Origin of the sequence: Synechococcus sp. R70.1 (assembly GCF_047461675.1) — a bacterium.
Lineage (GTDB): Bacteria > Cyanobacteriota > Cyanobacteriia > Thermostichales > Thermostichaceae > Thermostichus.
The window spans coordinates 1-54,943 of sequence record NZ_JANSHR010000012.1 but is presented as its reverse complement, the minus strand read 5'-3'; the positions used below and the strand labels follow the sequence as shown (position 1 = coordinate 54,943).

General features: G+C 60.2%; 58 protein-coding genes and 1 tRNA gene. 35 read left to right on the top strand and 24 right to left on the bottom strand.

The window, feature by feature from the left end; all coding sequences use genetic code 11:
* Positions 1-80 precede the first annotated feature (80 nt).
* A complete protein-coding gene (locus NW807_RS01570; protein ID WP_414425102.1) occupies positions 81-1,943 on the bottom strand; it encodes an FAD-dependent oxidoreductase in 1,863 nt (620 codons plus the stop codon).
* Positions 1,944-2,004: 61 nt separating this feature from the next.
* Between NW807_RS01570 and metG the strand changes: the two genes are divergently transcribed.
* A complete protein-coding gene (metG, locus tag NW807_RS01565) occupies positions 2,005-3,561 on the top strand; it encodes a methionine--tRNA ligase (RefSeq protein WP_414425101.1) in 1,557 nt (518 codons plus the stop codon).
* Here the strand turns inward: metG and NW807_RS01560 are convergent.
* Both NW807_RS01560 and NW807_RS01555 read right to left on the bottom strand, forming a co-directional pair.
* On the bottom strand, positions 3,558-4,073 hold the full coding sequence (locus NW807_RS01560) for a hypothetical protein (RefSeq protein WP_414406299.1): 516 nt from the start codon (positions 4,071-4,073) through the stop codon (positions 3,558-3,560). The genes metG and NW807_RS01560 overlap by 4 nt on opposite strands.
* A complete protein-coding gene (locus NW807_RS01555) occupies positions 4,070-4,441 on the bottom strand; it encodes a YtxH domain-containing protein (protein ID WP_414425100.1) in 372 nt (123 codons plus the stop codon). Before NW807_RS01555 ends, NW807_RS01560 begins: the two co-directional genes overlap by 4 nt.
* 148 nt (positions 4,442-4,589) lie before the next feature.
* On the opposite strand from NW807_RS01555, the gene deoC reads away from it, so the two are divergent.
* The 3 genes from deoC to rpaB all read left to right on the top strand — a co-directional run bounded on the left by deoC (position 4,590) and on the right by rpaB (position 7,350).
* The gene (gene deoC / locus NW807_RS01550) at positions 4,590-5,291 is read left to right on the top strand and encodes a deoxyribose-phosphate aldolase (protein WP_414394546.1); all 702 of its coding nucleotides are present in this window, start codon (positions 4,590-4,592) and stop codon (positions 5,289-5,291) included.
* Positions 5,288-6,190: a DNA repair protein RecO gene (recO, locus tag NW807_RS01545; protein WP_414425099.1), complete on the top strand. Its 903-nt coding sequence runs from the start codon at positions 5,288-5,290 to the stop codon at positions 6,188-6,190. Before deoC ends, recO begins: the two co-directional genes overlap by 4 nt.
* A 419-nt stretch (positions 6,191-6,609) precedes the next feature.
* Positions 6,610-7,350: a response regulator transcription factor RpaB gene (gene rpaB, locus NW807_RS01540; RefSeq protein WP_414394542.1), complete on the top strand. Its 741-nt coding sequence runs from the start codon at positions 6,610-6,612 to the stop codon at positions 7,348-7,350.
* Here the strand turns inward: rpaB and NW807_RS01535 are convergent.
* The 3 genes from NW807_RS01535 to NW807_RS01525 all read right to left on the bottom strand — a co-directional run bounded on the left by NW807_RS01535 (position 7,347) and on the right by NW807_RS01525 (position 10,608).
* Complete coding sequence (locus NW807_RS01535; RefSeq protein WP_414425098.1) at positions 7,347-9,083, bottom strand: tetratricopeptide repeat protein; 1,737 nt, start codon at positions 9,081-9,083, stop codon at positions 7,347-7,349. The two genes, rpaB and NW807_RS01535, sit on opposite strands and share 4 nt — an antisense overlap.
* Positions 9,084-9,189: 106 nt before the next feature.
* Positions 9,190-9,390, bottom strand: a complete 201-nt coding sequence (locus NW807_RS01530) for a DUF2811 domain-containing protein (RefSeq protein ID WP_414394537.1) — start codon at positions 9,388-9,390, stop codon at positions 9,190-9,192.
* Between the two features lie 543 nt (positions 9,391-9,933).
* Entirely contained in the window at positions 9,934-10,608 is a 675-nt protein-coding gene (locus NW807_RS01525) for a RibD family protein (protein ID WP_414425097.1), read from the bottom strand.
* Between the two features lie 74 nt (positions 10,609-10,682).
* Here NW807_RS01525 and NW807_RS01520 point away from each other — a divergent pair, with 74 nt between their 5' ends.
* On the top strand, positions 10,683-11,078 hold the full coding sequence (locus NW807_RS01520; RefSeq protein WP_414394533.1) for a hypothetical protein: 396 nt from the start codon (positions 10,683-10,685) through the stop codon (positions 11,076-11,078).
* Positions 11,079-11,335: 257 nt separating this feature from the next.
* Positions 11,336-11,647: an ATP-dependent Clp protease adapter ClpS gene (clpS, locus tag NW807_RS01515; protein ID WP_414394530.1), complete on the top strand. Its 312-nt coding sequence runs from the start codon at positions 11,336-11,338 to the stop codon at positions 11,645-11,647.
* Here the strand turns inward: clpS and cobT are convergent.
* A complete protein-coding gene (cobT, locus tag NW807_RS01510) occupies positions 11,596-12,723 on the bottom strand; it encodes a nicotinate mononucleotide-dependent phosphoribosyltransferase CobT (protein WP_414425096.1) in 1,128 nt (375 codons plus the stop codon). The genes clpS and cobT overlap by 52 nt on opposite strands.
* A 124-nt stretch (positions 12,724-12,847) precedes the next feature.
* Here cobT and NW807_RS01505 point away from each other — a divergent pair, with 124 nt between their 5' ends.
* The 5 genes from NW807_RS01505 to NW807_RS01485 all read left to right on the top strand — a co-directional run bounded on the left by NW807_RS01505 (position 12,848) and on the right by NW807_RS01485 (position 16,422).
* The gene (locus tag NW807_RS01505) at positions 12,848-13,171 is read left to right on the top strand and encodes a DUF1825 family protein (RefSeq protein ID WP_414394812.1); all 324 of its coding nucleotides are present in this window, start codon (positions 12,848-12,850) and stop codon (positions 13,169-13,171) included.
* Between the two features lie 31 nt (positions 13,172-13,202).
* Positions 13,203-13,619, top strand: coding sequence for a Fur family transcriptional regulator (locus NW807_RS01500; RefSeq protein ID WP_414425095.1), 417 nt, complete (start codon positions 13,203-13,205; stop codon positions 13,617-13,619).
* A 29-nt stretch (positions 13,620-13,648) separates the two neighbouring features.
* A complete protein-coding gene (locus NW807_RS01495; RefSeq protein ID WP_414420086.1) occupies positions 13,649-14,152 on the top strand; it encodes an AbrB family transcriptional regulator in 504 nt (167 codons plus the stop codon).
* A 171-nt stretch (positions 14,153-14,323) separates the two neighbouring features.
* Positions 14,324-14,917 (top strand): chorismate pyruvate-lyase family protein, encoded by a 594-nt coding sequence (locus tag NW807_RS01490; RefSeq protein ID WP_414425094.1) that lies wholly within the window; start codon positions 14,324-14,326, stop codon positions 14,915-14,917.
* 113 nt (positions 14,918-15,030) lie between these two features.
* A complete protein-coding gene (locus NW807_RS01485) occupies positions 15,031-16,422 on the top strand; it encodes a serine/threonine protein kinase (protein WP_414425093.1) in 1,392 nt (463 codons plus the stop codon).
* Between the two features lie 3 nt (positions 16,423-16,425).
* On the opposite strand, the gene NW807_RS01480 is transcribed toward NW807_RS01485, so the two are convergent.
* A complete protein-coding gene (locus tag NW807_RS01480; protein WP_414425092.1) occupies positions 16,426-16,737 on the bottom strand; it encodes a hypothetical protein in 312 nt (103 codons plus the stop codon).
* Between the two features lie 122 nt (positions 16,738-16,859).
* Positions 16,860-17,156: a hypothetical protein gene (locus NW807_RS01475; protein WP_414394512.1), complete on the bottom strand. Its 297-nt coding sequence runs from the start codon at positions 17,154-17,156 to the stop codon at positions 16,860-16,862.
* A gap of 307 nt (positions 17,157-17,463) precedes the next feature.
* On the opposite strand from NW807_RS01475, the gene NW807_RS01470 reads away from it, so the two are divergent.
* The 3 genes from NW807_RS01470 to NW807_RS01460 are packed head-to-tail and all read left to right on the top strand — an operon-like array spanning position 17,464 to position 19,517.
* Positions 17,464-17,793: a phasin family protein gene (locus tag NW807_RS01470; RefSeq protein ID WP_414394511.1), complete on the top strand. Its 330-nt coding sequence runs from the start codon at positions 17,464-17,466 to the stop codon at positions 17,791-17,793.
* 48 nt (positions 17,794-17,841) lie between these two features.
* Positions 17,842-18,447: a 3-isopropylmalate dehydratase small subunit gene (gene leuD, locus NW807_RS01465; protein ID WP_414425091.1), complete on the top strand. Its 606-nt coding sequence runs from the start codon at positions 17,842-17,844 to the stop codon at positions 18,445-18,447.
* Positions 18,426-19,517, top strand: a complete 1,092-nt coding sequence (locus NW807_RS01460; RefSeq protein WP_414405942.1) for an SAM-dependent methyltransferase — start codon at positions 18,426-18,428, stop codon at positions 19,515-19,517. The genes leuD and NW807_RS01460 overlap by 22 nt, the downstream gene beginning before the upstream one ends.
* On the opposite strand, the gene NW807_RS01455 is transcribed toward NW807_RS01460, so the two are convergent.
* Positions 19,493-19,687 (bottom strand): hypothetical protein, encoded by a 195-nt coding sequence (locus tag NW807_RS01455; protein ID WP_414394503.1) that lies wholly within the window; start codon positions 19,685-19,687, stop codon positions 19,493-19,495. The genes NW807_RS01460 and NW807_RS01455 overlap by 25 nt on opposite strands.
* 133 nt (positions 19,688-19,820) lie before the next feature.
* Here NW807_RS01455 and NW807_RS01450 point away from each other — a divergent pair, with 133 nt between their 5' ends.
* Positions 19,821-20,054, top strand: coding sequence for a hypothetical protein (locus NW807_RS01450; protein ID WP_414394500.1), 234 nt, complete (start codon positions 19,821-19,823; stop codon positions 20,052-20,054).
* A gap of 60 nt (positions 20,055-20,114) precedes the next feature.
* Positions 20,115-20,540 (top strand): NfeD family protein, encoded by a 426-nt coding sequence (locus tag NW807_RS01445; protein ID WP_414405943.1) that lies wholly within the window; start codon positions 20,115-20,117, stop codon positions 20,538-20,540.
* Between the two features lie 20 nt (positions 20,541-20,560).
* Here NW807_RS01445 and ndk read toward each other — a convergent pair whose 3' ends face one another.
* The 3 genes from ndk to NW807_RS01430 form a co-directional block, all read right to left on the bottom strand.
* A complete protein-coding gene (gene ndk / locus NW807_RS01440; protein WP_414394494.1) occupies positions 20,561-21,016 on the bottom strand; it encodes a nucleoside-diphosphate kinase in 456 nt (151 codons plus the stop codon).
* Between the two features lie 88 nt (positions 21,017-21,104).
* Positions 21,105-21,776 carry a HupE/UreJ family protein gene (locus tag NW807_RS01435; RefSeq protein ID WP_414405944.1) on the bottom strand — a complete coding sequence of 224 codons (672 nt, stop codon included), beginning with the start codon at positions 21,774-21,776 and terminating at the stop codon, positions 21,105-21,107.
* A 49-nt stretch (positions 21,777-21,825) separates the two neighbouring features.
* Positions 21,826-22,338 (bottom strand): hypothetical protein, encoded by a 513-nt coding sequence (locus NW807_RS01430; protein WP_414394490.1) that lies wholly within the window; start codon positions 22,336-22,338, stop codon positions 21,826-21,828.
* 66 nt (positions 22,339-22,404) lie between these two features.
* On the opposite strand from NW807_RS01430, the gene NW807_RS01425 reads away from it, so the two are divergent.
* From NW807_RS01425 to NW807_RS01390, 8 genes are all read left to right on the top strand, one after another.
* A complete protein-coding gene (locus NW807_RS01425; protein ID WP_414405945.1) occupies positions 22,405-22,725 on the top strand; it encodes an MGMT family protein in 321 nt (106 codons plus the stop codon).
* A gap of 87 nt (positions 22,726-22,812) precedes the next feature.
* Entirely contained in the window at positions 22,813-24,870 is a 2,058-nt protein-coding gene (locus NW807_RS01420) for a bifunctional metallophosphatase/5'-nucleotidase (protein ID WP_414425090.1), read from the top strand.
* 109 nt (positions 24,871-24,979) lie between these two features.
* On the top strand, positions 24,980-25,507 hold the full coding sequence (locus NW807_RS01415; RefSeq protein ID WP_414425089.1) for a hypothetical protein: 528 nt from the start codon (positions 24,980-24,982) through the stop codon (positions 25,505-25,507).
* Between the two features lie 40 nt (positions 25,508-25,547).
* Positions 25,548-26,006 (top strand): GUN4 domain-containing protein, encoded by a 459-nt coding sequence (locus tag NW807_RS01410; RefSeq protein ID WP_414425088.1) that lies wholly within the window; start codon positions 25,548-25,550, stop codon positions 26,004-26,006.
* Positions 26,007-26,019: 13 nt separating this feature from the next.
* Positions 26,020-26,727 carry a DUF1995 family protein gene (locus tag NW807_RS01405; RefSeq protein WP_414405949.1) on the top strand — a complete coding sequence of 236 codons (708 nt, stop codon included), beginning with the start codon at positions 26,020-26,022 and terminating at the stop codon, positions 26,725-26,727.
* A 248-nt stretch (positions 26,728-26,975) separates the two neighbouring features.
* A complete protein-coding gene (sufU, locus tag NW807_RS01400; RefSeq protein ID WP_414425087.1) occupies positions 26,976-27,464 on the top strand; it encodes a Fe-S cluster assembly sulfur transfer protein SufU in 489 nt (162 codons plus the stop codon).
* A 211-nt stretch (positions 27,465-27,675) separates the two neighbouring features.
* Entirely contained in the window at positions 27,676-28,269 is a 594-nt protein-coding gene (locus NW807_RS01395) for a hypothetical protein (protein WP_414405951.1), read from the top strand.
* A gap of 129 nt (positions 28,270-28,398) precedes the next feature.
* On the top strand, positions 28,399-29,922 hold the full coding sequence (locus NW807_RS01390) for a S10 family peptidase (RefSeq protein WP_414405952.1): 1,524 nt from the start codon (positions 28,399-28,401) through the stop codon (positions 29,920-29,922).
* An 18-nt stretch (positions 29,923-29,940) separates the two neighbouring features.
* On the opposite strand, the gene cysS is transcribed toward NW807_RS01390, so the two are convergent.
* Positions 29,941-31,446 carry a cysteine--tRNA ligase gene (cysS, locus tag NW807_RS01385; RefSeq protein WP_414425086.1) on the bottom strand — a complete coding sequence of 502 codons (1,506 nt, stop codon included), beginning with the start codon at positions 31,444-31,446 and terminating at the stop codon, positions 29,941-29,943.
* Positions 31,447-31,887: 441 nt separating this feature from the next.
* On the opposite strand from cysS, the gene NW807_RS01380 reads away from it, so the two are divergent.
* From NW807_RS01380 to NW807_RS01365, 4 genes are all read left to right on the top strand, one after another.
* Entirely contained in the window at positions 31,888-33,357 is a 1,470-nt protein-coding gene (locus tag NW807_RS01380) for a LysM peptidoglycan-binding domain-containing protein (protein ID WP_414425085.1), read from the top strand.
* A gap of 86 nt (positions 33,358-33,443) precedes the next feature.
* Positions 33,444-34,766 carry an FIST N-terminal domain-containing protein gene (locus tag NW807_RS01375; RefSeq protein WP_414425084.1) on the top strand — a complete coding sequence of 441 codons (1,323 nt, stop codon included), beginning with the start codon at positions 33,444-33,446 and terminating at the stop codon, positions 34,764-34,766.
* Positions 34,767-34,962: 196 nt separating this feature from the next.
* Positions 34,963-35,718, top strand: a complete 756-nt coding sequence (locus NW807_RS01370) for a response regulator transcription factor (RefSeq protein ID WP_414394455.1) — start codon at positions 34,963-34,965, stop codon at positions 35,716-35,718.
* 48 nt (positions 35,719-35,766) lie between these two features.
* Positions 35,767-36,549 (top strand): S-adenosyl-l-methionine hydroxide adenosyltransferase family protein, encoded by a 783-nt coding sequence (locus NW807_RS01365; protein ID WP_414425083.1) that lies wholly within the window; start codon positions 35,767-35,769, stop codon positions 36,547-36,549.
* Positions 36,550-36,583: 34 nt separating this feature from the next.
* Here NW807_RS01365 and NW807_RS01360 read toward each other — a convergent pair whose 3' ends face one another.
* From NW807_RS01360 to NW807_RS01350, 3 genes are all read right to left on the bottom strand, one after another.
* Positions 36,584-36,748, bottom strand: coding sequence for a hypothetical protein (locus NW807_RS01360; protein WP_414425082.1), 165 nt, complete (start codon positions 36,746-36,748; stop codon positions 36,584-36,586).
* A 120-nt stretch (positions 36,749-36,868) separates the two neighbouring features.
* A complete protein-coding gene (locus tag NW807_RS01355; protein ID WP_414412273.1) occupies positions 36,869-37,930 on the bottom strand; it encodes a histidinol-phosphate transaminase in 1,062 nt (353 codons plus the stop codon).
* Positions 37,931-38,010: 80 nt separating this feature from the next.
* Positions 38,011-38,084, bottom strand: a tRNA-Asp gene (locus tag NW807_RS01350).
* Positions 38,085-38,133: 49 nt separating this feature from the next.
* On the opposite strand from NW807_RS01350, the gene NW807_RS01345 reads away from it, so the two are divergent.
* Positions 38,134-38,610 (top strand): hypothetical protein, encoded by a 477-nt coding sequence (locus tag NW807_RS01345; RefSeq protein WP_414425081.1) that lies wholly within the window; start codon positions 38,134-38,136, stop codon positions 38,608-38,610.
* 9 nt (positions 38,611-38,619) lie between these two features.
* Here NW807_RS01345 and NW807_RS01340 read toward each other — a convergent pair whose 3' ends face one another.
* Positions 38,620-40,263 (bottom strand): protein kinase domain-containing protein, encoded by a 1,644-nt coding sequence (locus NW807_RS01340; protein WP_414425080.1) that lies wholly within the window; start codon positions 40,261-40,263, stop codon positions 38,620-38,622.
* 238 nt (positions 40,264-40,501) lie between these two features.
* On the opposite strand from NW807_RS01340, the gene alaS reads away from it, so the two are divergent.
* Positions 40,502-43,153, top strand: coding sequence for an alanine--tRNA ligase (gene alaS / locus NW807_RS01335; RefSeq protein ID WP_414425104.1), 2,652 nt, complete (start codon positions 40,502-40,504; stop codon positions 43,151-43,153).
* Between the two features lie 48 nt (positions 43,154-43,201).
* Entirely contained in the window at positions 43,202-44,161 is a 960-nt protein-coding gene (locus NW807_RS01330; protein ID WP_414394442.1) for a GDP-L-fucose synthase family protein, read from the top strand.
* Here NW807_RS01330 and NW807_RS01325 read toward each other — a convergent pair.
* From NW807_RS01325 to NW807_RS01315, 3 genes are all read right to left on the bottom strand, one after another.
* The gene (locus NW807_RS01325) at positions 44,158-44,895 is read right to left on the bottom strand and encodes a DevA family ABC transporter ATP-binding protein (RefSeq protein ID WP_414425079.1); all 738 of its coding nucleotides are present in this window, start codon (positions 44,893-44,895) and stop codon (positions 44,158-44,160) included. The two genes, NW807_RS01330 and NW807_RS01325, sit on opposite strands and share 4 nt — an antisense overlap.
* Positions 44,896-44,959: 64 nt before the next feature.
* The gene (gene devC / locus NW807_RS01320) at positions 44,960-46,138 is read right to left on the bottom strand and encodes an ABC transporter permease DevC (protein ID WP_414394436.1); all 1,179 of its coding nucleotides are present in this window, start codon (positions 46,136-46,138) and stop codon (positions 44,960-44,962) included.
* Between the two features lie 8 nt (positions 46,139-46,146).
* Positions 46,147-47,310: an ABC exporter membrane fusion protein gene (locus tag NW807_RS01315; RefSeq protein WP_414425078.1), complete on the bottom strand. Its 1,164-nt coding sequence runs from the start codon at positions 47,308-47,310 to the stop codon at positions 46,147-46,149.
* 283 nt (positions 47,311-47,593) lie between these two features.
* On the opposite strand from NW807_RS01315, the gene murC reads away from it, so the two are divergent.
* From murC to NW807_RS01300, 3 genes are all read left to right on the top strand, one after another.
* On the top strand, positions 47,594-48,991 hold the full coding sequence (gene murC, locus NW807_RS01310; RefSeq protein ID WP_414425103.1) for a UDP-N-acetylmuramate--L-alanine ligase: 1,398 nt from the start codon (positions 47,594-47,596) through the stop codon (positions 48,989-48,991).
* A gap of 63 nt (positions 48,992-49,054) precedes the next feature.
* Positions 49,055-50,047 carry a UDP-N-acetylmuramate dehydrogenase gene (gene murB / locus NW807_RS01305; protein ID WP_414425077.1) on the top strand — a complete coding sequence of 331 codons (993 nt, stop codon included), beginning with the start codon at positions 49,055-49,057 and terminating at the stop codon, positions 50,045-50,047.
* A gap of 193 nt (positions 50,048-50,240) precedes the next feature.
* Positions 50,241-51,023: a DUF3598 family protein gene (locus NW807_RS01300; protein ID WP_414425076.1), complete on the top strand. Its 783-nt coding sequence runs from the start codon at positions 50,241-50,243 to the stop codon at positions 51,021-51,023.
* Here NW807_RS01300 and NW807_RS01295 read toward each other — a convergent pair.
* Positions 50,989-51,771 carry an alpha/beta hydrolase gene (locus NW807_RS01295; protein ID WP_414425075.1) on the bottom strand — a complete coding sequence of 261 codons (783 nt, stop codon included), beginning with the start codon at positions 51,769-51,771 and terminating at the stop codon, positions 50,989-50,991. The genes NW807_RS01300 and NW807_RS01295 overlap by 35 nt on opposite strands.
* A gap of 36 nt (positions 51,772-51,807) precedes the next feature.
* Positions 51,808-52,581 (bottom strand): ZIP family metal transporter, encoded by a 774-nt coding sequence (locus NW807_RS01290; protein ID WP_414425074.1) that lies wholly within the window; start codon positions 52,579-52,581, stop codon positions 51,808-51,810.
* A 281-nt stretch (positions 52,582-52,862) separates the two neighbouring features.
* Here NW807_RS01290 and NW807_RS01285 point away from each other — a divergent pair, with 281 nt between their 5' ends.
* Positions 52,863-53,852 carry a hypothetical protein gene (locus NW807_RS01285; protein ID WP_414425073.1) on the top strand — a complete coding sequence of 330 codons (990 nt, stop codon included), beginning with the start codon at positions 52,863-52,865 and terminating at the stop codon, positions 53,850-53,852.
* Here the strand turns inward: NW807_RS01285 and NW807_RS01280 are convergent.
* On the bottom strand, positions 53,849-54,856 hold the full coding sequence (locus NW807_RS01280) for an aspartate-semialdehyde dehydrogenase (RefSeq protein WP_414425072.1): 1,008 nt from the start codon (positions 54,854-54,856) through the stop codon (positions 53,849-53,851). The two genes, NW807_RS01285 and NW807_RS01280, sit on opposite strands and share 4 nt — an antisense overlap.
* Positions 54,857-54,943 lie beyond the last annotated feature (87 nt).

Genomic DNA, 54,943 nt, shown 5'->3' with positions numbered 1-54,943 from the left:
CGAAGGGCGGATCGTCTCCAGTCCCCAAAGTTCAACCCCAATGGCATCCATCGGCCAGCTTCCAACCCTGCCTTTCTAAGCTAGCGGGACTGGGCCCAGTCGGTGGCAGTGATGGTGGTGCCAGGAAATTGAATGGGGTTGCCCAGGCTCTGGATCTGGGCCTGGAGGGCGGGCAACAGCTGCAGGTTCGAGAGCGGTTCCCGCAGGATCTCCGCCGGGATGAGATCCCGCGCCAGGGCAAAGTGAGCTGTGTGGCCGGCTGCCGTGCCGATGGCCCATTCCACGGGGTGCACTCGATAGGAGGCGCTGGCGATGCGGCTGGTGGCGATGTTTTTGCTGCCGGCCAAGAGGTTGTCGATGCGCTGTGGGATCAGGGCGCGCAGCGGGATCTGGTAGGGGTAGCTGGGGGCCTGGGCGTCTTGGTTGTGGCTGGGGGGCAGCGAAAAATCCGGCAGTAGACACTCGTGGAAGTCGATGGGGTACTGGCCCACCCCCACCGAGTCGTAGAAGATGAAGGGGCGACCGCGATTCAACTCCGATTCCCGCGTGGTGATATCCGACTCGTAGATGGTGAACCCTCCTGGATAGGAGACGCTGGGCCGCCCGATGATGCGCCGCGACTCCCGAATATAGGGGTACTTGGAAAGACCACTGGCAGTTCCCATGGGGCTGTTGGGCCCTTTGAGGTAGCGATAGCGCAAGTAAAAGTCTTTTTGAAAGTTGGGATCTGCCTGCTGCAACAGAAAGTCCGTCCTCCCCGCCACCAGCCAGTAGAAGAAGCCCTTGGCATGCTGCTCGGCCCGACGCAGGGCTTCCACCCGCAAGCCCCCCATCCAGCCACCCGGCTGCAGTTGGCCCGAGGCCTGCAGTTGCTCGTGGGTGAGGATGAGGTTCATCTCCGGCCCGGTGATGCGCCAGTCGTTGCCCCAGGTCCAGTTCTGCATGGATTGATCCCCCACGCGGATGGCCTCTTCCCCAAAGCCAAACACCTGTCCGCGAATGCGGCGATAGGTAAAGACCCTCCCGAAGTTAAAGCGCGGGTGTTCAAAGCTGTAGTAGGGGCCGTGCAGGGGATCGTCGTAGAACTCTGGCTTGATGGGCACCTGCGGCACAGCGGAGCGCTCTATGACAAAGGTGTAGGTAAACCCCTGGGTGCAATAGGGATCCCTGTAGGGCTTGGAGCTGGGCTCCCAGCGGCTTTCCCCGTCCGTGCCGAGACGGTAGGGCACTCGCGCCAGGGGCAGCAGCTCGCCGGTTTCGGTAGCATCAATCACTATCCAAGGCAGGGTTTTTCCCTGCCGCTCGGGAGGCGGCTCAAAGTGCAGGATCTCCTTATCCCAGTCCTTCGTGGGCTCCCAGCGGTAGAAGTCCAAAAAATAGCTAGAGAGATCCCCCCGCTGCTCCGGCGCGACGCCAGCGTGCTTGGGGAGGTTGCGGATAGCCACTACCCTGCGGATCTGGTAGCCCTCAATCTCCAAGTCCTTCACCACTGTCTCCGTAAACAGCCGCAACTGCCCCGACTGCAGATAGGGATCCAACATCTCCCGGAGTACCTGATGTCCCACCTGGGGAGAAAAACAGAGCACGCTCACCCAGCACTTGCCGGGGTTGGGATCCCCGCCATACTTTTCCCGCACCCGGCGGCGAAACTCTCTGTAGCCTCGCGGGAAGATCTCGTTTTCCCGCTGTAGGGGCCGCTCGTCCAAAGCCGAGACCCCTTGGGCGCTCACCTGGCCGCCAATCCAGTCGGTAATTTCGGTCATGCACACCTGTCGCCCCAGTTGCAGGGCCTCGTAGGCCGCTGCCACGCCTCCCAGCCCGCCCCCAGCGATGAAAATCTCACAGGGGATGCGGGTTGCCGACACGGGCTGAGCTAGGGCCGCCCCGGCGCCCAAGATCCCAGCTCCCAGGATGCCGCAGCTCCATCCCTTGAGGGTGAACATAGCCTGTCGGACTTTCCGGCAACTTTTACTTTTATCATGGGGGAAAGCGCTGCGAGGGCTCATGCCGGGTTCCACTTTCGTCATCACCACACCGATCTACTACGTCAACGCTGCCCCCCACATCGGCAGTGCCTACACCACCATGGCAGCCGATGCCATCGCCCGTTACCACCGCCTGCGGGGTAGGGAGGTGCTGATGGTAACGGGAACCGATGAGCACGGCCAGAAGATCCAGCGCACCGCTGAAGAGCGCGGCCTTCCCCCGCAGCAGCACTGTGACGAGATCGCGGCCCAGTTTGCCCAGCTTTGGCAGTTGCTGGATATCCGCTATGACCGCTTCATCCGCACCACTGACCCTCGCCACAAAGCCATTGTGCGGGAGTTTTTCCAGCGGGTTTGGGATCGGGGAGATATCTTTGTTGGGCGGCAGCAGGGGTGGTATTGTGTTGCCTGCGAAGAGTTTAAGGACGAGTCAGAGCTCTTGGAAGGCGGGTTTTGCCCGATCCATCCCAACAAAAAAGTAGAGTGGAAAGACGAAGAAAACTACTTTTTTCGCCTCTCTCGCTACCAGGAAAAACTAGAAGCTCTCTACGCGGAGCATCCAGAGTTCATTCAACCAGAAAGCCGCCGCAATGAGGTCATTAACTTTGTCAAGCAGGGCCTGCGGGACTTCTCCATCTCTCGCCCTAGCGTCTCCTGGGGGATCCCCTTCCCGGCGGATCCCAGCCAAACCCTTTACGTCTGGTTTGACGCCCTCATCAACTACATCAGCGCCGCTCTAGATCCCGAGGACGAGCCGACGCTGGAGAATGCTCTGCGCCGCTACTGGCCTGCCGACGTGCACCTGGTGGGCAAAGATATCGTCCGCTTCCACGCCATCTACTGGCCGGCCATGCTCATGTCGGCGGGGTTGCCTTTGCCTAGGCAAATCTTTGGCCACGGCTTTCTCACCAAAGATGGCCTCAAGATGGGCAAAAGCCTGGGGAACACGCTGGATCCCTTTGAGCTGGTGCAGCGATACGGCGCCGATGCCGTGCGCTACTATTTCTTGACCGAAATTGAGCTGGGCAAAGATGGAGACTTTAGCGAGGGCCGCTTCGTCGAGGTACTCAATGCCGACCTAGCCAACGACCTGGGGAACCTGCTCAACCGCACCCTCGCCATGCTCAAAAAATACCAACCTGACTACCGCCTTCCCACCGTCGAGATCCCTCCGGATCATCCCCTCAAAACCTTGGCTGAGCGCCTAGCCCCGACAGTGGCTGACGCCTACGAGCGGCTGGATCTCAGCTCGGCTGCCCGCAAGGCCCTCAGCCTGGCCCAGGCCAGCAACAAATACCTAGATGAGCAAGCTCCCTGGACGTTGCATAAACAGGGGCAAAGCCAACGGGTAGCGGAGATTCTCTATGCCGTTCTAGAAAGCGTGCGCTGGGTGGCGGTGGCCCTTTCGCCCATCATTCCCAACCTCAGCCTCAAGATCCTGCAGCAACTGGGGTTCCCCCTCACCGACATTACCCAACTGCGCTGGGATCCCGATGCTCGCTGGGGCCAGCTTCCCCCTGGTCAAGAGCCTCAGCCCCCTGTGCCTGTCTTTCAGAAAATCCTCAGGAACGCCTAGGACTTGGCAGCATTTGCTTGGGAAGGTTGGGCAGCCGCTTGTCCTCCCTTTGGTCTTAGCCGCTCGGCCAAAGGAGGGGCATCCCTTCGGGAGAGAGGAGGAGCTGCACCCGAGCGCAAGCGAGGGTTGCTCACCTCAGCAGGAGGAGCTCCATGGGCAAGAGTCTGCCAGGCCGCTCGTACTCCCGCCCAAAAGCTGCGAACATTGACTTGGGCATCCCGGGCTTGGGTACGGGCTCCTTCCAGGGAGCGGCTGACCTGCTTCACCACCTGACCCGCCCCTTTCACCCCCTCGTCAAGGCTGTCGGCAATCTCGCTCACTTCCAGGCTCGTCAGGCGCAGAGCCTCTAGAGTGGGCGGCAGCTCCCGCAGCAGCGTATCGAAGAAGCGCTCCACACTCTGGGCGGCTCGACCCAGTTGAATGACGGCAGGCAGCAGGGTCAGGATCACCGCCAAAATGGCCACTGCCACCAGGCCTACCGAGAGGCCAAGCCAAAAGACCGGATCGCTCATCCCGCCGTCTCCTCTCCATCGCCGGCTTCCAAATCAGCTTCTTCCCCCCCAAGGGAACGCGAGTTTTGGGCTTGGAGCAGCTCCTTTCGCTTCTGCAACATGGCCTCCTTCCCCACCACCACTGCCTGCTGTAGCCGCAGCAGGGCCTCATCCAAACTGCGTTGAGCAGCGTCGAACAGTTTCTCTGACTGATACTGCAAGCTGCTGGCTACATCCTCTGCCACTTCTGGCAGCGCCTCTGCCGATTTTTTCAACAGTCGCCGCGTCTCCCGTCCGCTGCGGGGGGCTAGAAGCAGGCCAATGACCGTGCCCACCGCCGTTCCCAACAGCAGCCCACCGATAAACGCGCCAGTCCGGTTTTCCGCCATGCCTTGCCAGAGTTGGTGGATACAAGTGGCCCCCCAACCAGACTATCAAAAAAAATCTGCTACCCTGCTCTGCCCAAAAAGGCCAAGTCGCGGCTGGGCTGCTGGGGGCTAGAGTAGAAATGGCGCTGTGGAAACTACCCAACAACCCATGGTCTCTTTAGAGCCCAAAGGCCTGGCGGAAAGGCCAATCAACTTGGCAGAGTACATCGACCACACGCTGCTGCTGCCTATGGTTACCCCGGAGGAAATTGAGGAGGGGTGCGAAATTGCCCTGCGCTACGGCTTCCCCACCTTTTGCGTACCTCCCTGCTATGTGCCGCGAGTGGTTGAGCGGCTACACGGGTCGCCAGTACGGGTGAGCACGGTGGTGGGGTTTCCCCTGGGTACCAACACAGCGGAGGCCAAACTCTACGAAGCTCAACTGGCTGTGGAGCAGGGATGCCAGGAACTGGATGTTCGCATTAACCTAGCCTGGCTCAAGGCGCGGGAGCTGGATTGGCTCCATGCCGAGATTGCCCAAATTGTGGAGGAGACGGGAGTTTGCGTCAAAGCCATTTTGGAGACGGCCCAGCTCGATGAGGAGGAAAAAAAGCTGGCTGCGGAGATCTGCATGGATGCGGGAGCTGCCTTTTTGATGACCTCCACCGGCTGGATGGGAGGGGCAACCTTGGCAGATGTGCAACTGCTGGCGCAGCTTAGCCGGGGCCGAGTGGGGGTGAAAGCTTCAGGCGGCATTCGCACTCTGGCTCAGGCAGAGGCAATGATTGCCGCAGGAGCCACCCGGATCGGCACTTCTTGGGGGTTGGAGCTAATGCAAGAGCTGCAGGCTAGGGAAGCTGGCAGAGCATGAGCGGGCGAACCTACCGGGTTACCGGCATCACTCTCAAAGGCATCCCCTTGGGGGAGTCGGATCGGGTCGTTACCATCCTAACTCGCGAGCAGGGGTTGGTGCGGGCAGTAGCCAAGGGATCCCGCAAGCCGTCTTCCAAGTGGGGAGGGCGACTGGAGCCCTTTGTCATTAACGACCTGCTGCTTGTTCGGGGGCGGTGGTCAGCTCAAGCCGATGCCTCCCAGCGTCTGCAGCGCATTGTCCAGGCAGAAACCCTGCAGAGTTTTCCCCGTCTGGGCCGCAGCTTGGCCCACCTCACAGCCGCCCAGTACCTGGCAGAGGTGGCTTTGCTGTTGGCCCTGCCAGATCAGGCTCAGGAAGAGCTGTTTGTGCTTTTGGTAGAACACTTGCAGCGCATCGAGCAGGCCCCTACACAAGAGGCAGTTCTGCCGCTCCTTGTCCATGGGCTCTACCACCTTTTGGTGGTGGGGGGGGTTGCCCCCTCGCTACAAGCCTGTTGCTCCTGTGGGTGGGAGTTGGCGGACGAGGTCTTCTTCTGTCCCAACCTGGGCGGCCTGATCTGCGAGCCCTGTCAGAGAGCCCAGCAGCCCACCTCCCTTGCCCGGCTCTCCAGTGCCGTCCTGCAGGCCCTGGGATCCCTGCCCAACCCCACCTTGCCACCGCTGGCCGACAGAACGTTGCCTTTGACAGCTTGGCTGGGGGCAGAGCGCTTGCTGCGCCAAATTTTGGAGCAGCATGCCGAGCGAGAAATCCGGTCTGCTCGCCTGCTAGCTGGCTGTTACCCTACTGCCGGCGCTGCAGTTGTCTTCCCCACTGCAAACGAGCAGGGATCCCCCCTTGCCCCAACCTTTTCTGAGGGCAATTCCAAAAGAATTGGCGGCCGGCTGAAGAAGTTGTGAAGACATGTATCAAGTTGAGCCGAATGGCGGCAGAATAGAGCTCCGGGGTGGATTAAGTAGCCGCTTCCAGATGATACATTAGGTTCTATGAGGTAAATTCTTAACAAGGTTAACAAGGGCTTCTCAGCTTTGGCCGCGGTCAGCCGCGAGGGTTTGCAGAGAAAGCAACAGCTAAAGGGAAGGGAAGCCGGTGTCTTTCCAACCTATTGCCAAACAGGCCTTCTGGGTTCCTTAGTGGGGGGTGTCCTGGGCTACAGTTTCTGTTTCTAAGCATGGGTTTGGCAGCTTTCCGTGGGGAGGCCGAGTCTGCTTGTCCAGAAACATCCCTCCGTCACCTGCTCGCCGGTGGCAGGAGGTAGCCTTCATCCTAACTTTTCCAAGCCAAGTTATTGGAAGTGAAGTACAGGAGTTGCAGCACTGTGGAAGCCCAGCGTAAAGAACGAATTCTCGTGGTTGATGATGAGGCTAGCATCCGCCGCATTTTGGAAACTCGCCTCTCGATGATCGGCTACGAGGTGGTTACTGCAGCCGACGGCGAAGAGGCCCTGCAGGTCTTCCGCAAGCAGCATCCCGACCTGGTGGTGCTGGATGTCATGATGCCAAAGCTGGATGGCTATGGGGTCTGTCAAGAGTTGCGCAAAGAGTCCGACATCCCCATCATCATGCTCACGGCTCTGGGGGATGTGGCCGACCGCATTACTGGGTTGGAACTGGGGGCGGATGACTACGTGGTCAAGCCTTTTTCACCCAAGGAGCTGGAGGCCCGCATTCGCTCGGTGCTGCGGCGGGTGGCCCGGTCTAGCCATGAGGGGATCCCTAGCTCTGGGGTTATCCAGGTTGGGGATCTTTGCATTGATACCAACAAGCGCCAAGTTTACAAGCGGGGCGAGCGCATCCGCCTGACAGGAATGGAGTTTAGTTTGCTGGAGCTGTTGGTCAGCCGCTCGGGGGAGCCGTTTTCCCGCGCCCAGATCCTGCAAGAGGTATGGGGCTATACCCCAGAGCGCCATGTGGATACGCGGGTGGTGGATGTCCACATCTCGCGGCTGCGGGCTAAGTTGGAGGATGACCCAAGCAACCCTGAGCTTATCCTGACAGCCCGCGGTACTGGCTATCTGTTTCAGCGCATTGTGCCAAAGGGAGAAAAAGGAGAGGGCTAAGAAGGGATCCCTGTCAAGTGCTCCTGCAGGGCCCTTCGCATCTGCTGTAGCGGTTCAACCCAGTTGCCGCGGGCTTCTTGGCGAAATAGGCGCATTACGCCGGGGTACCAGGGGCTATCTTGTCGCTGCAGCAGCCAGCGCCAATCGGCTGCAAAGGGCAGTAGAACCCACACGGGCTTGCCCAGCGCCCCAGCTAGGTGGGCAACGGCGGTATCGACGCTAATCACCAGATCCAACTGGGCAACTGCCCTAGCAGTATCAACAAAATTCCGGAAACGGGATCCCAGCTCCACCACCTGGTGCTGCTTGAGGAGGGGTTCTAGCTGGCTTAGATCTTCACCCACCTGCAGGCTAACCCACTGCACCTGGGGCAGATCAAGGTACTCGAGAAAGAGGTTGAGGGGACAGCTTTTTAACCTCTGCACCCGGTTGAGGGCAAGATCGGCGCGGCGGCCACTGGCCCACACCAGCCCTACCTTCATCCCCTTCTGAGGAACCTCAGGCCATTCTTCTGGCCATCCGGAGCTCTCCGGGGGACAGACCAGGTAGGGAAGACAGGCAGGGATTGTCTCCAGAGTGGTGCCTAGGCGATGGGGCAGGCTGAGCAAGGGCAGGTGCCAGTCGAAGGGAGGCAGGGGATCCGTCTCCGAAATAATCTGAACCTGAGGAAAGGAGGCCCGCAGCAGCTCGACTAGGGATGGCGGGCAGCGGAAGTAGAGGGAGGCCTGCGGATGGGCTGCGGCCAAAAGTGGCAGGTAGCGCACAAACTGGATGGTGTCCCCCAAACCTTGTTCGGCGTAGATGAGCAGAGTCTGCTGGCCCAAGGGGGATCCCGTCCACAGAGGCTGGGGAAAGCGGGGGTAGGCCGCCCCCTGGCGCTGCAGCCGCCATTCGTACTCCCGCCACCCCTCCTTGTAGCGGCCCAGGGTGAGCAGGGCAGTGGCCAGGTTGTAGTGGATCTCTGGCGAATCAGGGGCTAGTTGCAAGCCCCGCCGATAGGACTTAAGGGCGGCCTCGAGGCAGTTTTGCTCTTGCAGGACCGTGCCCAAGTTGTTGTGGGGCTGAGCATCCTTGGGCAGCAGCAGGATGGCCTGTTGCAGGCAGTCGGCTGCTTCCTCCAGACGATCCTGCAGGTGGAGGCAGTGGGCGAGGTTGACGAGGATCCGCCCCTCCTGGGGCAGCAGGGCAAGGGCTTGGCGAAACCAGCCTTCAGCTTCCTCAAGCTGGTTCTCGAACATCAGCGCATTGCCTAAGGCGGCTAGAGCATAGGGCTGGGGAGGGTGCGCTGCCGCAGCCTGGCGCAGGACTGCAATTGCCCGCTGCCGCTGCCCCAAGGCCAGCCAACAACTGCCCAGCCGGAATAGCAGTTGCCCATTGCCGGGAGCAAAGGCCAATCCCTCCTGATAGGCGCGCGCTGCCTCCGCCGGGTTGCCCAGCAGCATCCAAGCATCGCCCAGCTCCTGCCAGGCAGGCACCCAGTCCTTCCTCAGGTGTACAGCCAACTGTAGGGGGGTCAAGGCTTGACGGGGATCTCCCATTTGCAGATAGAGGGATCCCAGCAGCGCTTGGGCAGCAGCCAGGTGCGGATGGGCGCGGGTGAGCTGTCGACAAAGGCGCAGCGCCGCCCCCAGATCCCCTGCTTGTCGGTGGCGCTCGACCAAAGCCAGAGCCGCCTCTGGGGAGGGGAAAGAGGGCAGGCTGGCTCCTTGTCCTGAGTTCTGAGGCCCAGCCACCTGCCGCTTGCCTTTCCCTCGACCAAAGCCCTGTGGCACGGTTTGACCTACCGGGGTTAACAGGACGTTCCCAATAGCCCTAAGTTGGGATTCCGACAGCTTTAGCCTAGTTGCGGCGAAAGAGGCTGTCTAGGTAGATGCGCGCAGCGCGCCGATCGGCATCTCCGCTTTGGAGCAAGAACAGCGAGAGGGCTGCTGTTACAACCCGATCTTGATCCCAGTCGGGATGACGAGAGAGGTAGTTTTTGAGGGTCTCGTGGAGCTCCTTGGGAATTTCGCTCGAAATGCTGACGGTAGGAGAATCCATAGCCCAACCACCTACCTAAAGTCAACACTCAAACAGTCGCAGCAAAAAGAGGCTCTACCCTGGGCCACAGCTAAGCCGGCCTAGGAAGGAATTGAACAAGCTAAGCCAGTCCTCTAGCTTGGGTACCTCAAAGACCGCACGGGCTCCTCAAGAAACGGGGTAAAAGGGCTTGCCCATTGGCCGCCTGCAAGCGGCTGGGGAGGTCCTAGCAGCTGCCGGGGAAGCCTCCTCCTCACCTCGGGTGGGGCTATTCTGCCCTCTGCCCTAGGGGGGATGTCAATCCTAGGCGGGAGTATCCAACAGAACCAGAGCTCTCCCGTGGCCTTGATGGGATCGGAAAAAGCGGCGCGATCCCGTTACGTTTCTCAAGGTGTAATCGCGTGAACCTTAGCAAGGGCAACTTTTCCACAGAACCCTTCGAGGCGGCTTCTAGAGCGAAAGACGTTGTGGAAAACAACCCGCCTGCCTGTGGAAAGTCTGGGGAAAACCTGTGGATTTTTGGGAAATCTCAATGTGTCCAAAAAAATTTTCTCGACTGCTCCCTCAGCTCCACTCAACTCGATAGTGCAAAAACAGCTCTTGGGAACCGCGGCGGCACTCAAGCAACTCCAGGCGGGGCGGGGATCCCCGCAGTTGCCAGCCCTCGATGCTAGCCGGGGCATCAGCGTAGCCACTCAGCAGCACTGGCGCCAGCGTCACCCACAGCTCATCCAAGGCTTGCGCCTGCAAAAACGCCCCCAAGAGCCGCCCCCCGCCCAGGAGGCCCACCCGTTCGATCCCCCGCTGCCGCAGGCGGGCTAGGCGAGCGGTCAAATCCCAATCCGCGGCCACCCAGATCTCGGCAAAACCGGGCCGTCCCTGCCACTGGCGGGAGCCCGCCGGCGTCGTCCACAGCCAGCGAGTGAGGGGCTGGCGAAAAAACGGCAGCTCTTCCGGAATCTCGCCGCTGCCGGAACAGATGATCGTCAGGGGCTGAGGGGGGAGACCCTGCGCAATTCGGCTTTGAATGAGCTCCGGATCCCGCAGGCGGAGAGCAGTGCCGTAGGCCCGCAGCGTGGCTGCCCCCATAATTAAAGCCTGTTGCCGAGCAGCTTGGGTTTCCAGGTGCCGATAGTCTTCAGGGCTAGGGAAATGGGGCCTTTGCCCGCGGTGGGCGGCGAGCTTGCCATCCAAACTTTGGGCCAAGATGGCCACCAAGTGGGGACGAGGGGCTTTCAAAGGCAGATCTCTAGCAATCAGCACAGGATAGACTCAGGGGTATTGACCAGCCTGTGCCCTGGCTCCAGGGTTATATGCTAGGAACGCTCCAGTCCTCCACTATCCGCATCGCTGTCGAGGCCAGTTCCTCGACTCTGCAGCGTTGCCTAACAGAGGTGGAACTTCTGCAGCAGTGGATTTGGCCGCAGCAACTGCAGGGATCCCTTCCCCCCAAGCTAGAGCAAGGCAGCACCTTTGCCGCCCAGTGGGGCCCTATCTCCATCCTGCACCAGGTGGAAATCCTGCTGCCCCAACGGCTGCGGCTGGTGATGTGGGGTGGTGCCGATGGCTACTGCGACTGGCGGTGGGGGAACGGCTGGGTGCAGTTGCGGGTAGAGGCCGTCTCGCTCCTGCCCCTAGGCTTGGGCCACCTGCTAATGCTGCGGCAGCTGCAACAGTTTGCCCAAGGCCAAGAACGACGGCCCTCTTAGGGCTTGATGTGCTGCCAGAATCCGCGTGATATTTAGCGCTTCCGCAAGAGCCCTAGCTGCAAACTGGTGCGGGAATCCGCAAGCAGGCCCAGGCTGACCCTAGTCACAAAACTGGCTAAAACTAAACTAGTAGTAGAGATTTCAGAAAAATCACAAGCGGGCGGCTTTCACAGCTTGGCTTGAGTGGTCAAGCGGCCGCTCCTGGAAGCTGGGCCATTGGTTACAAGCACCTAGAGGTTGTCTCACCCTGAGCTGCTATGACCGCAATCACAGAAACTCCAACCCGTGCTTTGGAGCAGTTGTCTTCGATAACAGGGCGGATTCGCAAGCCCTACCCAAACTACAAAGTGATCGTCCTAGACGACGACATCAACACCTTCCAGCACGTTACCGAATGCTTGCTCAAGTACATCCCCGGCATGACTTTGCCCTTGGCGCGGCAACTGACCATGCAGGTGGACAGGGAAGGGCAGGCCGTTGTCTGGGTCGGTCCGCAGGAGCAAGCGGAGCTCTACCATCAGCAGTTGCTGCGGGAGGGTCTGACGATGGCTCCGCTGGAGCCGGCCTGAAGCAGCAGGTGCTCGTAGCTGCGCTCAACGGCAGCCAATAGCTCTGCCTGACCCCAGCCAGCATACAAGCTGCTGGCAATTGCCAGGCCGCCAGCCCCCACTCCCTCTTTGACATAGCCTCGCTCATAGGCTTGAAGAGAGGAGTAGCGACTCTGGGCAAAGCTTAGTTGGGTGGCCAAGAGGCAAACATTGCCCAACAGCTCCGCCAGAGCCACGGTGTTGCCAGAGGGATCCTCCGCCACCCAGCGGGTGGTGCCTACCACCACGTGTTCAGGGGGCCAGGGGATCCCTTCCTCTTCTCCCCAGCGCCGCATTAGGGCCAGCACTGCCAGCATTTGCGTTCCTCCCGCCAGCAGCACCGGCCCCCGCTGGGCTGCTGCCATGGCTAACCCGGCGATGAAGGGTTGCACGGGATCCCCCACGGCAGCCACTACCTCTGGCGCAGTGGCAGTGGGGGAGAGATTGGCTAGACCCCGCTGGGCCAAGGCCAGCTTTTGGGCGTGGTTACAAACTGGATGGCTGCTGTTGACCATGCCGTTTGCCTGCCAGCCCAGCCCTAGCAGCACCGCCAGCGCTGTTGCAGTACCGCCGGCCACGCACTCTCCGACGACGCAGTAGCTGGCTTCCAGTTGGGATCCCCGCTCATACCCCTCCTGCCACAGGGATCTCACCTGTTCCACGGACAAGGCCTGGCCGGTGCTCAGACAGCGGGCTGGCCCTCCAGAGGGCACCTTCTCTGCACCTGCCAAAGGCTCTAGCAGGCCACAGTCGAACACGCGGCAGGGGATCCCTAGCTCGCTTAAGATGGCGCGGCTGATGACCACTGGCGAAGGATAGCCCTCGGGCGAGGTAGGCAAGCGGCAAGAACGGCCGGTCAGCAGCACCTCCCCATCAGCTAGGGCGGTGTAGCGCCGCAGAGAGGGCGTGGCGCCAGCAGCAGAGATGCCTGGAATAAGGGCTGTTTCCGTAAACCCCAGGCAGGCCAAAAACAGAGGCCGGGATCCCTGCACCCGTTGGCACCACTGCTGGGCCAAAGCCGGCTGAGTGTAAGCCTTAACACAGGGAAGGAGGAGCATAGCCAACAATTACCTACAGGACGGGATCCCGCACTGGCCAGAAGATAGCAACGCCTGCATTCCCCAAGGCCATCGGATAGGATAGGTATATCGAATGTCGTTTGTTGGGGGCAAGGGGAAAGCCATGGGCTTCTTCGACTCGGAGATTGTTCAGGAAGAAGCTAAGCAACTGTTTCGGGATTTCCAAAACCTGATGCGACTTGGCGAGCGCTACGGTCAATTTGACCGGGAAGGCAAAAAGATCTTTATCCAGCACATGGAAGAGTTGCTGGAGCGCCAGCGCATTTTCATGAAGCGGCTGGAGCTTTCCGACGATTTTATGGCCCAACTGACCATTAAGCAATTGCAAACCCAACTGGGAGGGTTAGGGCTCTCTCTTAGCCAAATGTTTGACCAAATGCACCAAACCCTGGAGCGCATGAAAGCTGAAGCCGACGCTGAGCGCTGACTCTCCCAGTAACCCCCAAGGGAAAAGGCTCATGTCCTCCTCCCGCCAGACCCGCAACCGCAAATTGATCCTGGAGGTGTTGGAGCAAAGCGAGCGGCCCCTCTCGGCCCAGGAGATTTTCCTGAAGCTGCGCAATGCCAACCACACGGTGGGCTTGGCCACTGTCTATCGGGTCTTGGAGGCGCTGCGCAACGAGGGCAAGCTGCAGGCCGTCCACTTGGGGGATCAGCAAACCTACTACCAGCTTCTGCCCAGCAACGGCCACAGTCGCCATCACCTGATCTGCACTGAATGTCGGCGGGTGGTGCCTCTGTCAGGTTGTCCCGTGGGGGATCTAGAGGAGCAGATTGCCAGCCGTTACCAATTTGTTATCGAGTACCATGTGCTTGACTTCTACGGCATCTGTGCTGAATGCCGTGGAGGGAGCAGGCCCAACCCCAACTGCTAGTCATCCTCTTGCCTTGAGGCCAAGCCGCAATGATGAGCTATCTCTGGACGGTGTTGATTGGGTTGGCAGGTGCCTTGATTGCAGTCAAGCTGAGGCTGCCAGCAGGAGCTCTAGTAGGCTCGATGGTGGCAGTCGGCTTGGTCAATGTCTGGGGGGCCATCCCGATTCCCACTCCTCCACCTGGAATCCGCTTTGTCCTGCAGGTGATACTGGGTATTCTCTTGGGCAGTAAGCTTACCGCCGAGACATTGCTCGCCCTCAAGGATCTGTGGCGGCCAGCCCTAGTGTGTACCGTGATTGCGGTGAGCACCGGCGTTCTATCGGGGTTTTTGATCTCCCGCTGGTTGGGGATCGAGCGCCTTACTGCCATCTTGGGCACGGCCCCAGGGGGTATCTCCGATATGAGCTTAATTGCCCTGGACATGGGGGCCCAGGCCAGCACGGTGGTAGTTATGCACCTAGCTCGTCTAATTAGCGTCATCGTGGTCGTCCCCTGGGTGGTGCGGCTGCTGATTCAGCCGGGTACGAGCTAGGAAAGTCCTCGGAGGGGAGAGGGGGAGTGGGCTAGACTAGGGGTCGATACAGAACTTCACAACCGCACCGCCATCTTGGAACTTTCTCCCCCTCTCTCCATCGACCATGCTCCTGGGGCAGTATCCCCTTGGCCCTCGGCTTGCTCTGCCAAGGAGACTTTCCTAGGCAACATGGGTCAAGCCGAGTGGTGGCCGCTGCGGTTGCAGTGGCAGGGAGAGGCTGACCCCCTTCAGCCGGAGCTGCTAGGGGTGGATCCCTTGTTGCGGTTGTTGCTGCTGGGGGATGGCTTGACCACTCGCAATCTGGCCACTCTGACCCTGGAACCAATTCAGGCCCATCTGTTAGATACAGTCCAGGTCGAGCTGCTGGCCGAGCAAAGCGCTGTCCCCAAGTCCATGCCACAACTGGCTAGGGATCTGGCGCGGCTGGGATCCCCCTTGATGCGGCGGCGGGTTTGGCTGGGCGGAGCGGCCTCGCAACAGCCCTTGCTCTATGCCACCTCTTGGTGGAACGCGGAACATCTGGCTCAATACTTGCCCCATCCCGATTTGCCCATCGGCCAAAATCTAATCCAAGAAAAACTGGAGACCTTTCGCGAGGTGCGTCGCCTCTACTACGGCGAAGCTGAGCCCATTGCCCGGCTGCTCAACTGTCCTGGCCCTTTCTGGGCTAGGCATTATCTTTTGCTGCACCGAGGCCAACCTTTGACGGTTATTTACGAAGTTTTCTCCTCGCGCCTAGGGGCCAAGTTTTTGACCGGCTAGGGCAAATCCAACGGCACACGGCTGCCCTTGGTGCCGTTAGCCTGCTGCAGGTGGGTTTGGGTGAGCGGCTACTATGGAGCTGAGCAAAAAAAGGGCCCCAGAAGCAAAGGAGTATGGCTTCAGAGCTTCCCGTTTTGCGCCAGCGGTATCAGCTGGAGCGGCGGCTGAGCAAGCGCAGCGGCAGACACACCTACCTGGCACGGGATCTCCTCACCTCAGAGCCAGTTGTGATCAAGCTGCTCCTGTTTGGGCCGGATTTCAACTGGGACAATCTGAAGCTGTTTGAGCGGGAAGCCCAAGTCCTACAGACCCTCTCCCACCCAGCCATTCCCCGGTACCGCGATTGCTTTGAGATTGCTCTGAAAGGGGGGCGCGGCCTGGCGCTGGTGCAAAGCTACATCGAGGCTCCCTCCCTGCAGGAGTGGATGGAGCGAGGGCGGCGTTTTGCTGAGCCGGAGGTGCGCGACTTGGCGCAGAAGCTGCTACGCATCCTCATCTACCTCCACGAACTCCATCCGCCGGTCATCCACCGGGATCTCAAGCCCAGCAACATTCTCTTGGGATCCGACCAGCAGGTGTATCTGGTGGACTTTGGTTCGGTTCAGGCGGCTGCCCCCCGGGAGCAGGGATCCTACACTGTGGTGGGAAGCTACGGCTACATGCCCCTGGAGCAATTTGGCGGCAGAACCGTGCCCGCCTCCGATCTCTACAGCCTGGGCGCCACCCTGATTCACCTGCTCACGGGCCAGCATCCGGCGGACTTGCCCCAGGAGGGATCCCGGATTGCGTTCGAGCAAGCGGTGCACCTGAGCCCGCCCTTTCGCGACTGGCTGCGGTGGTTGACGGAGCCTCTGGTGGCGAATCGTCCCGCTTCCGCCCGGCAGGCCCTGGAGGCGCTGGAGCATTTGGATCGTCGTCCCGCCTTGATTCCCTCAGACGCAGCAGCAGTCCCTCCTCGACAGCCAGCAGGCAGCCGGATTCAACTGCACAAGTCCGAACAGACCTTTCAGGTGGTGATCCCGGCCCGGAAAACCGGTGTTTTGGCGTTGCTGCCTTTCGCCATCGCTTGGAACTCCGTCACCACCTTTTTCACGATCATATCGGTTGTGCCTGCGCCTTTTCCGGTCAATCTGGTGGTTGGCCTGTTCACCCTGCCCTTCTGGAGGGTGGGGTTGGGGATGGTGGGCAGGATCCTCTACAGACTATTCGGCAAGGCCCACCTACGGATCGACACAAAATACATTCGCCTGGCTCACGAGGTGTTTGGCCTGAGGTTTGGCAATGTTCCCCCCAGTCGGCGATGGGATATTGACCGGCTAGAGCTGATCCCACGCCATACCCGACGGGATTCCGATGGGAATCGAGTGGAGGTAAGCCCACAGTTGAACATCTGGGCAGGCATCCGCAAGTACGAGCTAAGAGATCTGCAGGAGCCGGAGTTGGAGTGGCTGGCCGCGGAGCTGAGCCGTTGGCTGAAGATCCCGGTTGAACGGCAGAAGGTGTAGTTGTCAATCCAAATAGGCACTCAACTCCTGCTCCAGTGTGGGCAGTTGCACCTCTCCCTGCTCCAGCTCTTCCAAGTCTTCCAGTTGTTTGCGCAGGCGGGCAATCCGCTCTCGGAGATACTCTTTGATGCCCTTGGCCCCCAGACTAAGGCAACTGCGGCAGATCTCGCCATAGATTTGGCCGCGGTCGTTGTAGACTACCGCCAGCAGCACCTGCTGCCCCTTCCTCTGGATAGGGGTGACCCATCCGCCGCAGATAATGCAGGGCACGCGGCCATTGCCCGCGTAAATGCTGCGTTCCCAGACAATTTTCACGCTCGGCCTCGCTAGACTTTTGCCCACCAGGATAAAAACTGCAAGGGATCTCTGGCCAGCCTAAATCCCTTCCCCTCTCCCTCAAGGAGAGCAGTTGGGGATGACGGCAAGATCGCTGGTGTCTAGGCGTTGGGTTGGGCCGGCTGGCTAGGCTGGGAGCGATCGATGGTGCGGTAGGTGAGGCTGGCTGCTACCTCTAGGGCTTTGGCAGCGTCGCGGAAGTAAAACCCCAGCTCCTCATCTTTCTCCGTGCGGTTGGGCTTATTGAGCTTGGCCTTGAACTGCACATTGCAATACATGGCCAACCCCACCAAAACCTCGGACAAACCATGCTGGTTGATCAACCGTTCCAGATCCGTAAGCAGGCTTTTGATCAGGGCATTGGCTACCGGTTCTGGCAAACTGTCCAGGTCGTGCATTGGGTTTCCTCAGCAAACGAGATAGTAGTGGGATCCCGGTCCCTTACTCCTGATCTTCCCGCATCTTTTGGGGAATGCTCAACGCTGTTGCTAGCGCTTTGGCGTTTTCACTGCTCGAGAAAGCAGGGATTCCTGCAGGCGCTCCGCGCTGCCAGCAACAGTTCTGGGCCGAAGCCCAAGTACTCTTTTGAGTTGGCAGAGGCCATTTGTTATGATGGCAGAAACCGTCCTGAAGAAGGGGGCTGGAAATCCGGTCTTTGGTCATGGAGACCCGTGCCGTTGGTCAAGCGTTCTCGGGAGGGCAGCATTGGACAACAACAGTATCTTACGTCAGCTCTTGCTCGTGGGCGTTGGCACCACTACGCTGCTAGCGGAGCAGTTGAAGAAGGCTGCCGATGAGCTGGTGCAAAAGGGGCAGCTTAGCTCAGAAGAGGCCTCTAACCTCCTCAACAACCTGCTCAACCAGGTGAAATCTGAACAGAGCAACCTGGAATCCTACGTGCAGCGGCAGGTGCGCAACGTTTTGCAGGACTTAGGCGTGCCTTGCCAGTCGGAAATGGACGAGCTGCGCGGGCGGTTGGATCGCCTGGAGCGACAAGTGCGCAACTTGGAGAACCAGCTCTACCGCCGCTTCTGACCGTTAGCCAATCTCTAGGCTGAGGCTGAAGTTCCCGCAAGAGTTTGCATGGCCAGCGAAGTTTTAAGCATCACAGGCCGAGGGATCCCGCTGGTGGGCAATGACATTGACACCGACCGGATCATCCCGGCCCGCTTCCTCAAATGCGTCACCTTTGATGGCCTGGGCCAGCACGTGTTTGCTGACGACCGCGCCCAAGCGGCTGGCCAGCACCCCTTTGACCTGCCTCAGTACCAGGGTGCGGAGATTTTACTGGTCAACGCCAACTTTGGCTGTGGCTCCAGTCGAGAGCATGCCCCCCAAGCCCTGGCCAAGTGGGGGATTCGAGCCCTCATTGGCGAAAGCTTTGCCGAGATCTTTTTCGGCAACTGCCTGACTCTGGGGATCCCCTGTGTCACAGCGCCTGCGAGCGTGATTCAAACTCTCCAAGAGGCAGTGGCCAGAAACCCAGAGCTCCAGTTAACGCTGGATCTCCTCAACAAACAGGTGCGCTGGGAAGACAAAGCCGCCGCCGTCGAGATCCCCCAGGGGGCTTGGCAGATGCTGGTGCAGGGCGCTTGGGATGCCACGGCGCAGTTGCTAGCTGCCCGCGACCGCATTCAGGAGGTAGCTGCCTCTTTGCCCTACCTGCGATGGCAGCGAGGAGCCCGCTGAGCAGGTCGCTTTCCCCTGCTACCCACCAGTGGCTGGGCAGCGCTGACCCAAAGTTTCTGGATCTGGCAAGGCGGGAAATCGTGGCTGCGGATCCAGAGGCCGTCGTCCAGCTCCTTCCCGAGGCCACGGGGTTGATGTGGGTGTGCAGCCGGCGTTCCTTTGCCGACCTTGCCCAGAGCTGGCAGGCCAACCCACCTATTTTTTTGCGCCACATCTGTCCCATCCAGCGGGAGCTTTGGCTGGACGAGGGATCCCTGGCAGGACTCCGCCTAGATGAAGAGCTGCTGGCCGCCATCAACCCGGCCCTCAGCTTTTCTGTACAGACGCGCCTATTTGGCAAGCTCAACTTCAAGCCCTTTCAGATCAACGAAGCCCTGGCAGCCCAGGTAGTGGCGGCAGTGGGATCGCCGCTGCAGGTCAGGGATCCCCAACAGGTGATCTCGGTGGTGATCCTGGCTAACTCGACAGGGATCCGAGTTTGGCTAGGCTTGTCGCTGGCTGAGCAAAACCTCTCCAACTGGGCGGGCGGCATCCATCGCTTCCGCCGCGATCCCGGTCAGATTAGCCGCTCTGAGTTCAAGTTGCTGGAAGCCATCCAGGTGTTCCACATCCCTTTGCAGCCAGGAGGGCGGGCTTTAGATCTGGGGGCCGCACCAGGGGGATGGTCGCGCATCCTGCGCCTCTACGGGCAGGAGGTAACAGCGGTGGATCCGGCGGCATTGGACGAGCGTCTCCACTCCGATGCCGGCATTTGTTACCATCGCCTCAGCGCTCAAGCCTACCTGGCCCGCTGTAGGGAGCGGTTTCACCTCATCCTCAACGACATGCGCCTGGATGGCCGCACCTCTGCCCACCTGATGACAGCCTTTGCCCCTCATCTGGAGCCAGAGGGGGCAGCCCTGATGACCTTAAAACTTCCCTCCCGCCGCCGCCTGCGGGTGCTGCAGCAAACGCTCGATATCCTAAGCAGTACCTTTGCCGTGGTGAGGGCGCGCCACCTGTTCCATAACCGCAGCGAAGTCACCCTCTACTTGCGAAAGGGAGCTCAATCGGCGGTTTCCACTACCTGAATTTCCCGGTGCAGCACCTTCTCGCGGATGGACTCTAGCAAGCGCAGCTCCTCGGGGGAGATTTTGCCATCGGAGCGGATAGCGCTGACGATTTGCTCCAACTCGGTGCGGGTTAACTTCCTATCTTCTAGGGCCTGCTCTACTAGGGCCTGCAGTTGTGCAAACTCCATGGAATTGCTGCTCCTCTTGAGCGGCTCTCCTCACCCCCTCTACCCTATCCCCGCCAGCTCTGATCCCCGGCAAGCGCAAGATTCTCTTCAGGTATCCTAAAGAGAAGATGAAACCGCAGGAGAGGAAGACCCTATGGCTGGCCCGGATCCCCAGAGCTTTGAGCACGACTGCGCCACGCTGTGCCGGGATGGATGTGTCCTGGGCGAGGCCTGCCCCCACCGAGAGGCAGCCCGTCGAGCGGTGGACTTCATCATGAATACAGACTGGGAGACGCTCATGCGGCTTGCCGAGTCCAGGAACCTGCCCAAGACTCCTCCCCAGGAAGATCCCTTGCAGTTTTTGGAGAACTACCGCCTAGGCGGCTAGTCCCTGCCCAGCCTCCAGGTGCCGCGGCTCATAATAAACGTAGTGGGATCCTTGGGCTCTATGGTATGGCCTTGGCTTGCCTTTGGCTTGCTTCTGGTTGCCTCTGAGCTGTTTTTGCCGGGACTGGTGGCTGGTCCAACGGGTGTGGCGGCGCTGGGAACTGCTCTTTTGGCTTCTTGGGGGCTGCCGGTTTGGGCCCAGTTCTTGGCCTGGGTGCTGCTCTCGATTGCGCTGATCCTCCTCAGCCAACGCCTGGTACCTAAGGGCCCGGCCCAGTTGGAGGATATCCTGAAAGAATCGCGGGAAGCGCGGGCAGTTACAGCCATTCCGCCAGGGAAGCAGGGGCGAGTCTCCTATCTTGGCTCCACCTGGAACGCCAAATGCAGTATTCCTGACGTGGAGATCCAACCCGGCCAGGAGGTATACGTGGTCGATCGCAAGGGCAATACCCTCATTGTGATGCCAACCCAGCTGCTTGAATCTTGAGGCTTGGAGCTCTCTGGCATTTAGGGCTCCTCGTAAATCCAGCTTTGGGCAGCAGGGATCCAGTTCACCAGCTCGGAATCTCGGAACCAGAGGGCAATCTCCCGCTGGGCGGTTTCCGGGCCATCAGAGCCATGGACAAGGTTGCGGCCAATGTCAATACCAAAGTCGCCGCGGATGGTGCCTGGCTCGGCTTCTAGGGGATTGGTTTTGCCGATTAGCTTACGAGCAGCAGCAATCACCCCTTTGCCCTGCCAAACCATAGCCACCACCGGCCCCGAGGTAATAAACTTTACCAAACTGGGGAAGAAGGGGCGCTCCCTGTGTTCAGCATAGTGGGCTTCTGCCAGCTCTTGGCTTACCTGCACCAGCTTCAGGCCTACCAATTGGTAGCCCCGACTTTCCAGGCGCTGGATGATGGTGCCCACTAGACCCCGCTGCACGCCGTCCGGCTTGATGGCGATAAAGGTGCGCTCCATGGGATCTCCCCTTGTTGTTACCTATCTTCACCGTTATCCTTGTACCGGATCGGGGATCCCGAGCGCAAGGGAGCAAAATTAGCGCTTTTTACGCGCCCACCACTGCCAAGATCAGGAAGGCAGCCCCCACCACTGTAATCGCCCAGCCGGCCCAGCGAGTTAAGCCAGGGATCCGCAACCCCCAGCGTTCTGCTGCCCAAAGGGCCAGGAGAGCTACCCCATACTGGACGGTGCTCAACCCCAGTAGATATCCCACCCAAGGCATGGGTTGGGCGCCGATAATGGTTTCGGCGTAGGCATAGCCATGGAATAGCCCCGCCAGGGATCCCCCTATTAGCAAGAGCCAACTGGGGATCTGCCGCGGTTGCACCAGCAGCAAGCCGAAGAGAACCACGGAAGAGGCAATGGCCAGCTCCGTCAGTCCCAGGGGATCCCAGCCGGCCAGGTGGATCCCAGTGCCCACCAGACCTGCCAACACAAAGCCCAAAGGGATCCCGTAGCGCCAGGGCTGCCCCGCCGCCACAAGACCGATGGCCACGACGAAGGCCAGGTGATCCAAGCCAATGACAGGGTGAGCCAGCCCGGAGAGAAATCCCTCCCAGGCCGTTGCAGGCAGTTTCCCTCCCAGGGCGTGGTGGGCAAAAGCCGGCGAAAAAAACCCCGTAACTGCCAGTGCACCCCCAGCAGCGGCAAAGCTGGGGATCCCTTCCTTCCGCCACCGCCCAAGCGGCGATGGGACTTGCTGCCACAGCCAAGACATGCTTTTGGACCTCCCTGAGTTCTCTCAATAGCTGCCCAGATCTCCCAGTTTAGGGGCGCTCTCTGTACCCTTGCAGATTTTCCGGCTCAAACTGGCGCAAAATCCGCGTGGCCTCGCGGAGGCGGGTTTCATTCTCTTCCTCCACAATGAGTACGTACTTACCCGCATTGAGGCGGTTGCGGTAGGCCAAGGCATCGCCGGAGCCACTGGTCAGGCCCACCCCGCCCCCCACAAAAAAGCTGCCCATGGCCCCGCCCAGCGCACCCAACAGGCCGCCGATCAGATGGTTGCCTATAGGTCCCGCCCAGGCAAAGGTATCCAAACCACTCAAGACGCTGAACCCCACCCCAGCCAAAAAGCCAAAGGGCACTAGCCAAATGGCCAGGCGCTGCATCTGGCGGCGCGCGGCTTGGGCCGGGTCGATTAGCCCAAACTCATCCGCAGTTTTGTAGCCTCGCCCCAGTAGGTGCAATCGCTCCAGGGGGAAACCGGCCTGTTCCAGGGCGCTGTAGGCCGCCTCGGCAGCCAGGCGATCCGGCAGTACCGCAATTAGGTAGCTCATAGGTTAAAGGGTCGGTGCCCGTCATCAGCCAATTCCATTGTCTACAGAGTTTAGGGAGGGATCCCTGTGAGCCTCTACCAGCGCTTCTATGAAGTCGTGCGGCGGATCCCGCCGGGGCGTGTAGCTACCTATGGGCAGGTGGCGCGGCTTGCCGGCTGTCCTGGCTGTGCCCGCCAGGTGGGCTATGCCCTGTTTCGCCTGCAAGGTCAAGAGACCGACATCCCCTGGCACCGGGTAATCAACGCCCAAGGGCGCATTTCCTACTCCCCCTTTCGCCTTGGCTACGACGACTTGCAAAAAGTCCTACTCCAAGCTGAAGGGATCCCCTTTGACGCCGAAGGTCGGGTGGATCTGCAGCAGTTTGGCTGGGATCCCCGGGAAGCTTAACCTGCGCTTGACCTAACCTTAAACAGGTCATAGCGAAATCTCCTGTCCAGCCTTGGTAACGTGAATGCGGATGCGTCTTGAGTGGTCATGAAACCAGCTTGTCGTGCTCGAGGGGGTGCCCCTGCCGAGGGAGGGCTTTCAGCTTGGCTGAACGCTCTAGCCAAGTTCCTGCGGGTTGGGCTGTGCTGCTTGCTGCTGAGCCTGGCCAGCGCCTGCGGTACCACCGACAGTAGCTCAATTCCTCCAGCCGGCGGCGGGGCAGGGTTTATCGCCTCAGATCCCAACGTCAGGCTCTCCTCTCAGCCGCCCGCTTTTACCCTGCAGATCTTGCACGCTAGCGATCTCGAGGCTTCGGTTGCCGCGGTTCAGGATGCGCCTCGCTTCTCCGCGGTGATCAATGCGCTGCGGCCTCAGTTTCCCAACACGGTGGTGCTCTCCAGCGGCGACAACTACATTCCCAGCCCCTTCTACAACGCCAGCGCGGATCCCTCGCTGCGGGGCCGGTATGACCGCACCCCTGGCAAAGCCGACATGGAAATCCTCAACGCTATCGGTTTTGAGGCGGCTGCCTTTGGCAACCACGAGTTTGACCAAGGCACGCGCCAAATTCGCGACTTGATCCGACCCGACACCAGCCGCGGCTACGCAGGTGCCCGCTTTCCCTATTTGAGCGCCAACCTCAGCTTCAGCGGCACTGGTGAGTTGGCCAGCTCTGACTTTGCTGCCGATGGCCAAGAGGCCAGCTCCATCCGCGGCAAGATCGTCAAGACAGCAGTGATTACCGTGGGAGGAGAGCGAATCGGCCTGGTGGGAGCCACGACCACGCGCCTAGCTGCTATTTCTAGCCCCGGCCCTGAGGTGAGGGTGGAAGGCAGGGTGGACGACACCGACCAGGTCAATGCTGCCCTCATCCAAAACTTCGTTAACCAACTCACTGCGCAGGGCATCAATAAGATCATTCTCCTAGCCCACCTGCAGCAACTCCAGAATGAGGTGACCCTGGCCACCCAGCTGCGGGATGTCGATGTCATCATTGCGGGTGGCTCCCACCGCGTCCTTGCCAAGCCCACTGACCGCCTGCGCCCTGAGGATGTGCGCACGGGCGACTACCCCATTCTGCGCACCTCGGCTAGCGGTCAACCGGTGGCAGTGGTGAACACCGGCGCCAACTACCGTTACGTGGGCCGCCTGGTGGTTAGCTTCGACGCCAACGGGGTGATTGCCCGCATCGATCCGGTGAGCGGCGCCTACGCCACCGATGACCAAGGGGTGGCAGCCGTGCGCGGCACTCCCAATCCCGAGGTGGTGCGGATCGCCAACGAAATCGGCAGCATCATCCGCGCCAAGGATGGCCGTACCTTTGGCTCTACCACCCAATTCCTCAACGGCTTGCGGGCCGAGGTGCGCACTGAGGAAACCAACTTGGGCAACCTCACGGCCGATGCCAACTTGGCCTACGCCAGAACTGTTGACCCCACCACCGTCATCTCCCTCAAAAACGGCGGCGGCATTCGCGCTCCCATTGGAGCTACCACCGGCGGCGGCGGCGGCGAGCCAGTACGGCGGATCCCTCCGGTGGCCAACCCTGAGGCTGGCAAGCAGGCGGGCCAAATTTCGCAATTGGATATTGAAACTGCTCTTGCTTTCAACAACGGCCTGTCCTTGGTGACTGTCACCGCCGAGGAGCTCAAGCAGATAGTAGAACATGGGGTGGCCCAAACCCAGCCGGGAGCTACACCAGGCCGCTTCCCGCAGGTTGGCGGCTTTGCCTTCAGCTTCGATCCCTCGCGGCCACCGGGATCCCGCGTCATCTCCCTGCGGGTGGATACGCCCAGGGGCCCGGATGTGGTGGTGCGCAACGGCCAGTTGCAGGGAGATCCCCGCCGTACCTTCCGCATGGTGACGCTGGACTTCTTGGCCAACGGTGGGGATGACTATCCCTTCCCGCGCCTGTCCAACCCCAACCGGGTGAACTTGGCCCCCGGCTCCGGCCTCACCTTCGATACCCCTGGCAGCGAGCAGGACGCTCTGGCTCGGTACTTGCGGCAGATCGGCGTGTTTACTCAAGCCGACACCCCGGCTGCCCAGGATACCCGCATCCAGAACCTCTCGGTGCGCCAGGATACGGTGCTGCAGGGTTTGTAGTCGGAGCCGGTTCAGGCACGCTGCCCCTTCCCTAGGTGGGGAGGGGTTTAGCGTTGGATTGGAATTACACTACTATCGAGCAAAACCCACCTTCCCTCCTCTCGCCCTCATGACCCTGGAAACGTTTTTTACTCAGCTCAACGACAACGGCTTGACGATTGCCCTCTTGCTCTTTGCTGCCCCCTGGTTGGTTTGGGTTCTCTGTCACTGGATCCCTGGGCAGTGGGAAGAGCCGTTTCTGCTCAGCCTAAACCTCGGCTTGGCAGCGGTAAGCCTTGTCCTCTGGGCGGGTTACTTGGCCTACGCCACCAACACAGCCGGCTGGGAAGCGGTGGTGAAGCAGGCGAATATGTTCCTGTTGCTGGTTCCTCCTTACTATTTCCTCGCCTCCATCTGGGTGGCCCGCCAGCGCATGCCCCTCTCGCGGGTGCCAGCTTTTCGCACGCTGCAAGGGATCGGCCTTTTAGCGGCAGCCTATCTGATTTTTTCTTGGCTCAGCCGCCGGGTTTATGTTGTCTTCTTTTCCTACCTACCCTTCTCGACTTTCCTGTGGATCCTGGCGGGGCTGTTGGGGGTAGCCTACATTGGCTATCGCCTCCTCCTCGGGGATCCACCCCGGTACCCGCCCGAAAGCTGAGGGGACTAAGATATCGAGGAAGACCTTTGGCAGCTGGGCAATGGTAACCGTCCCTCTGATCTCAGCCCTGAACATCGACTACCGGCCTTTGCAGGAGTTGTTGTCGGCGGGAGCCTGGCGGGAGGCGGATCGCCTAAGTCTGCAACTATTGTGTCGCGCAGCAGGAGAGGGGGCAGTGCGGCGGGGCTGGCTGTATTTTTCCGAGGTGAGCCGGATCCCGGCAGAGGATCTGCGCACCATCGATCGCCTCTGGCGGGCAGCTTCCGGAGATCGCTTTGGCTACTCGGTGCAGCGGCAGCTATGGCTGGGGGTAAATCGCAATTGGGAGCGCTTTTGGTCGCTCATTGGCTGGAAGCAAGGCTACCACTGGACCCGCTACCCTGACGAGTTTATCTGGGATCTGTCTGCGCCCAAGGGCCACCTGCCCCTTTCCAACCAACTGCGGGGGGTGCGGGTGTTGGAGGAGTTACTCACCCACAGGGCTTGGGAAGAATCTTAAGTTGGATTGGCCTGTGACCGAGCACCTACAACTAGCCCAATTTCCTAATTTACCTGTCGACCTAGCCCAGGCCTGTGAGCAGGCCATCCAGGCCACACAGCTGGCCATACAAGCAGGGTATCGCCGCCTGCTCATCGAGATCCTCGCTCCGGAGATTAAGCCAGAAGTCTTGGCTCGTCCGTTCTTGCAGTTGCTCCAGCCACCGGCCTTGGTGTTGTTTAGTGATGCCGGCGGAGCAGCGCTGGCCCAGCGGGAGTGGGGGTCCCTGCCCGAAGGAGTGGAACTGCAGAGCCTAACGGCCCGTACCCAGCCCACCCCAGAACAGAGCCTTCTCTTCGTCATGCCCGCCGTCTACAACTTGGATCAGGTGGAGCGGGTTTGCCAGGCGGTCAGCAGCAGGGATCCCAAGCCCGTTGTTCTCCTCAACCCGCAGCTCCAGGATGCGGCCACGGTGGGAGTGGGGTTAGCTGGTCGGCGGCTGCGCCAACGCTTCCTGAGTACCTTTGAGACCAGCTACTACCTGCGCTCGCTGGCGGAAGGGGCTCTGTTTCGCGCCTATCCGGATCCCTGGAGCGTGTGGCAGCAGGAGGAGTCCGGCCTCTACAGCGTCCTCCAGACCTTTAGAGCCCGGCCCAGTGGCGAAGAAGTGGCCGAGCTGTTCCAGGCTCGCCGAAAAGGAACTCCCTGGTGGAGCTGGCGGCGCTGGTTGGGATTCCTCTGAAAGCCGTTTGCGGCCCCGACTAGACCTCTGCTGGTTCTAGCCGACCGTAAGCCCCTTGCTGGTTTGGCCACCGACTTAGCCACAGCTTGTGGGGGAGCCACGCTCCCCAAAGTAGCCTCGCCATGGCTCCTAAAGCAGATGGGGATTGCCCCCTTTGCAAGCCCAACTTTGCCAGGAGCGAAGTTAAGATTAAGTTAGGCTCCTGAGGTTTTTATCTCTCCGGCCAAAGCGGCAATCTGGGAACAACGATGCCTCTTGACAACCTGCGCGGACTCTATCAACAAGTTATTCTCGAGCGCTACAAAAAGCCTCGCAACTTTGGCAGGGTAAATCCAGTTCATCGCCACCAACGCGGCCACAACCCCTCCTGTGGCGACACTGTTGACCTCACTTTGCAACTGGACCCCAACCAGGAGCGGATCGTCGATATCAAATTCGAGGGAGAAGGTTGTGCTATTGCTCTGGCTTCCGCCGATTTGATGGCTGATGCTGTGCGGGGGCGTACCATCCCCGAAGCCCTGCAGTTGGTGGAGCGCTTCCAGGCCATGATGCGGGGCGGCGAAGAGTTCCCTCGGGAGTATCGCTCTCTCAATGCCATGAAGGGAGTCGCCCAGTTCCCAGTGCGCATCAAGTGTGCCAACCTGGCTTGGCATGCTCTCAAACATGCGCTGCAATCCCCTGCAACCGATGACTCTGCAGAGGAGCCAGGTTTTGTTAGCAACGAAAGCATTGACTGAATCCTCATGGCTCAAACGGATAAATCTTAACTTGCCATGAGACCTTAGCTGCCCCAAGAGCACAGAAGGAGGCAACTAGAACTGCTCAAAGTTGAAGGCAAGGCTGCTCGGCTCGGAAAAAGAGCCGGAACTTTGACTGGATAAAATGTAGAGGAAACAGGCTGGCTAGCGCGGAAGGGCTGTGAGCCTCTATCTAACAGGGGATTTTGCGATGAGAGCCATTCTAGTAGCAGCCGCAATTGGTTTAACCGGGATCCCTGGGCTAGTCTCTTTGCCGGTGAAGGCGCAGGCCCTTTTCGAGTTGGGGACCTACCGCCTTGATCAGGGGACCATTATCCCCGTCGGCAGCCTCAGCAGCGAAGGACCGCAGTACTTTTATCCAGACACCATCTATCCTCTGGAGGTGGCTGTTACTGAGAACATTTTCGACAGCCAGGGGCGTTTAGTAATCCCAGCCGGCAGTCGCGTTTTCGGACAAATGGAGCCAGCCCCCGGTGGATCCCGCTTTGTGGCCACCTCCATTGTCCTTGGCGGTCGCACCTATAGCCTGCGGGCTTCTTCCAGCGTCCTTCCCGACGAGAAGGATCCCCGGCAGTACACACCTAGGGCCATTGCCGAAGATGCGGCTATCGGGGCAGCCGCCGGCGTGTTGCTGGGGGCCCTCACAGGCAACCTCTCGCCAGGTAACGTTCTGGGGGGCGCGGTGGCTGGAGTGGTGGTGGGCAATGTCACCGCTCCCCAGGTAGTGGTGCTGCGTCCTGGTCAGTCTTTTTATTTGACCTTGGAAGCTCCGCTGGCTTTGTAGGATTGGTGGACGTTGCTTCATCTAGCCAGCTAGGGGATCCCTCTAGCCCAGTGGTAGGGGGAAGCTAAAGGCAGCGCAAGCCCCGGCATTTACGCCCAGCGCTCTGCCCCAATGGAGGAACCTCAGACTATGGCAGCAGAACCCAAGTCCACCCCTGCCCTGCACGTTACTGAGCACATCTTTACCGCTGGCGGAGAGCCCTTCCCCTACAAGGCCTTGGCTGGCTGGCAAAGGCTCTTCCGCCGAGAAAAGCCCGTAGCAGAGATCTTCCACGTCGCCTATTTGCAGCAGGACTCTGACCCCCAGCACCGCCCTCTTACCTTCGTTTTCAATGGAGGGCCAGGGGCCGCCTCTGCCTATCTGCACATGGGATCCCTGGGGCCAAAACGCATCCGCTTTGGGCCCAACGGCAGTCTGCCGCCCTCGCCGGTGCAACTGGTGGATAACGCCGAAAGTTGGCTGCCCTTTACCGACCTAGTTTTTGTTGATCCAGTAGGAACCGGCTTTAGCCGCGCCCTCACCGAAGACTCCCAATCCTCCAAAGCGTCCCAGGAAGCAACGGCAACCTCTGCCCCCAAGCCTGCTCCGCTGCAGGACAAGGAGGAGCCTCCCAAAGAAGCGCCCTTCTGGGATGTGGAGCGGGATCTCCAGTCCTTGGGCGAGTTTATCCAGGGCTTCCTTTCGCGCCACAAACGCTGGCTCTCTCCGATTTTTATCGCCGGTGAGAGCTACGGGGGGTTTCGGGTAGCACGCTTGGCTAAGGAGCTGCAGTCCAAGTTTGGCGTGGGCCTCTCAGGGGCGATTCTCATTTCGCCAGCGCTTGAGTTCGGGTTGCTGGAGGCCAACGACTACAACCTCAGCACCTGGGCCATGCTTTTCCCTTCCTATGTAGCCACGGCGGCCCATCATGGGCGATGTGGCTGGGGGGAGGATTTGCAGATCCTCCTGCCCAAAGCGGAAAACTTTGCCCGGCAACGTCTGTTGCCTCTTCTGGCCATGGGGGAGGCAATGCCGGAGGCAGAGCGGCAGGCTATCTACGCCGAGATGGCGGCAGGGATCGGCCTGTCGGCGGAGTATGTGGCCCACAAAGGGGGGCGGATCGACCCGGCTAGCTTTGCCCGCGAGCTGTTGCGCTCCCAGCGGCTGGTGTTGGGGCTTTACGACGCTTCTGTAACCACCGTGGATCCCTTTCCGGATCGACCTACCTTCGAGGGATCCGATCCCACCCTGGATGGGATAGATCGCCTGTTTACTGCTGCCATCAACAGTCACCTGCGGGAGACCTTGCAGGTGGAGACGGAGCTAACTTACCACCTCCTTAACCTGGAGGTGTTCAAGTCGTGGCGCTTTACTCCCAAGGGGGAGCTGAAGCAGGGCTTCATTGGCGCCATGGACGAGCTGCGCAGCAGCATGGCCCTCAACCCCCACATGCAGGTGAGCATCCATCACGGCTTTTACGATTTGGTTACGCCCTACTTTGCCTCCAACCACTTGGTGGATTTGATGAAGTTGGATCCCCGCCTCAAGGCCAACCTCCGCTTGCGCCACTACCGCGGCGGCCACATGTTTTACACCTGGGATCCCTCGCGGGCTGAGTGGTTTGCTGAGATGCGCGAGTTCTACCGCCAGGCCACCGCTAGCCTTTCAAGATAGACCGCTACCCCAGGCTTCCTACTCCCGCAGCCAACGAGTGGTGCCATCTTTTTGATCGATGAGGGTAATCCCCAAGGCCTTTAGCTGCTCTCGAATCCGATCCGCCTCGGCAAAGTTTTTTGCCCTGCGGGCTGCCGTGCGTTGGGCCACCAGCTCCTCAATCTGCGCATCTTCAAGAGGTGGAAGCTTGGCCAGTTCTCCCTTGGCAACGCCTTTCTCAGATCCCTGCGCAGTGGCAGGCTGGGTCCAGCAGAAGCCTAGGGTGGCCAGGATCTCCAGCAGAGCGGCGCCTTTTTGCCTTAGCACCTGCGGCTCCAGGTGGGTGCAGCCCTCGTGGGTCAACAGGTTGTGCTCGCGGATAAGTTCCTTGGCCAGTTCAAAAGCAAGAGCCAGTGCCCCAGGGGTGCCAAAGTCATCGTCCATGGCCTCCTGGAAGGCTTGCATGGCCTCGGCAGCAGGGGAGGCCGTCTCCCCTTGGCAGAACTGCTGGGCGCAGTGGATCCCTTTCTCGAGGGTTTCCCAGCCGCGGCTAGCCGCCTGCATTCCAGCCTCGGTGAGGTCAATCGGGTTGCGGTAGTGGGTCTGCAACAAGAACAGCCGCAGGGCCATGGGGTGGTAGAGGGCAAGGGCCTGGCGCAGGGTGGTAAAGTTGCCCAACGATTTGGACATCTTCTCGCCGTTGACATTGACAAAGCCGTTGTGCAGCCAGTACTTGGCTAGCGGCTTGCCAGTAATCGGCTCCGATTGGGCCAGCTCGTTCTCGTGGTGGGGAAAGATGAGGTCTGCACCGCCAGCGTGGATGTCGATGTGATCCCCCAGGTTTTCCCGCACCATGGCAGAGCATTCGATGTGCCACCCTGGCCGCCCCCAGCCCCAAGGGGACTCAAACCCCGGCTCCGAGGGGGGAGCCGCCTTCCAAAGGGCAAAATCCAAGGGATCCCGTTTGCCGGCTCCTTCCTCTCCTACCCGGCCACTGGCCCCTGCCTCCAGCTCCTCCAGCTTGCAACCGGAGAGCTGACCGTAATCCGGGAATTTACGGACGGCGTAGTAGACGTCATAGCCTGAGATTCTCTCCTGGCAAGCCCGCACTCGATAGGCAAAGCCCTTGAGCTCCAGGGACTGGATTAGCTCAAAGATTGCCGGCAGGGAGCGAGTTACCCGGGGGTAGAGATCGGCCCGCTTGATGTTGAGGCGATCCATGTCCTGGAAATACTCGGCGATGAAGCGTTCTGCCACCGCCTGCATCGACTCGCCCCGCTCCAGCGCCCGCTTGAGGATCTTGTCGTCCACATCGGTAAAGTTCTGCACATACTTGACCCGGTAACCGCGCCACTCTAGGTAGCGGCGCACTGTATCCCACACCACATAGGTGCGCGCATGGCCCAGGTGGCAGAGGTCGTAAACCGTAACGCCGCAGACATACATCCGCACCCAAGGCTTCTCCCCAGGGGGCGTTTCCGCGGCAGACAGGGGCTGAAATACTTCTTTGCGCCGGGCCAAGGTGTTATAGACCACTAAAGCCATGGAAAGTCCCAGTTTGTAGTTGTAGTTTCAGATACAGCAAAGTGGGCTCTGTTTCCAAGCAGCACTTTCCTCCTCCCTTGGATGAGGCTAGGCAAAATCGCAAGGGGTAGAAGGCTGGAATCATTGCAGGACAAGCATCTTAGCGGAGATTACCTGCGAAGACTTGTCTAGATTTACTAACTACGGTAACCTAACCTGAGTACAAAGCTTCGTTACATTGGCTTGAGCCTTGCCGCTTGCAAAGGCAGCTCATTGCCAGGGGCCTATTGCCTTGTTTTTGGCTTCTTCTCTTGCACTCTAGCCGTTGGTGTGAGGATGCCTCCAAAATCGACGCTCTCCAATTCCCAGAGGGAGGAGCTAGACATCCCGAGGGCTTTCTCTCCAGCCGAGGATCGGTTAGAGACCCCGCCAGCTCCGGATCCCTCTGTGGAAGGAGGCAGGGTGCTCTCCGCTCTATCCAGGCAGTGGTGGCCTGGGCTAGCCCTTTCTCTCAGCTTAGCTGGCCTGGTGTGGCTCCTGAAGCGGGAGGCGGATCCCGAGGCAGAGGCCTGGCAAGAGTCGCTGCCCAGTTCCTCTCAGGAACCAGCCTCTCCAGAGACAGGGGCTCCCTCGCGAGGGCATCCAGCCTGGGCCACCAGTCTTCTGCTGATGTTGGGCTTGGCAGGGGCTGCTAGTCTGCAGCAACGCCAGCTTTCTCGTCACCCTTGGGGAGCGAAGCTGGCCGAGCCGATCCCACCCTCCGTGTATACCCTGTCTAGTGCCCTGCAGCAGAACTACGAGCTGAAAAAAGCCCAACTGCGGCAAGCCTTCGAGGCCGGCCAGATCCCAACGGGGGAAGGGCCTAGAGGCATTCTCGAGCATGAGGTGCAACCGGGAGAGACCCTCTGGCGCTTGAGCCAGATGTACCAGCTCGATGCTGCCGCCATTACGGTCTCCAATCGCATTCAAGCGAGTACACCGCTGCAGCCAGGGCAAAAGTTGCTCATCCCCAGCCAGCCGGGGTTGATCTACACCGTCAAGCAGGGAGACACCCTGGAGGACATTGCCAACCGCTATGGGGTTCCGCAGCAGCGGATCATCGAGGCTACTCCCTTGGATCGGCCCGAGTATCTGCGCATTGGTCAACGGCTGCTCATCCCTGGCGATGTGGGCGAGCTGATCCGGCGCGAGAAGGAGATGATCGCTGCCCAGAAGGCCCGCGAAGAGAAAGCCCAGCGCCAAGCTGCAGAACAGGCTCGACTCCAAGCCGAGGAGCGACGCCGCGCCCAGCGGAGGCCGCTAGAACGTCAGGAGGGATCCTTGACCCACACGGTGGAAGCTGGTGACACCATCGAGCGGATTGCTGCTCGCTATGGGGTAACTCAGCGGTCGATCATCCAGGCCAACAACCTGCACAATCCCCATTGGCTGCGCATTGGCCAACGCCTGACGATTCCGGCCCCTGGCAGGCAGCTCCCCCTCCCCACCCCCGTGCACCCAGCCTGGCGACAGCCCCAAGCTCGGCCAGCACTGGCAGCTCCGCCTCCCGTGGCCCGCAGCAGGGGCTTCATCTGGCCAGTCCCAGGGCAGGTCACCTCTGGCTTTGGCTACCGTCGCGGTCGCTTCCACTCGGGGATCGATATTGCCGGCCCGCTAGGAACCCCGGTTGTGGCCGTTCAGGAGGGGGTTGTGATCTTTGCCGGCAATGCCGGCGATGGCTATGGCAATTACGTGGATATTCGCCATCCCAACGGGATCGTTACCCGCTACGCCCACGGTCACCAGATCTACGTGTCCAAGGGCCAGTACGTGCAGCAGGGCCAGGTGATCATGAGCCGGGGCAACACGGGCCACAGCACAGGGCCTCACCTGCACTTTGAAGTCCGCCCCGGGGGGGGCGCGCCTGTGGATCCCTTGCTTTACCTACCCTGATCCCAGCGGGGCTAGCTGAGCACAACCACTCCGGGTATAAATTGCTAGCCTAAAAGAGCAAGCTCCCAACCTCTAAGAACAGGCCGATGCAGTGGGCAAACGCACTCTCCCAGCTTCCTTCCCTGGAAGCGGCTCTGCAGCAGGTGGTGGAGGAAGCCAAGGCTAAACTTCAGGCAGCTCAGCTCAAGAGTGCCTTGACCCGGCAGGTGCAGGTGGTGGGATCCGGCAGCTTGCCAGGATTGCTCACGGGCTACCTTCCCCCCCAGCCGCTGCGGCCCAACTTAGGGATCCTGTTTGTGTCAGCAGCCTTTGCCAGCGAGTACCTTCGCGTGCTGCCCTTATTGTCTGACTTGCTCGAGGTGGACGTTTTAGTTGGCTGCTCGGGTAGCGGCATTGTTGGCGGCGGCCAGGAAATTGAAGAAGGGCCGGCGGTGTCGCTCTCTTTGGCGGTGCTGCCGGATGTGGCGTTGCACCCCTTTCATCTGCGCGGGGATCAACTGCCAGACTTGGATGCCCCGCCTTCAGCCTGGATTGAGCAGGTAGGAGTTGCGCCCCAGGCCCAGCCCCACTTCTTGCTCTTAGCCGATGGATTTTCCTCCCGCATCTCCGAGCTGGTGCAGGGTTTGGATTTTGCCTATCCCGGAGCTGTCAAGGTGGGGGGATTGGCCAGTGGTGGCCGCGGTCCTCGGGGCAATGCTTTGTTTTTGCTGGATGCACGTACCTCCACCCCCCGGCGGGAGTTGTATCGAGAAGGAACAGTGGGGCTAGCTCTCTCCGGCAACGTGGTGCTGGATGCAGTGGTAGCCCAGGGGTGCCGTCCCATTGGGGATCCCTTGCGCGTTACCGAAGCAGAGGGCAACGTCATCCTCAGCTTGGAGGGGCGACCTCCCCTAGTGATTCTGCAGGATTTGGTAGAACGGCTGAGCCCAGCGGATCGCCAGTTGGCTCGCCACGCTCTCTTCATTGGCCTGCTGATGGATGAGTTTAAGTTGGATCCGACGCCGGGGGATTTTCTCATTCGCGTGATTCTCGGCGTGGATCCGCGGGTGGGAGCCATAGCCATTGGGGATCGGGTGCGCTCCGGCCAGACCGTGCAGTTTCATCTGCGAGATGCCCAGACCTCGGCAGAGGACTTGCGGTCGGCTCTCAGGCGCTATTGCCTTGAGCGCAACTTGGGGCAAGACTCTGCCCTAAGCCCGCAGCCCTGGGGGGCGCTGATGTTCGCCTGTTTGGGGCGAGGCAAGGGGCTGTATGGCGTCCCCAACTTTGACTCGCAGCAGTTTCGAGAAATCCTGGGAGAAGTGCCGCTAGGAGGCTTTTTTTGCAGTGGGGAGATTGGCCCCGTAGGGGGATCCACCTTCTTACACGGCTACACCTCCTGCTTCGGCATTTTCCGGCCCGCCCGCTAGCTTGTCTCCAGGTGCCCACCAACCGGAGGCTAGAGGCAGCACAGCACTTCTATTGGGTTGAAAAGCTCTGGCCTCTAGCCGTGCTTGCCGGCTGCAATGGCCGTAGAATGCCAGTAAACTTTGAGTTGTAAAGCTTCGATTCTTTGTTAGCGACTTTAACAAAACGTTTTATCCGCAGTTCGGGCTGCAATCCTCTATGGCTCGCATACTCATCATTGAGGACGATCCTTCAGTCCTAGATATTCTGCGTATCAATCTGGAGTTGGCGGGCTACGAAGTTGTCAAGGCTACGGATGGGGTTCGGGGTCAGGCGCTGGCTTTGCAAACTCTCCCCGATCTCATCATTCTCGACCTGATGCTACCCCAAGTAGATGGACTGACGGTTTGCCAACGGCTGCGGCGGGAGGAGCGCACCAGCGATATTCCCATTTTGATGCTGACTGCCCTTGGCCAGACTCGGGACAAGATCGAGGGCTTCAACGCCGGTGCCGACGACTACCTGACCAAGCCCTTTGAGGTACAGGAGCTGCTGGTGCGGGTACGGGCTCTGTTGCGCCGCGCCGACCGGATCCCGCAAACGGCCAAGCACGGCGAGATCCTCACCTATGGCCCCCTGACGTTGGTGCCGGAGCGGTTTGAGGCGGTGTGGTTTGGCAAAACCGTTAAGCTCACCCACCTCGAATTTGACCTGCTCCACTGCCTCTTGCAGCGCCACGGCCAGACAGTCTCCCCCAGCGAAATCCTCAAGGAGGTATGGGGCTACGATCCCGACGACGACATTGAAACCATCCGTGTCCATATCCGCCACCTGCGCACCAAGCTGGAGCCGGATCCCCGCCACCCCCAGTACATCAAAACTGTCTATGGCGCAGGCTATTGCCTGGAGTTGCCCAACATCGCTGAGCCCCTTCCGCCTCAGCCGGAGCTGGCAAAAGACTCCCCCTCCACGTGAAAACCCCCTGCAGGAGCAGAGGGTAGGCAAGCGCTGCTTGACCCGCCAATGAAAATCATTAGCTTACTCACGGATTTTGGTCTTCAGGATCCCTACGTGGGCATTCTCAAGGGGGTGATTTGGGGGATTGCACCCCAGGTGCAGTTTATCGACCTCAGCCACGAAATCCCGCCCCAGGACGTGGCAGCAGCCCGTTTTGCCCTGATGACGGCTTACCCCTATCTGCCTCCAGGCAGCATTCACCTGGCGGTCGTGGATCCGGGGGTGGGAACTCGGCGGCGGGCAGTGGCCATCCAAACCCAGACTGGCTACCTGGTGGGCCCCGACAATGGCCTTTTTAGCGGCATTTTGGAGCAATCTCCGCCTCTAGCTGCTGTGGAACTCACCCGGTCTCAGTACTGGCGCACTCCCTCTCCCAGCCGCACCTTCCACGGGCGGGACATTTTTGCCCCTGTGGCTGCCCATCTGGCCAACGGGATCCCCTTGGCAGAGCTGGGGGATCCTCTAGACGTGGCCGAGCTGGTTCGCTGGAGCTGGCCGCCACCGCAGCTGGAGAACAATGGCTGCCGGGGGGTCATCCAGGCTATCGACCACTTTGGCAATGGCATCACCAACCTGCCGGGTCAGTGGGTGGAGGGACGGCACTGGAGAGCCTGGATCAAAGGCATCGCCATCCGCTCTGCCACCACCTTTGCCGAGGGAAGCGAAGGCGAGCTACTGGCTTTGGTGGGCAGCGCCGGCTGGGTGGAGATTGTGCAAAACCAAGGCAACGCCAGCCGCAGCGTCGACTTCAAGGTAGGGGAGGAAGTGCGCTTGGAGTGGCTTGGCTAGCTTCCTCGCCGTCAGCTTCCCGAGGGAGGGGAGACTAGGCAGGTTGGCTTTCGACCGTCCCGGCCTCTGGCGCAGTTGCTCCCCCTTGAACTTTGACAGCCTGAGCGGCTTCGGCCTTGGGCAGGGTGAGGGTGAGAAGGTGTAGGCTTCGCCGCTCTCCCAAACTTGCAGCGGCGTGGGGAAGGGACTGCGGGGACACTCTCTGGAGCACGCGCACCTCAACCTCCTTGCGTAAGCTGAACAAGCGCTCGGATCCCGCTTCTTCAAGAGCGTCGTTTTGGGAAGGAGGGCAAGCCGATCCCCGAAGGAAGGGATCCCCTTACCTCCCTGACTGTAAAATCTGCCGCAAGCGCTCCAAGGCCCGTTGGTTCTCCTCGGAACTGCCCACTGTCAGGCGTAGCCCGCCGCCGCTACAGCGCACACAGGTTCCTAGCTCCTGCCAGGCCCGCTGCAACTCTTGGGGGTCCCAGCCGGCTACCCGAAAGTAGAGAAAGTTGGCTTGGCTAGGCCACACCCGCACCCCCGGCAGCTCTTGCAAGGCATGGTAAAGGGCTTCCCGCTCCTGACGAATGAGGGCCACATCGGCCAAAAGCTCGTCGGCATGCTCTAAGGCAAGCTGGGCGGCCCACTGGGAAATGGCTGAGAGGTTGTAGGGTAGGCGGATGGCCTCTAGCACCTGGATGAGCTGAGGATGGCCAATGGCATAGCCCACTCGGTGAGCTGCCAGGCGAAAGGCTTTGGAGAAGGTGCGTAGGATAACCCAGTTGGGGTGCTCTGCCAACTTGGGCAAGGCTGTGTGCTGGCTGAACTCGAAATAGGCTTCATCCAGGATGACCAGGACTTCCTCGGGTAGCCCCTCCACCCACTCCCACTCAGCCGCCGTTAGACCATTGCCGGTGGGCGAATTGGGATCCACCAAACACACCACCCGCACCTGCTGCCCTGTCATAGCCTCTTGGCACTGCTTTAGATCTAGGGCAAAGGTCTCGGGGTGGCGGGGCACGCGCACCACCGGGATCCCCAGGCTCTCCGCCAGGATGGCGTACATGGAGAAGGTGGGCTCTGGCACCAAAATGCCGCCCCTGTCGCCCAGGCAGGTGGCAATCAAGAGGGATCGGATGAGCTCGTCGGAGCCGTTGCCCACGCTAATCTGTTCAGGAGCCGCCCCTGCATAGGCTGCAATGGCCTGCTTGAGGCGCCGATGCTGGGCATCGGGATAGCGGTTGCTCAGGATCTCCTCTTCCCAGAGGAGAGAGAGCTTCTGCTTAAAGCCCACCGGCCAATCCCAAGGAAACTCGTTGGCATCCAGCTTGTCGGCCGTCAAGGGCGGCACAGCAGCGTAGGGCTGCAGCTGAAGCAAATCTGGGCGCAGATACCGCAAGGCACATCTCCCTGACGGGACAGGGTTGGTAGCAGGGCTGACCTCCTTGCCAAAGTAGGCTAGAGTGTTCCCAATGGGTACGGGGCTGACGGGGCTCGAACCCGCAACTTCCGCCGTGACAGGGCGGTGCTCTAACCAATTGAACTACAGCCCCAGGAGCTGCGAATACTCATTCTGAACCTAAGTAAGGGTGGTTGTCAATCATGGTACCTAGTCTGGCGGCCCAGGCCGCAACCCTGGTGGAGGAAGCCCCGCAGAACGGGATCCCGGCCGCAGCGATGCAGCAGGTAACGGCAGTGCTTACCCAGGTGGCCCAGCATCTGGATCACCTGCAGTACACCATCCTGCGCTACCCCGATGGCGGTTGGCTAACGGCACGAGTGGAGGAAAACTCTCCAGGAAGGGAGCCCATCAGCCATCTTTGGATCCCAGCTTTTGGCCATCTAGAAGATGCCCAGGCGACGCTGGCAGAGCTGCGGGAGCAGGCACCGGAGCTGGAGACAGCCTCTTTCAAGGTTTTGGAGCTGTTGTTGCTGTCCCTGGGGTTTTCCCACGCCGAGGGCATTGTCTTTTATGACCAAGCGGGGGATCGGCGGCAAGGGAAAGCCGTCAATTGCCGGCTTTTAACAGAACAGATCAACCAGGCCCTGCGCCAAGTCATTCCTCCCCCTCTTGCCTGAGGCAGAACGTCAGTTCAAGATGGCTCCCTGGCGGCGGGCAAACTTACGCAACTTCTCATCCATTTGGGCTCCCCGCAGATCGGCTTTGGAGAAGTTGGTGAAGCGCTTGTCCTTTTCCTCAGACTGATGCAGCAGCGAGGCCCTGCTGCCTACAGACCAGAGCACGGAGCTGGCCACCGCCGCCGCGATCCCGGCTGATCCCAAGGCGTAAGCCACGTTGCGCGTGGTGAGATGGACAAGCAAAAACCCCAGGCCCGCCGATCCCAGGAGTCCTCCCAGGCCTGCTAGGATCCCGCCCAGGGTCTTGGCCGAGCCAAGAAGCCGGCTCAAAAAGCGCAGCCAGCGGGGCTGAGGGGTGTTGAAGCGAACCCCCCGCAGATCGGCTCCCTGCAGGTTGGCTCCCGAGAAATCGGCCCCCCGCAGATCGGCGCGGCGCAAATCGTAGCCGGCCAAGTTCCGGTTAGCAAAGGACTTGCCCCGCAGATCCGCTCCAGCCAAAGACGGGATCCGCGGAGGGGTAGCCGGCTTCATGCGCCCGCTGCCGGCAATGCGGCTAGTCAGACCCACGTGGGTAGAGCCGGTAGGAATGGATCCTGGAGGCAGTAGGCCCCCCGCTTCGGGCTGAGGGAGTGGCTTAGGCGAAAACCCATCGGTTCGAGGTAGAGGAGGAGAGGTTAAAGGTCGCCTGGCCCAATGGTTTGAGATCAGCGAGGGGCTGGAAGGGGCAGCCAGGGGAGAGTTGGGCAAGAGGATTGGCTGGGGGGTGGAGCCGATTCCTTGTAGAGCCCGCAGCACCTCGGTAGCCGTGGCAAAGCGCTGGCTGATGGCCGGTTGCAGCATACGGCGCAAAATGGCGTCGAACTCAGGGCTGAGCTGCAGGCGATCCGACCAATCCCACTGGCCTGTGTTGTGGTTGTAGAACTTGGCCGGCGACTCCAGCGTCATCAAATTGAGGCAGGTAGCAGCCAGCGCGTAGAGATCGCTGGCGGGGCCTACCGCCTGGCCAGACATCTGCTCCGGCGGAGAAAAGCCCAGGGAGCGGATGGCCGTTCCCTCCTCCGAGACATTGTGGCCCGGCCCGAGCTGCTTCACGGCCCCAAAGTCAATCAGCACCAGGCGGCCATCTTCCTTGCGGCGAATGAGGTTGGCCGGCTTGATATCGCGGTGGACAGTGTTGTGGCTGTGGACATAGCTGAGGATGAGCAGCACCTCCTGCATCACGTGCCGGGCTTGTTCTTCGGAAAAAGGCCCGTTGCGCCGCACCTCCTGGGCAAGGGTGATTCCCTCGATAAACTCCTGCACCAAGTAAAACTTGCCGCCTTCCTGGAAGTGGGCATAGAGCTTGGGGATTTGCGAATGCTCCCCCAGGCGCTCCAACACCTCGGCTTCGCGGTTAAACAGCTCCTCCGCCCGCTTGGCCAGTTGGGGCGAATTTTCCACTGGGCGCAACTGCTTGATCACCCGCCAGGGCTTGGAGGGCATGTCCTCATCTCGAGCTAAGAAAGTAGCGCCAAATCCCCCCTGTCCCAAGCGCTTGAAGGCCCGGTAGCGATTGCGCACCAGCAGCGGCTGTCCACAGGCAGCACAGGTGGAGGCATCCGGCGGATTTTCTGGCTGCGGACAGTTGGGGTTGAGGCAGTAGCAGCTCAACATTTAGCGCGCTACCGGCTAACGCCTAGAGAACCAAGAGAGGAAAGCTAGGTAGGCAAGCGCGTTTAGGCTAGACCCAAGAGAAATCTGGCGCATCTAGCTCAACTAGGCTGATTCTATGCGTTTGCCTACTTGCGGTCCATCGGCGAAATCGCTTAGATTTTGCTGCTTTCAACTGCCCCAGAGCTAGAAAACCTAGAATGGAGAATATTGATCAATGCAGTCACCCTTTGCCTTGGCCATGTCTTCGTCCTTCTCCGGAGCTGCCATCCGGCAGGCTTTTCTAGATTTCTATGCCCAGCGGGGCCATCAGGTGTTGCCCAGCGCCTCCTTGGTGCCGGAGGATCCGACGGTGCTGCTAACCATTGCCGGCATGCTGCCCTTCAAGCCCATCTTCCTAGGGCATCAGGATCCGCCCTACCCGCGGGTGACAACTGCCCAGAAATGCGTGCGCACCAACGACATCGAGAACGTGGGACGGACAGCCCGCCACCACACCTTTTTTGAGATGCTGGGCAACTTTAGCTTCGGCGACTACTTCAAAAAAGAGGCCATCACCTGGGCTTGGGAACTGGTGACAGAAGTGTTTGGCCTGCCGCCGGAGCGCCTAGTGGTGAGCGTCTTCCGGGAGGATGAGGAGTCCTTTGCCCTCTGGCGCGATGAGATAGGGATCCCGCCCCAACGCATCCAGCGCAGGGGGGAGGAAGACAACTTCTGGGCTGCCGGCCCCACTGGCCCCTGCGGCCCTTGCTCGGAGATCTACTACGACTTCAAGCCAGAGCTGGGGGATGAGCAGATCGACCTGGGGGATGACTCCCGCTTTCTCGAGATCTACAACCTCGTGTTCATGGAGCTCAACCGGGACAGCGAGGGCCACCTTACCCCCTTGGCCAAGCAAAACATTGACACGGGCCTAGGGCTGGAGCGTCTGGCTCGGGTGCTCCAGGGAGTCCCCAACAACTATGAGACGGATTTGCTCTTCCCCATTGTGCAGAAGGCGGCCGAGATCGCCCAGGTGGACTACTTCCAGGCCAGCCCCGAGCAGAAAGTCTCCCTTAGGATTATCGGGGATCACGCGCGGGCGGTGATGCACCTAATTGCCGATGGGGTGATCCCCTCCAACGTGGAGCGGGGCTATGTGCTGCGGCGGCTGATCCGGCGGATGGTGCGCCACGGGCGCCTCTTAGGGATTGGCGAGCCCTTTACCCTGCCGGTGGTGGAGACGGCCATCCAGTTGGCGGAGGCTGCCTATCCTGAGGTGCGGGAGCGGGAGGCGGTGATCAAAGCCGAGCTGCAGCGGGAAGAGGAGCAGTTCCTCAAGACTCTGGAGCGGGGGGAACGGCTGCTGTTTGATCTGTTTGCAGACGTTACAGCCAGTGGCGCGCCAAAGCAGATCTCTGGGGCCGACGCCTTCAAGCTCTTTGACACCTACGGCTTCCCGTTGGAGCTAACCCAAGAAATTGCCCAGGAGCACGGCTTCAGTGTGGATCTGCAGGGCTTTGAGCAGGAGATGGAAAAACAGCGGCAGCGGGCCCGCGCCGCCCACCAAACCCTTGACGTCATGGCCCAGGGATCCCTGGACGAGCTGGCCGAGTTTTTAATCGAGACGGAGTTTCTTGGCTACAGCCAGTCCTCTGCCCGCGGCGTGGTCGAAGCCCTGCTGGTGGAGGGGAAATCCGTGCCCCAAGTGGAGGCGGGGCAAGTGGTGCAGGTGGTTTTGGATCGCACACCTTTTTATGCCGAATCCGGGGGCCAGATTGGGGATCGCGGCTACCTGGCTGGGGACGGAGTATGGGTGCGGGTGGAGGATGTGCAGAAGCGAGGAGATCTGTTTGTCCACTTTGGCCAGGTGGAACGGGGGATCCTGCGGGTGGGGGATCCCGTGCAGGCCCAAATTGACCTGGCCTGTCGGCGGCGCGCCCAGGCCCACCACAGCGCCACTCACCTACTGCAGGCAGCCCTGAAGAAGGTGGTTGATCCCTCTATTAGCCAAGCCGGATCCCTGGTGGCTTTTGACCGGCTGCGTTTCGACTTTACCCTCTCGCGTCCCCTTACTCCCGAAGAGCTGCAGCAAGTTGAGGATCTGGTCAACACCTGGATTGCCGAGGCCCATCCAGCTCAGGTAGCCATCCTGCCCCTGGCAGAGGCCAAAGCCAGAGGGGCAATCGCCATGTTTGGGGAAAAATACGGCGCCGAGGTGCGGGTGGTCGACTTTCCGGGGGTGTCGATGGAGCTCTGTGGCGGCACCCACGTCAGCAACACCGCCGAGATTGGCCTATTTAAGATCATCTCTGAGACGGGCATAGCTGCCGGGATCCGCCGCATCGAGGCTGTAGCCGGGCCGGCGGTGCTGGAGTACTTGAACGAGCGCGACAGGGTGGTGCGGGAGCTGAGCGCCCAGTTCAAGGCCAAGCCCCAGGAGATCCCAGAGCGCGTTGCCGCTTTGCAGGCGGAGCTAAAGGCCGCCCAGAAGGCCCTTGAGGAGGCCCGCAGCCAGCTGGCCTTGCTCCAGGCAGAGCAGCTCTTGCCCCAGGCTGTAGCCGTGGGCCCTCTGCAGATCTTGGTGGCGGAACTGGGAGCCACTCCCCCGGAGGCGCTGAAAACCGCCGCCGAACACCTACTCCACAAGCTGGGGGAAGGGGCAGTGGTGCTGGGATCGGTGCCCGAAGCGGGCAAGGTAAGCTTTGTAGCGGCTTTTAGCCCGGCTGTCCAGAAACTTGGCCTGAAGGCGGGCTCCTTTATCGGCGAGATTGCCAAGCTCACCGGCGGCGGTGGCGGGGGGCGGCCCAACCTAGCTCAGGCTGGCGGCAAACAGCCGGAGAAACTGGCGCAAGCTCTCCAAGCGGCTCAAGAGCGGCTGCAGGCAGAGCTGTCTTCAAGCTTGGGCAGTTAGGAGCTGCCGCCCTGCCATAATGAAAGCCGGGAATTCTCCGCGCCAGCCATGTCCACTGCCATCGATCTCAGCCAAAAGCGCATCTTGCTGACCGGAGGGAGTGGCTTTTTGGGCAAACATGTCCTGCAACAGTTGTACCTCCTGGGCGTCAAGCCGGAGCAGGTGCGGATCCCACGCTCCCGCACCCAGGATCTACGCCGCTGGGAAGTTTGCCAAGAGGTGGTGCAGGGACAGGATATCGTCATCCACCTGGCGGCCCACGTGGGCGGCATCGGCCTCAACCAGGCCAAGCCAGCAGAACTCTTCTACGACAACCTGATCATGGGATCCCAGCTTATCCATGCTGCCTACCTGGCGGGCGTGGAGAAGTTTGTCTGCGTGGGCACCATCTGTGCCTACCCCAAGTTCACTCCTGTCCCCTTCAAAGAAGAGGATCTCTGGAACGGCTACCCGGAGGAGACCAACGCCCCCTACGGCATTGCCAAGAAAGCCCTGCTGGTGCAACTGCAGGCCTACCGGCAGCAGTACGGCTTCAACGGCATCTACCTCCTGCCGGTCAACCTCTACGGCCCCATGGACAACTTCGATCCCGAAACTTCCCACGTCATCCCCGCTTTAATCCGCAAGGTGCATGAAGCCCAGCAGCGGGGCCAGAACTACGTGGAGGTGTGGGGAGATGGCAGCCCCACGCGCGAGTTTTTCTACGCCGAAGACGCAGCTCGGGGGATCCTTCTAGCCACCCAGCTCTACAACAGCCCCGAGCCCCTGAATTTGGGCACCGGCGAAGAGATCTCCATTCGGGATCTGATTGCCCTCATCTGCGAGCTGATGGGGTTTCAGGGAGAGATTCGCTGGCGAACTGACAAGCCCAATGGCCAGCCCCGCCGCTGCTTAGATGTCTCCAAGGCCCGCGAGAAGATTGGTTTTGTGGCCAAGGTGGGGTTGCGGGAAGGGCTGCAGCGCACCATCGACTGGTACCGCCGTCACGCCTCCCAGGGAGCAACCTAGGCAATGGGCTGGCTCTCCAGCCGTCCATCCTCCATGTGCAGCACCCGGTCAGCAATGTCAAGGATGCGGTTGTCGTGGGTTACCAGCAGGATGGTGCAACCTTGCTCCCGCGCCAACTTCTCCATCAGGGTCACCACCTCGCGGCCCGACCTGCTATCGAGGGAGGCCGTCGGCTCATCCGCTAGCACCAACTTGGGGTGGCTGACGAGGGCGCGGGCAATCGCCACTCGCTGCTTTTGACCCCCTGAAAGCTGTTCCGGGTAGTAGTGGACGCGATCCCCAAGACCCACCGCTGCCAGCATTGTTTCTGCCCGCCGTTGGCTCTCCTGGGGAGACAGGCCGTTGTGCAGCTCTAGGGCCATGCGCACATTCTGGGCTGACGTCAGGGATCGCAGCAGGTTGTGAGCCTGGAAAATATAGCCAATTTTGCGGCGAACCTGGACGAGGGTGCTGGGCTTGGCTCCTCGCAGCTCCTGCCCCAACACCTGCAGGCTGCCCTCTTGCACCGAGCGCAAGGCTCCTAGGAGAGTGAGCAGCGTGGTCTTACCCGAGCCAGAGGGTCCAGTCAACAGCACAATCTCCCCCGGGTGCAGGACAAAGTTGATGTCAAAAAGGACTTGCCGGCGCAGGGATCCCTCACCGAAATAGTGATTTAGCCCTTCGACTTTGACCACGGGCTCAGCGGTATTTTGAGTGAAGGTAGGGGCAGTTTGATTGAGAAGGGAAGTCAGCATAGGAAGCTCAGAATCTCAAGTTACTAACTAAGGAAGCCACCATTCTGGATTCCTGCTTCAGCAGTTAGAAAATGTCGGCAGGATCAGCAGCCCGCAGCCGCCGCACAGCAATGGCTCCTGAGATAAAGCACATACTCACCGTTAGCCCCAGGACCAACATCGCTCGGTTAAAGGTCATGGCAATGGGCAATAGGGTAGCATTGGCCGTCAAATCGTAAAGCAAAACAGCCAAGGCAAAGGCGGGAATGTAGCCCAAAACAGCCAGCAAAAGGGCCTCCTGAAGCACCACCCCCAACAGGTAGGTGTCAGTGTAGCCCATGGCTTTGAGGGTGGCATACTCCGCTAGGTGATCAGATACATCGGTGTAGAGAATCTGATAGACAATCACAATGCCGACGATAAAGCCCATAGCCACCCCCAGGCCGAAAATAAAGCCGATGGCCGTGCCTTCCTCCCAATAGCTCCGCTCCATGTCAATGAACTCTGCCCGCGAGAGTACTCGCACGTCCTCGGGCAGCAGAGCCCGCATCTGATCCAGCAGCGGCTTGGGATCTACCCCTGGCTGGAGTTGCACCACGCCAATATCCACCAGGCCAGGCTCGCGCTGAGGAAAAATCCGCAGGAAATTGAGGTCACTGGTAAGGATGGTGCCATCGGCGCCAAAGGTAGCCCCCATCTCAAACAACCCCCCTACCCGCACCCGGCGGTTGCCCACTTCGGTAACGACTTCTTGTCCAGCCTCAAACCATTGGGCAATTGGACCAAACTCGCTGCGGGAGCGGCGGTCAAAGAGCACTACGTCAGCTTTTTTAATCTCCTCCAGCTCGTCGGGGGTTAGCCCTGGCAAATCCACAAGGTCGGCAGAGGGATCCACCCCCACGACAAAAATGCTGCGAGTGCGACGGGTCTCAGGGTTTTTCCAGAGGGCAAAGCTCAAATACACAGGCGAGACAGCTCGCACTCCCTCAAAGCCCAACGCCTGATAGAGCCGCCGCTGCGAAAAGGTGTTCATGGCAATAAGGGCGTTGGACTGGGGACTGACCAGGAAGATCTCCCCTTTGAGGGCAACATGGAAGCGGATGGCACTCTCCAGCAAGCTGTCCTGGAAGCCCAGCTGCATGAACATGAGGATGCAGGCAAAGGTAATGCCTGCTAAAGCCACCAGCAGGCGGATCTTCTCCCGCATCAACTGCAGCCAGGCTAGGGGAATGCGGCGCCCAATAAAGCTGAACAGGCTGGACATCGCCCCCTCTACTCCTCAGCATCAATGGCCACGTTCACCTGCAGGTTGGTCAGGCCGGCCACGCGGGCACTGCTTTCTGGATCCAGGCGGATGTACACTTCCACCACCCGCGCATCTACGTCAGCAGCAGGGTCAGTGTTGAGCACGTCTTTCTTGCCAATTTGCAAGCCTACCCGCTCCACTCGGCCCTGTAGGGTTTCTGGCAGCACGCGGTTGCTGATGGTAGCTCGTTGTCCTGGTCGCACCCGCAGGATGTCGGTTTCGTAAACTTCGGCCACCACCATCATCTGGTCGGTGTTGCCCAGCTCGAGAATCCCTTGGTTAGCAGCGATCACTTCCCCCGGCCGAGTGTGGATTTTCAGCACCTGGCCAGCCCGGGGGGCACGGATGAGGGTGCGCTCCAAGCGGGCTTCCGCCAGTTCCAGGTTGCGGGCCAAAGACTGCAGCTGCACCTGCGCCTGGGCCCGTCTCAACGCCGCTTCAGCAGCTTGCACTTGGGCCTGGGCATTGCGCAGATCCCGCTCGCGGGCAAGGCGCAGTTGGTTGAGGGTGGCCTCGGCAGCTTGTAAGTCCTCCTGGCGCTGTCGCACCACCAGAGCCTTTTGATCGAGTTCCTGCTGCGAAATAGCTCCCTCCTGCCAGAGAGCCTGAAAGCGAGCCAGATTGGCCTCAGCATCGGCTAGCTCCGCCCGAATGCGCTCCACCACGGCTTCCTGGGAGCGGATCTGCAACTGTTGGGGCTCGTCCAGCCGGCTAAGGCGAGTGCGTGCTTCTTCAATTTGAGCCTGGCCAAAGCGGGTCTCAGCCTCTAGACGGGCACGGGCCTCTTGCAGTTGGGCGGCAGCGTACTCCCTCTCCGCTAGGCGCTCGCTGTAGCTTTCCAGACGGGCCAATACCTGCCCCGCCACCACCCGCTCCCCTTCGGCTACCAACAGCTCCCCCAGTCGTTCGCCAGGAGGGCCAGCAACACGGATAACGCTCCCCTCCGGCTCCAGACGGCCCAGAGCCCCGACCGAGGTAGCCAACGGCGTTGCCCCGCCTGCTGCCGGAGTTTCGGCTGGCGGCGGCGTTGCTCCTTGGGTAGCTCCTTGTTGGCTCAACCCTAAGGTAGCTAGCGCTGCCCAGCCAACCAGCCCAGCTCCTGGCAGTAACCACAGCAGTTGGGGTCTCATTTTGCCGTCAACTTCAAGCCTACAGCTACCCCTTTATTAAGAAGCTTAAAGCTTTGTGGAAAAGAGTGTCAAGTTCGAAATTGCACTTTAAGCAGCTCTTTTTCCTTAGGCTTTGCTTCCCTGCTGCAGAAGGCGAAAAACTGCTGATATGATCTGCCTTGCAGCAGCTTTGGTTTTAGGTGTGTGCGAGGAGTGAGGCAACGTTGCAATGGTGGAGACAGCGGGGGGAGAAGATCCCGGCATTTCGGTGCAGGCTCCGTCTTCATCTCTACTTGGGCAAAGCTTGGAGCTGTCGAACTCCTCCCTTTCGGCCTATCACTTTGTTGGAATTGGGGGGGTCGGCATGTCTGCTTTGGCCTATATTTTGGCGAAGAAAGGGTTTCGCGTTTCGGGGTCCGATATTGTTGCCAATAACCGCACTCGCCGCTTAGAGGCGTTGGGGGTGCGCGTTATTCAAGGTCACACGGCAGAGGGGTTGATTGGGAATCCCCAGGTGGTCTACTCCAGCGCCATTCGCCCCACCAACCCGGAATTAGCGGCGGCTCTAAACAAGGGACTAAAGGTTTGGCACCGAGCCGATTTACTAGCGGCTTTGTTGAACCATCGCCCCAGCATCGGCGTGGCGGGCACTCACGGCAAAACCACCACCAGCAGCATGATTGGCTACATGCTGCTTGCTGCGGGCTGGGATCCCACCCTAATCATAGGCGGGGAGATGGAGGCGTGGGACGGCAACGCTCGCCTAGGCCAGGGAGAATACCTGGTGGCGGAGGTGGATGAGTCAGACGGATCGCTGGTGCGTCTCTATCCCAAAATTGGCGTGATCACCAATGTTGAGCTAGACCACCCAGATCACTATGCCAATCTGGAGCAGGTCATCCGGGCCTTTCAGCAGTATGGGCAGCAGAGCCAAACCCTAGTGGCCTGCCTGGATTGCCCCAACGTGGCCACCCACCTCAAGGTGGACGTGGGCTACAGCCTGGCCGGACATCCCCAAGCCCAGTACCAAGCGCGGCAGATTGTCTACAAGGGCAATTCCACTGCCGCCGAGATCTGGGAAAGGGGATCCCTGCTGGGTCAGCTACGGCTGCAAGTGCCGGGATCCCACAACCTCAGCAATGCTCTAGCAGCGGTTGCCGTTGGGCGCCAGTTGGGCTTGGAGTTTCCGGTAATTGCCTCTGCCCTGGCCGAGTTTCGAGGGGTGCAGCGCCGCTTTGAGGCCAAAGGGGAGGTGGGCGGGGTTACCTTTATCGATGACTATGCTCACCATCCCAGCGAGATTCGCGCTACGCTGCAGGCAGCACGGCTACAACAGCGGCGCGTGGTGGCAGTATTTCAGCCCCATCGCCATAGCCGCTTGGCCGCCCTGTTTCAGGATTTTGCCTGCTGCTTTGAGAATGCAGATGTGGTGGTGATTGTGCCCACCTACGGGGCAGGAGAGCCAGCGTCGGAGCATTCTGACAGCTTGCGGCTGGCCGTGGCGGTGGCGGAACACCATCCCCAGGTGCGCTATGTGTCTTCTTTAGCGCAACTGCCGCAGGTGTTGACCTCCATTTTGCAAGCTGGGGATCTCGCTATCTTTCTGGGTGCAGGCGACCTCAATCAGCAGATAGCGGCTACGATGCGGGCATATGCAGCCCAAGTGGGGGAACAGCTCCAGACTCCTCCGGAGGGAGAATAGCCTGGGCAAAGAACCCACGCTTTCAACATGGCTGCTTCTGAGGTATCAACACTATGACGAACTATGACGACAGCTCCGCTGGTGCCTCAGCAGAACAGGTCCTGTGGGCCCGATGCCGCAGGCCATGCTGGTAACGAGGAGCTTCTTCCTGCTGGGCAAGAAGCGCTGCTGTCTGGACGGATTCGCCCAGGGATCCCCTTGGCCCCTCTGACCACTTTGCGGGTGGGGGGCAGGGCGGAGTGGTATTGTGAGCCCGGCAGCAACCCGGAGCTGCGGCAGTGTTTGGCTTGGGCGCGGGCAGAAGGGATCCCTGCCACTCTAGTGGGGGCAGGCAGCAATTTGCTCATCAGTGACGCCGGTTTGCCGGGGCTAGTGATCCACACCCGGCGTTTGCGCGGGCTGCAACTGCTGGAGGGGGGGAGGATCTGGGCCGCTGCCGGAGAACCTTTGGTCAACCTGGCGCGGGCGGCTGCCAAGCAAGGCTGGAGTGGACTGGAGTGGGCGATTGGGATCCCGGGCACGCTGGGGGGAGCAGTGGTGATGAATGCTGGCGCCCACGGGCATGCCATAGCGGACGTGGTGGTGGAGGTGCAGATTTTGGATGAAGAGCAAGAGCCCTGCCGCTTGAAACCCGCCGACCTGCAATTTGGCTACCGCCGCTCGCGGCTGCAGGACTTGCCCTGGACGGTTATAGGGGCAACATTGCAGTTGATCCCGGGCCAAGATCCAGCCCAGGTGCAGTGGGAAACCCAGCGCCACCTCAACCAGCGCCTAAGCTCTCAGCCCTATCATCTGCCCAGTTGTGGCAGCGTCTTTCGCAACCCCGAAACCTATCCCGCTGGCTGGTTAATTGAGCAAGTGGGTCTAAAGGGCTACCGAATCGGCGGAGCCCAAATCTCCGAGCGCCATGCCAACTTCATCGTCAATTGTGGCCAGGCCAGCGCCAATGACATCTACCGCCTAATTCGTCTGGCCCAGGAAAAAGTCTATCAACAATGGTCGATCCTGCTGGAGCCAGAAGTGCGCATTCTGGGATCTTTTATAGCTAATTCTTGATGATTTTTATGGCTCTGACTTAAGCTGCTCTTGTTTGGCTTTGCGGCGGCTCATGGGCTAGGGTATGGCTACTTTGTGTCGCTTCATTCCTCTAGAGCCTTCGTAACTGCGGTTACCCCAAAACCAGTAAAATACCACCCCGGAGCTTCTTCCCCATCGGCTCTGTCTTCAACGTTGCACTTCAGGCTTCTTCATGAAAACCCCGATACAATGCCTAGCCCTACACTTGGGAGAATGGCACGGCCTCTTTTTTGACTATCGACCTACTGCCCACGGTGGTTGGGAGCTAGTAGGCCAAAAGCGCAGCCTCATTACCTTTGAGGCTTTGGAGTTGGGCGCGATCCGCCAAACCAATGCCTACTACCCCCTGGAGGGATCCCCTAACCCAACAAGCCGCCAGAGCTGGGTTTACCGAGATTTCTCGCCCGGACTGCGCTTTTTCCCCGATGGATCTTTTTCTAACGGGCGGCTGCAACTAGCGCCGTTTAGCGACTTTGCCGTTGAGCAAGGCTTTCTCTGGGGAGATCGCAAGGCGCGGGTGGTGCAACAGTGGGACGCCCAGGGCTGCCTGGCGCGGGTGACCGTCATCTTAGAGCGGCGCGGCCAACCTTTGGATCCCGTTGCAGACTGTTCACTCCTGAGCAAAGAGCGACTGAGGGCCTGCCTCCAGGGGAGATGGCGGGGGATCGCCCAGAGCTTTGCGGTTGCCGAGGGCCGGTTTGCCCAAACCGAGGTGGACTGCTCGGGGGCAGAGTGGTTGAGCAACTGGGATCCCTTGCCGGGAGGGCTGTGGATTGGCGGGCCGGATCCCTTGCCCATCCCTACCGCCCACCGGGATCGCAGCTTTTCGGTGAGCCTGAGCTGGTTTCCGCAGTCGGAAGACTGCCATTGTCTCTTGCGTTTGATCCGGGACTACGATGCCCGCGGTGCTTGGCAGCGGGTTACGCTGATCCGGGCGCAGAGGGATCCCGTTTGAGAAAGGCGCAAACCTGGGCAAACACGGTCTCCCGCTCGCAGTCCAAAGTGAGAACGTGGTCGGAGCGCTCCAGCCACTGCAGGCTCTTCTCTGCGGATCCCAGTTCCCGATACAGCCACACCGCTTGGTCGGGATCCACCACCGTATCTTGGCGCGGTTGCAGGATGAGGGTGGGCACTTGAATGCTGGCTACCTCCCCCTTGACCTGCTCGATGAGCTCGAGGGCGCTGCGCACCGCCGTCAGATTGAAGCTGCGAAAATAAGCCACTTTTTCTGCCAAAGCGCGGACATTGCCATCCCGGATCGGCAGGCGGAAGCGGGGGACATCGTCCAAAAGCCAGCCCAGGCTGTTGAGGTACTGCTCCAGGCGAAAGAGGTAGTACCAGCGGTGGCGAATGGCAAAAAACGGCGCCAGCAGCACCAATTTGTGGACAGGATGGGAAAAGGCCAGGTGCAACGCCAACAGGCAGCCGGTGGAAAACCCCACGAGCGAAAGGCGCGGGTACTCCTGGCGCAGAGCTAGGTAATGTTCCAAAGCCCGCCCATACCACTCCGTCCAGCGGGAAGGAGGCATTCGGGGTGCTGGGCGGTCATGGCCGGGGTAGTTAAACCCCTGCACCGTTAGGCCGGCTGCCAACAGCCGCTCCGCCAGCCACTGCAACTCGTAGACGCCACCCCCCAACCCGTGTAGCAGCAGGCAGGCGTGCTCCCGTGATCCCCGCCACAGAAAAGGCTCGTTGCTCAGCATTGAAAACCTCGCGTCAAGACAGGACAGGATCCCTTTCTAGCCCAGCGCAATATCGAGCAGCAGCATCAACACAAACCCACTGAGAACGCCAAAGGTGCCCTCCCGCTCCAACCCCTGCCGGTGCGACTCAGGGATGATCTCACCCGAGATAACAAACAGCATCGCGCCGGCAGCAAAAGCCATGCCCCAGGGCAGCAGCGGCTGAGCCAAGGCAACCACCGTCGCTCCCAAGATGCCACTGATGGGCTCCACCAAACCCGTCAGCAGAGCGATGGCAAAAGCAAACAGCCGCGAATACCCCTGGCCTGCCAGCGACAAGGCCACCACCAGCCCCTCCGGTATGTTATGCAGGCCAATCCCCAGCGCCAGCACCAACCCATCGCTGACTTGGCCAGTGGCAAATCCCACCCCCACCGCCAGACCCTCTGGGAAGTTGTGCAGGGCAATGGCAATGATGAAGAGCCAGATCCGCTTTAGATGGGCGCGGTTCACCCCCTCAGGCCCTTTGAAAAAGTGCTCGTGGGGAAAAAAGCGGTGGGCACTCTCCAGGAAGATTGCCCCTAGCAGCAGGCCCGCCGCCATCGCCACCGCCGCTCCAAACTGGGAATACCCCAGCGCCATGGCTGCCTCGGTGCCCGGCACCACCAGCGAAAACGAGGTGGCCGCCAGCATCACCCCACCCCCAAATCCCAGCAGGATCCCTTGCACCCTCTCCGAGAGTGAGGGAAGAAACAGCGCCGGCAAAGCCCCCAACCCCGTTGCCAACCCGGCGATCAGGCTGGCCAGGGATCCCATCGCGATTGGATGCACAAGATCCTCCTTACCAAGCCAAATGCTTTTCAATTTTTCCCTTTTTTTGCCTGCCTGGGAAACCCTCCACCAGCTCTTTTTCCTCGACGGCTGAAAATGACTCTCTGGCTGCTTAGCCTAGGGATCCTGAAGCTGCCAAGCAGTATAAACCTAGGTGTCAGTGCTTCTCATCACTCCCAACAAGCTGGTTTCGAGGCTAAGCTTTCTCTAGTCGAGCGGCCACTCCTCCTGCGGAAAACAACCTGTTAGTGCGTTTAGGTGGCGATAGTGAGGAAAAAGCAATGAAGAAAAAAGCAATTGCAACCCTTGTAACTCTAAGTCTGGGCGGAGTTTGCTTAGGGCTAGCCGGCTGCGGTGGCGGCGGAAGCGGTGGGACGATAGTGCCTACACCGATACCTACACCGACTCCAACTCCGACACCCACCCCAACCCCGACACCTACGCCCACACCGGGTGCCCCGACTTTTACCAAGGCATTTAGCCCCACCTCGGTAGCTGCCGGCCCTACTGCCACAACAACTCTGACCTACACGATCACCAACACAGCCGCTCTGCCCCTGACGGGTCTAGCCTTTTCCGATCCCCTGCCTGCCGGCTTGATCGTTGCCACTCCCAACAACCTCGACAACGGCTGTGGCGGGACGCTGGCAGCTGCACCAGGAGCAACTTCCATCTTGCTAGTCAACGGCTCATTGGCAGCCAACGCTAGCTGCACCATCAGCCTGGATCTTCAGGTTACAGCCACGACAGCGGGATCCCTGACCAGCCCCGCGGTAACCCTGAGCAGCAACCAAGCGCCTAATGCCACCGCTGCTGCTATCAACTTAACGGTAACGGTGCCAGCTCCCACCTTTACCATGGCCTTTGCTCCCAACCCGCTTGGCCCAATCGGCCCAGCTCCCGTTACCGGGAATGGAACTCTGACGTTTACAATAACCAACAACGCTGCCATTCCATTGACGGGCTTGGCCTTTAACCACACCTTGCCGGGAGCGCCGCCTTTAACCGTAGGGCCTGGTGCACCTCCTCCCTTACCTGCTTCCTGTGGTGCTGGAGCTACCCTCACAGCGTCGGTGGGTGGGAACACCATTCAATTCACCGGAGGACAAGTGGCTGTCGGCGCAACCTGCACAGTGACCATCCCTGTCCAAACGGGACCTCTGACCTCACCCGGCACCTACACCTACCCCAACTCCCCAGTAACATTGACCAACGCTCAGGCCGCCCCTGCCACAGCAGGGCCGGTAACCTGGACGGTTGTGGTGAATTAGTCCTTCAAAAGCAGCTCAGCAATTTGAATGGCGTTGAGAGCTGCTCCTTTGCGGAGCTGATCCCCGCACAGCCACAGCTCTAGAGCCTTGGGCTCGGAGATGTCCTGGCGGATGCGGCCCACCGCCACTTCATCCCTGCCGGCCACGTCGATGGGCATGGGAAAGCGGTTCTGCTGCCAATCTTCAATGAGCACCACCCCAGGGGCCTGGGCCAGGATTTGCCGGGCTTTTTCCACAGGGAAGGGCTGTTCAAACTCCAGGTTCAAGGCCTCGGCGTGGGTACGCAGCACCGGCACCCGCACACAGGTAGCTGTCAGCCGCAGGTTGGGGGATCCCATAATCTTGCGGGATTCGTTGACCATTTTCATCTCTTCCTGACAGTAGCCGTTCTCTTGCAGGGGGCTGTTGTGGAGGAAGAGGTTGAAGGCGATGGGGTAAGGGAACACCTGGGGCTGCAACGGCTGCCCCTGGAGGTAGGCGCGGGTTTGCTCCTCTAGCTCCACCATGGCGCGGGCCCCAGCTCCACTCGCCGATTGATAGGTAGCAGCCACCACTCGGCGAAGCGGGATGTGGCGATGCAGGGGGTAGATGGCCACGCACATCAGGATAGTGGTGCAGTTGGGGTTGGCAATGATCCCCCGGTGGCAAAAGGCTTCCTGGGGGTTGACCTCGGGCACCACCAGCGGGACATCGGGATCCAGACGAAAGGCGCTGGAGTTGTCGATCAGCACCGCTCCTGCCTCGACGATGGTTTTGGCCCAGGTTTTGGAGACACTAGCACCGGCAGAGGCCAACACCAGGTCCAGACCCCGAAAGGCCGCTTCTGAAACCGGCTCCACTGGGATCCGTTCCCCCTTGAAGGTCAAATAGGTGCCCGCTGAACGGGGCGAGGCCAACAGCTTCAACTCTGCCACCGGAAAGTGGCGCTCTTCCAGCAGTTTCAGCAGCTCCGCTCCTACTGCTCCTGTGGCCCCCAAGATGGCCACCCGTTGTTGCCGTCCCATGCTTTCTTGTCCTCAGGTTTTCCTCATTCTATGGCTCTCCTCTAGTCCTTGATTCACTGGACAATCAGCCACTTTGTGGCATAACCA

Excerpts from the sequence above, each read along its gene's own strand:
- NW807_RS01570 (WP_414425102.1), bottom strand. The coding sequence starts at position 1,943 with ATGTTCACCCTCAAGGGATGGAGCTGCGGCATCCTGGGAGCTGGGATC.
- metG (WP_414425101.1), top strand. The coding sequence starts at position 2,005 with ATGCCGGGTTCCACTTTCGTCATCACCACACCGATCTACTACGTCAAC.
- NW807_RS01560 (WP_414406299.1), bottom strand. The coding sequence starts at position 4,073 with ATGAGCGATCCGGTCTTTTGGCTTGGCCTCTCGGTAGGCCTGGTGGCA.
- NW807_RS01555 (WP_414425100.1), bottom strand. The coding sequence starts at position 4,441 with ATGGCGGAAAACCGGACTGGCGCGTTTATCGGTGGGCTGCTGTTGGGA.
- deoC (WP_414394546.1), top strand. The coding sequence starts at position 4,590 with ATGGTCTCTTTAGAGCCCAAAGGCCTGGCGGAAAGGCCAATCAACTTG.
- recO (WP_414425099.1), top strand. The coding sequence starts at position 5,288 with ATGAGCGGGCGAACCTACCGGGTTACCGGCATCACTCTCAAAGGCATC.
- NW807_RS01530 (WP_414394537.1), bottom strand. The coding sequence starts at position 9,390 with ATGGATTCTCCTACCGTCAGCATTTCGAGCGAAATTCCCAAGGAGCTC.
- NW807_RS01520 (WP_414394533.1), top strand. The coding sequence starts at position 10,683 with ATGCTAGGAACGCTCCAGTCCTCCACTATCCGCATCGCTGTCGAGGCC.
- clpS (WP_414394530.1), top strand. The coding sequence starts at position 11,336 with ATGACCGCAATCACAGAAACTCCAACCCGTGCTTTGGAGCAGTTGTCT.
- cobT (WP_414425096.1), bottom strand. The coding sequence starts at position 12,723 with ATGCTCCTCCTTCCCTGTGTTAAGGCTTACACTCAGCCGGCTTTGGCC.
- NW807_RS01505 (WP_414394812.1), top strand. The coding sequence starts at position 12,848 with ATGGGCTTCTTCGACTCGGAGATTGTTCAGGAAGAAGCTAAGCAACTG.
- NW807_RS01500 (WP_414425095.1), top strand. The coding sequence starts at position 13,203 with ATGTCCTCCTCCCGCCAGACCCGCAACCGCAAATTGATCCTGGAGGTG.
- NW807_RS01495 (WP_414420086.1), top strand. The coding sequence starts at position 13,649 with ATGATGAGCTATCTCTGGACGGTGTTGATTGGGTTGGCAGGTGCCTTG.
- NW807_RS01490 (WP_414425094.1), top strand. The coding sequence starts at position 14,324 with ATGGGTCAAGCCGAGTGGTGGCCGCTGCGGTTGCAGTGGCAGGGAGAG.
- NW807_RS01485 (WP_414425093.1), top strand. The coding sequence starts at position 15,031 with ATGGCTTCAGAGCTTCCCGTTTTGCGCCAGCGGTATCAGCTGGAGCGG.
- NW807_RS01475 (WP_414394512.1), bottom strand. The coding sequence starts at position 17,156 with ATGCACGACCTGGACAGTTTGCCAGAACCGGTAGCCAATGCCCTGATC.
- leuD (WP_414425091.1), top strand. The coding sequence starts at position 17,842 with ATGGCCAGCGAAGTTTTAAGCATCACAGGCCGAGGGATCCCGCTGGTG.
- NW807_RS01460 (WP_414405942.1), top strand. The coding sequence starts at position 18,426 with ATGGCAGCGAGGAGCCCGCTGAGCAGGTCGCTTTCCCCTGCTACCCAC.
- NW807_RS01455 (WP_414394503.1), bottom strand. The coding sequence starts at position 19,687 with ATGGAGTTTGCACAACTGCAGGCCCTAGTAGAGCAGGCCCTAGAAGAT.
- NW807_RS01450 (WP_414394500.1), top strand. The coding sequence starts at position 19,821 with ATGGCTGGCCCGGATCCCCAGAGCTTTGAGCACGACTGCGCCACGCTG.
- NW807_RS01445 (WP_414405943.1), top strand. The coding sequence starts at position 20,115 with ATGGTATGGCCTTGGCTTGCCTTTGGCTTGCTTCTGGTTGCCTCTGAG.
- ndk (WP_414394494.1), bottom strand. The coding sequence starts at position 21,016 with ATGGAGCGCACCTTTATCGCCATCAAGCCGGACGGCGTGCAGCGGGGT.
- NW807_RS01435 (WP_414405944.1), bottom strand. The coding sequence starts at position 21,776 with ATGTCTTGGCTGTGGCAGCAAGTCCCATCGCCGCTTGGGCGGTGGCGG.
- NW807_RS01430 (WP_414394490.1), bottom strand. The coding sequence starts at position 22,338 with ATGAGCTACCTAATTGCGGTACTGCCGGATCGCCTGGCTGCCGAGGCG.
- NW807_RS01420 (WP_414425090.1), top strand. The coding sequence starts at position 22,813 with ATGAAACCAGCTTGTCGTGCTCGAGGGGGTGCCCCTGCCGAGGGAGGG.
- NW807_RS01415 (WP_414425089.1), top strand. The coding sequence starts at position 24,980 with ATGACCCTGGAAACGTTTTTTACTCAGCTCAACGACAACGGCTTGACG.
- NW807_RS01410 (WP_414425088.1), top strand. The coding sequence starts at position 25,548 with ATGGTAACCGTCCCTCTGATCTCAGCCCTGAACATCGACTACCGGCCT.
- sufU (WP_414425087.1), top strand. The coding sequence starts at position 26,976 with ATGCCTCTTGACAACCTGCGCGGACTCTATCAACAAGTTATTCTCGAG.
- NW807_RS01395 (WP_414405951.1), top strand. The coding sequence starts at position 27,676 with ATGAGAGCCATTCTAGTAGCAGCCGCAATTGGTTTAACCGGGATCCCT.
- NW807_RS01390 (WP_414405952.1), top strand. The coding sequence starts at position 28,399 with ATGGCAGCAGAACCCAAGTCCACCCCTGCCCTGCACGTTACTGAGCAC.
- cysS (WP_414425086.1), bottom strand. The coding sequence starts at position 31,446 with ATGGCTTTAGTGGTCTATAACACCTTGGCCCGGCGCAAAGAAGTATTT.
- NW807_RS01375 (WP_414425084.1), top strand. The coding sequence starts at position 33,444 with ATGCAGTGGGCAAACGCACTCTCCCAGCTTCCTTCCCTGGAAGCGGCT.
- NW807_RS01370 (WP_414394455.1), top strand. The coding sequence starts at position 34,963 with ATGGCTCGCATACTCATCATTGAGGACGATCCTTCAGTCCTAGATATT.
- NW807_RS01365 (WP_414425083.1), top strand. The coding sequence starts at position 35,767 with ATGAAAATCATTAGCTTACTCACGGATTTTGGTCTTCAGGATCCCTAC.
- NW807_RS01345 (WP_414425081.1), top strand. The coding sequence starts at position 38,134 with ATGGTACCTAGTCTGGCGGCCCAGGCCGCAACCCTGGTGGAGGAAGCC.
- NW807_RS01340 (WP_414425080.1), bottom strand. The coding sequence starts at position 40,263 with ATGTTGAGCTGCTACTGCCTCAACCCCAACTGTCCGCAGCCAGAAAAT.
- alaS (WP_414425104.1), top strand. The coding sequence starts at position 40,502 with ATGTCTTCGTCCTTCTCCGGAGCTGCCATCCGGCAGGCTTTTCTAGAT.
- NW807_RS01330 (WP_414394442.1), top strand. The coding sequence starts at position 43,202 with ATGTCCACTGCCATCGATCTCAGCCAAAAGCGCATCTTGCTGACCGGA.
- NW807_RS01325 (WP_414425079.1), bottom strand. The coding sequence starts at position 44,895 with ATGCTGACTTCCCTTCTCAATCAAACTGCCCCTACCTTCACTCAAAAT.
- devC (WP_414394436.1), bottom strand. The coding sequence starts at position 46,138 with ATGTCCAGCCTGTTCAGCTTTATTGGGCGCCGCATTCCCCTAGCCTGG.
- NW807_RS01315 (WP_414425078.1), bottom strand. The coding sequence starts at position 47,310 with ATGAGACCCCAACTGCTGTGGTTACTGCCAGGAGCTGGGCTGGTTGGC.
- murB (WP_414425077.1), top strand. The coding sequence starts at position 49,055 with ATGACGACAGCTCCGCTGGTGCCTCAGCAGAACAGGTCCTGTGGGCCC.
- NW807_RS01300 (WP_414425076.1), top strand. The coding sequence starts at position 50,241 with ATGAAAACCCCGATACAATGCCTAGCCCTACACTTGGGAGAATGGCAC.
- NW807_RS01295 (WP_414425075.1), bottom strand. The coding sequence starts at position 51,771 with ATGCTGAGCAACGAGCCTTTTCTGTGGCGGGGATCACGGGAGCACGCC.
- NW807_RS01285 (WP_414425073.1), top strand. The coding sequence starts at position 52,863 with ATGAAGAAAAAAGCAATTGCAACCCTTGTAACTCTAAGTCTGGGCGGA.
- NW807_RS01280 (WP_414425072.1), bottom strand. The coding sequence starts at position 54,856 with ATGGGACGGCAACAACGGGTGGCCATCTTGGGGGCCACAGGAGCAGTA.